General features: G+C 33.3%; 46 protein-coding genes (1 of these 46 only partly in view). 27 read left to right on the top strand and 19 right to left on the bottom strand.

Features of this window, described 5'->3' with window-relative positions; translation table 11 throughout:
• Window positions 1–162 precede the first annotated feature (162 nt).
• The 11 genes from AAC024_RS03160 (at window position 163) to AAC024_RS03110 (ending at window position 9,388) form a co-directional block, all read left to right on the top strand.
• The gene (locus tag AAC024_RS03160) at window positions 163–714 is read left to right on the top strand and encodes a DUF4255 domain-containing protein (protein ID WP_339893732.1); all 552 of its coding nucleotides are present in this window, start codon (window positions 163–165) and stop codon (window positions 712–714) included.
• Window positions 711–1,529, top strand: a complete 819-nt coding sequence (locus AAC024_RS03155; RefSeq protein ID WP_339893731.1) for a hypothetical protein — start codon at window positions 711–713, stop codon at window positions 1,527–1,529. The genes AAC024_RS03160 and AAC024_RS03155 overlap by 4 nt, the downstream gene beginning before the upstream one ends.
• 137 nt (window positions 1,530–1,666) lie before the next feature.
• Window positions 1,667–2,104: a hypothetical protein gene (locus AAC024_RS03150; RefSeq protein ID WP_339893730.1), complete on the top strand. Its 438-nt coding sequence runs from the start codon at window positions 1,667–1,669 to the stop codon at window positions 2,102–2,104.
• A gap of 72 nt (window positions 2,105–2,176) precedes the next feature.
• On the top strand, window positions 2,177–3,727 hold the full coding sequence (locus AAC024_RS03145; RefSeq protein ID WP_339893729.1) for a phage tail sheath C-terminal domain-containing protein: 1,551 nt from the start codon (window positions 2,177–2,179) through the stop codon (window positions 3,725–3,727).
• 26 nt (window positions 3,728–3,753) lie between these two features.
• Complete coding sequence (locus AAC024_RS03140; protein ID WP_339893728.1) at window positions 3,754–4,218, top strand: phage tail protein; 465 nt, start codon at window positions 3,754–3,756, stop codon at window positions 4,216–4,218.
• Window positions 4,219–4,229: 11 nt separating this feature from the next.
• Entirely contained in the window at window positions 4,230–4,676 is a 447-nt protein-coding gene (locus tag AAC024_RS03135; RefSeq protein WP_339893727.1) for a phage tail protein, read from the top strand.
• Entirely contained in the window at window positions 4,673–5,284 is a 612-nt protein-coding gene (locus AAC024_RS03130; RefSeq protein WP_339893726.1) for a class I SAM-dependent methyltransferase, read from the top strand. The genes AAC024_RS03135 and AAC024_RS03130 overlap by 4 nt, the downstream gene beginning before the upstream one ends.
• Window positions 5,285–5,340: 56 nt before the next feature.
• Window positions 5,341–7,104, top strand: coding sequence for a type VI secretion system tip protein VgrG (vgrG, locus tag AAC024_RS03125; RefSeq protein ID WP_339893725.1), 1,764 nt, complete (start codon window positions 5,341–5,343; stop codon window positions 7,102–7,104).
• Window positions 7,105–7,118: 14 nt separating this feature from the next.
• Complete coding sequence (locus AAC024_RS03120) at window positions 7,119–7,505, top strand: DUF4280 domain-containing protein (protein ID WP_339893724.1); 387 nt, start codon at window positions 7,119–7,121, stop codon at window positions 7,503–7,505.
• Between the two features lie 60 nt (window positions 7,506–7,565).
• The gene (locus AAC024_RS03115; RefSeq protein WP_339893723.1) at window positions 7,566–8,060 is read left to right on the top strand and encodes a contractile injection system tape measure protein; all 495 of its coding nucleotides are present in this window, start codon (window positions 7,566–7,568) and stop codon (window positions 8,058–8,060) included.
• Window positions 8,051–9,388: an ATP-binding protein gene (locus AAC024_RS03110; RefSeq protein ID WP_339893722.1), complete on the top strand. Its 1,338-nt coding sequence runs from the start codon at window positions 8,051–8,053 to the stop codon at window positions 9,386–9,388. The genes AAC024_RS03115 and AAC024_RS03110 overlap by 10 nt, the downstream gene beginning before the upstream one ends.
• A gap of 217 nt (window positions 9,389–9,605) precedes the next feature.
• Here AAC024_RS03110 and glyA read toward each other — a convergent pair whose 3' ends face one another.
• Window positions 9,606–10,877 (bottom strand): serine hydroxymethyltransferase, encoded by a 1,272-nt coding sequence (gene glyA / locus AAC024_RS03105; RefSeq protein ID WP_339893721.1) that lies wholly within the window; start codon window positions 10,875–10,877, stop codon window positions 9,606–9,608.
• Between the two features lie 231 nt (window positions 10,878–11,108).
• Here glyA and fahA point away from each other — a divergent pair, with 231 nt between their 5' ends.
• Together fahA and AAC024_RS03095 are read left to right on the top strand one after the other, a co-directional pair.
• Window positions 11,109–12,392: a fumarylacetoacetase gene (gene fahA, locus AAC024_RS03100; RefSeq protein ID WP_339893720.1), complete on the top strand. Its 1,284-nt coding sequence runs from the start codon at window positions 11,109–11,111 to the stop codon at window positions 12,390–12,392.
• Window positions 12,393–12,838: 446 nt separating this feature from the next.
• Complete coding sequence (locus tag AAC024_RS03095; RefSeq protein ID WP_339893719.1) at window positions 12,839–14,020, top strand: hypothetical protein; 1,182 nt, start codon at window positions 12,839–12,841, stop codon at window positions 14,018–14,020.
• Between the two features lie 336 nt (window positions 14,021–14,356).
• Here the strand turns inward: AAC024_RS03095 and AAC024_RS03090 are convergent, their stop codons facing one another.
• The 5 genes from AAC024_RS03090 to AAC024_RS03070 form a co-directional block, all read right to left on the bottom strand.
• On the bottom strand, window positions 14,357–15,019 hold the full coding sequence (locus AAC024_RS03090) for a class I SAM-dependent methyltransferase (protein ID WP_339893718.1): 663 nt from the start codon (window positions 15,017–15,019) through the stop codon (window positions 14,357–14,359).
• 172 nt (window positions 15,020–15,191) lie between these two features.
• Window positions 15,192–16,637, bottom strand: a complete 1,446-nt coding sequence (locus AAC024_RS03085) for a transporter substrate-binding domain-containing protein (protein WP_339893717.1) — start codon at window positions 16,635–16,637, stop codon at window positions 15,192–15,194.
• 7 nt (window positions 16,638–16,644) lie between these two features.
• Window positions 16,645–17,466: a glycoside hydrolase family 16 protein gene (locus AAC024_RS03080; RefSeq protein WP_339893716.1), complete on the bottom strand. Its 822-nt coding sequence runs from the start codon at window positions 17,464–17,466 to the stop codon at window positions 16,645–16,647.
• A 78-nt stretch (window positions 17,467–17,544) separates the two neighbouring features.
• Window positions 17,545–17,934 (bottom strand): bacillithiol system redox-active protein YtxJ, encoded by a 390-nt coding sequence (gene ytxJ, locus AAC024_RS03075; protein ID WP_339893715.1) that lies wholly within the window; start codon window positions 17,932–17,934, stop codon window positions 17,545–17,547.
• A gap of 38 nt (window positions 17,935–17,972) precedes the next feature.
• A complete protein-coding gene (locus tag AAC024_RS03070) occupies window positions 17,973–19,589 on the bottom strand; it encodes a family 16 glycosylhydrolase (protein ID WP_339893714.1) in 1,617 nt (538 codons plus the stop codon).
• Window positions 19,590–19,874: 285 nt separating this feature from the next.
• Between AAC024_RS03070 and clpB the strand changes: the two genes are divergently transcribed.
• The 4 genes from clpB (at window position 19,875) to deoD (ending at window position 25,792) form a co-directional block, all read left to right on the top strand.
• The gene (clpB, locus tag AAC024_RS03065) at window positions 19,875–22,481 is read left to right on the top strand and encodes an ATP-dependent chaperone ClpB (RefSeq protein ID WP_339893713.1); all 2,607 of its coding nucleotides are present in this window, start codon (window positions 19,875–19,877) and stop codon (window positions 22,479–22,481) included.
• A gap of 432 nt (window positions 22,482–22,913) precedes the next feature.
• On the top strand, window positions 22,914–23,657 hold the full coding sequence (gene deoC, locus AAC024_RS03060; RefSeq protein ID WP_339893712.1) for a deoxyribose-phosphate aldolase: 744 nt from the start codon (window positions 22,914–22,916) through the stop codon (window positions 23,655–23,657).
• Between the two features lie 765 nt (window positions 23,658–24,422).
• On the top strand, window positions 24,423–25,091 hold the full coding sequence (deoC, locus tag AAC024_RS03055) for a deoxyribose-phosphate aldolase (protein WP_339893711.1): 669 nt from the start codon (window positions 24,423–24,425) through the stop codon (window positions 25,089–25,091).
• 2 nt (window positions 25,092–25,093) lie between these two features.
• Complete coding sequence (gene deoD / locus AAC024_RS03050) at window positions 25,094–25,792, top strand: purine-nucleoside phosphorylase (RefSeq protein WP_339893710.1); 699 nt, start codon at window positions 25,094–25,096, stop codon at window positions 25,790–25,792.
• A 180-nt stretch (window positions 25,793–25,972) separates the two neighbouring features.
• Here deoD and AAC024_RS03045 read toward each other — a convergent pair whose 3' ends face one another.
• Both AAC024_RS03045 and AAC024_RS03040 read right to left on the bottom strand, forming a co-directional pair.
• Complete coding sequence (locus AAC024_RS03045) at window positions 25,973–26,713, bottom strand: DUF6503 family protein (protein WP_339893709.1); 741 nt, start codon at window positions 26,711–26,713, stop codon at window positions 25,973–25,975.
• Window positions 26,714–26,872: 159 nt separating this feature from the next.
• Window positions 26,873–27,985 (bottom strand): DUF2891 domain-containing protein, encoded by a 1,113-nt coding sequence (locus AAC024_RS03040; RefSeq protein ID WP_339893708.1) that lies wholly within the window; start codon window positions 27,983–27,985, stop codon window positions 26,873–26,875.
• 55 nt (window positions 27,986–28,040) lie between these two features.
• Between AAC024_RS03040 and AAC024_RS03035 the strand changes: the two genes are divergently transcribed.
• Entirely contained in the window at window positions 28,041–28,559 is a 519-nt protein-coding gene (locus tag AAC024_RS03035) for a histidine phosphatase family protein (RefSeq protein WP_339893707.1), read from the top strand.
• Window positions 28,560–28,740: 181 nt separating this feature from the next.
• Here the strand turns inward: AAC024_RS03035 and AAC024_RS03030 are convergent, their stop codons facing one another.
• The 8 genes from AAC024_RS03030 to AAC024_RS02995 all read right to left on the bottom strand — a co-directional run bounded on the left by AAC024_RS03030 (window position 28,741) and on the right by AAC024_RS02995 (window position 38,177).
• A complete protein-coding gene (locus tag AAC024_RS03030) occupies window positions 28,741–29,304 on the bottom strand; it encodes a transposase (protein ID WP_339893706.1) in 564 nt (187 codons plus the stop codon).
• 177 nt (window positions 29,305–29,481) lie between these two features.
• Window positions 29,482–31,017, bottom strand: coding sequence for a YifB family Mg chelatase-like AAA ATPase (locus AAC024_RS03025; protein ID WP_339893705.1), 1,536 nt, complete (start codon window positions 31,015–31,017; stop codon window positions 29,482–29,484).
• Window positions 31,018–31,186: 169 nt separating this feature from the next.
• A complete protein-coding gene (locus AAC024_RS03020; RefSeq protein ID WP_339893704.1) occupies window positions 31,187–32,440 on the bottom strand; it encodes an alginate export family protein in 1,254 nt (417 codons plus the stop codon).
• A 153-nt stretch (window positions 32,441–32,593) separates the two neighbouring features.
• Window positions 32,594–33,424 carry an ABC transporter ATP-binding protein gene (locus tag AAC024_RS03015; protein WP_339893703.1) on the bottom strand — a complete coding sequence of 277 codons (831 nt, stop codon included), beginning with the start codon at window positions 33,422–33,424 and terminating at the stop codon, window positions 32,594–32,596.
• Window positions 33,425–33,432: 8 nt separating this feature from the next.
• Complete coding sequence (locus AAC024_RS03010) at window positions 33,433–34,281, bottom strand: ABC transporter ATP-binding protein (protein ID WP_339893702.1); 849 nt, start codon at window positions 34,279–34,281, stop codon at window positions 33,433–33,435.
• A 212-nt stretch (window positions 34,282–34,493) separates the two neighbouring features.
• Entirely contained in the window at window positions 34,494–35,600 is a 1,107-nt protein-coding gene (locus AAC024_RS03005; protein ID WP_339893701.1) for an ABC transporter permease, read from the bottom strand.
• A gap of 27 nt (window positions 35,601–35,627) precedes the next feature.
• Window positions 35,628–37,022, bottom strand: a complete 1,395-nt coding sequence (locus AAC024_RS03000; RefSeq protein ID WP_339893700.1) for a CmpA/NrtA family ABC transporter substrate-binding protein — start codon at window positions 37,020–37,022, stop codon at window positions 35,628–35,630.
• Window positions 37,023–37,427: 405 nt separating this feature from the next.
• Window positions 37,428–38,177, bottom strand: a complete 750-nt coding sequence (locus AAC024_RS02995; RefSeq protein WP_339893699.1) for a Crp/Fnr family transcriptional regulator — start codon at window positions 38,175–38,177, stop codon at window positions 37,428–37,430.
• 219 nt (window positions 38,178–38,396) lie between these two features.
• Here AAC024_RS02995 and AAC024_RS02990 point away from each other — a divergent pair, with 219 nt between their 5' ends.
• The 9 genes from AAC024_RS02990 (at window position 38,397) to moaA (ending at window position 45,393) form a co-directional block, all read left to right on the top strand.
• Window positions 38,397–39,575, top strand: coding sequence for a molybdopterin molybdotransferase MoeA (locus tag AAC024_RS02990; protein WP_339893698.1), 1,179 nt, complete (start codon window positions 38,397–38,399; stop codon window positions 39,573–39,575).
• Window positions 39,576–39,584: 9 nt separating this feature from the next.
• Complete coding sequence (locus AAC024_RS02985; RefSeq protein WP_339893697.1) at window positions 39,585–39,923, top strand: molybdenum transporter; 339 nt, start codon at window positions 39,585–39,587, stop codon at window positions 39,921–39,923.
• Window positions 39,924–40,664: a sulfite exporter TauE/SafE family protein gene (locus AAC024_RS02980; RefSeq protein WP_339893696.1), complete on the top strand. Its 741-nt coding sequence runs from the start codon at window positions 39,924–39,926 to the stop codon at window positions 40,662–40,664.
• Between the two features lie 2 nt (window positions 40,665–40,666).
• Window positions 40,667–41,251: a molybdenum cofactor guanylyltransferase gene (locus tag AAC024_RS02975; RefSeq protein WP_339893695.1), complete on the top strand. Its 585-nt coding sequence runs from the start codon at window positions 40,667–40,669 to the stop codon at window positions 41,249–41,251.
• Window positions 41,235–41,468, top strand: coding sequence for a MoaD/ThiS family protein (locus tag AAC024_RS02970; protein WP_339893694.1), 234 nt, complete (start codon window positions 41,235–41,237; stop codon window positions 41,466–41,468). Before AAC024_RS02975 ends, AAC024_RS02970 begins: the two co-directional genes overlap by 17 nt.
• Before the next feature lie 210 nt (window positions 41,469–41,678).
• Window positions 41,679–42,794 (top strand): molybdopterin-synthase adenylyltransferase MoeB, encoded by a 1,116-nt coding sequence (gene moeB / locus AAC024_RS02965; RefSeq protein WP_339893693.1) that lies wholly within the window; start codon window positions 41,679–41,681, stop codon window positions 42,792–42,794.
• Between the two features lie 4 nt (window positions 42,795–42,798).
• The gene (locus AAC024_RS02960) at window positions 42,799–43,242 is read left to right on the top strand and encodes a molybdenum cofactor biosynthesis protein MoaE (protein WP_339893692.1); all 444 of its coding nucleotides are present in this window, start codon (window positions 42,799–42,801) and stop codon (window positions 43,240–43,242) included.
• A 75-nt stretch (window positions 43,243–43,317) separates the two neighbouring features.
• On the top strand, window positions 43,318–44,229 hold the full coding sequence (moaCB, locus tag AAC024_RS02955) for a bifunctional molybdenum cofactor biosynthesis protein MoaC/MoaB (RefSeq protein ID WP_339893691.1): 912 nt from the start codon (window positions 43,318–43,320) through the stop codon (window positions 44,227–44,229).
• A gap of 156 nt (window positions 44,230–44,385) precedes the next feature.
• A complete protein-coding gene (gene moaA, locus AAC024_RS02950) occupies window positions 44,386–45,393 on the top strand; it encodes a GTP 3',8-cyclase MoaA (RefSeq protein WP_339893690.1) in 1,008 nt (335 codons plus the stop codon).
• A gap of 120 nt (window positions 45,394–45,513) precedes the next feature.
• Here the strand turns inward: moaA and AAC024_RS02945 are convergent, their stop codons facing one another.
• From AAC024_RS02945 to AAC024_RS02935, 3 genes are all read right to left on the bottom strand, one after another.
• Window positions 45,514–45,927: an Hsp20/alpha crystallin family protein gene (locus tag AAC024_RS02945; protein WP_339893689.1), complete on the bottom strand. Its 414-nt coding sequence runs from the start codon at window positions 45,925–45,927 to the stop codon at window positions 45,514–45,516.
• Window positions 45,928–46,351: 424 nt separating this feature from the next.
• A complete protein-coding gene (locus tag AAC024_RS02940; protein WP_339893688.1) occupies window positions 46,352–47,788 on the bottom strand; it encodes a rubredoxin in 1,437 nt (478 codons plus the stop codon).
• Window positions 47,788–51,305, bottom strand: partial view of a molybdopterin-dependent oxidoreductase gene (locus AAC024_RS02935; RefSeq protein ID WP_339893687.1) — the 3' portion only. It continues 4 nt past the right edge of the window; the window shows 3,518 of its 3,522 coding nt (coding positions 5–3,522); its start codon lies beyond the right edge, outside the window; the stop codon is at window positions 47,788–47,790. Before AAC024_RS02935 ends, AAC024_RS02940 begins: the two co-directional genes overlap by 1 nt.

The following is a 51,305-nucleotide window of genomic DNA, read 5'->3' as shown; positions in this document are numbered from 1 at the left end:
TGATTGATAATTAGTTATGTCTATTTTTTTAGAAAATCAGCAAGCCCTAATTATTTATCGTATTTCTTTGGTTATATTTTTTACCAAAAAAGCTTCAAGAAAAATCCCCTCTTTTTTTTCTCATTGATTATAAGTAACTTTAGTATCTAACTAACTGTAAATATGATCGCAAATGCATTAGATTTTGTAACGGTCCATCTTGACTATTACTTAAAACGAAAAACTTCCGGTGAAAAATCAATTGTCAGGCTATCTGGTGTCACAAACAACAATGATGACACATTAGTAGTATCGGTTGTTAACATCTCAGAAGAAGGCACCATTGCAAACCAGCCTAATATAACAAACCAAGGAAGTAATATCCTAAAGCAGGCTCCACCAGTTTATATAAATGTTCATATACTTGTTTCCGCTTCATTTAAAGAAAACAACTATAAAGAAGGTTTAAGTTGTCTGTCTACTGCGATTAATTTTTTTCAGGAACATCCTTATTTTAATTCACAACAAATTCAGATGCCTGACGGAATTGATAAATTGAGTTTTGAACTCGTTAACCTAGATATTGACAACATGAGTCAGTTTTGGAGAGCATTAGTAACAAATTATCAACCATCTGTCATTTATAAAATGCGTATGCTGAAAATAAGCAGTGATCGTATTGAAGCTGTTTTACCAGAAATCACAGGAACAGAAACTAAAACGAATCCATCATGAAACAATTTTTTTCAATAGTAATTAATCATGAATACGACAGTGTTGATGAAAACACCAGAGGCGTTTCAAATGATCTTGCAATTGTTCCTGCTAACACAAACATGCCATTTACAAACAGTAATCGCTTATGGTTTCGGGCTCAAACAGGAGGTTTGATTTGTTATATTGAAGATGATGAAGCCTTTAAAAATGAGACCGCTGTTTTATTCTTTTGGGTAGTCTGTACAAATGAAGCTTTTTATAGTTATACCGATTACCCGAAGAATATTAATTTTTCTAATCCTTACTACTATTGGTCGAATTCTGAAGCTTATAACACCTTACAACAAGATGATAAATGCTATTTACATCCAGGCAGACCACCAAATCAGGCCGTTGGTTGTATTGGGATTTCAATTTCTGAAATAGATTCTATCGAAAAATTAGAATTTACTGTCAATTTTAAAGTGCGAAAAACCTATTGGGAATACCACATAATGATCAATGAAACTCCAGAAGAAAAGACTTATACAATCGTTGATTTAGCATTTGCGCCTAATAGTGAACAAAATAATGCGGAAAACAACAATGGTAATATTGAAGAATGGAAATTTGAAAAAATATCTGATGAAAACGCCACCGAAATTATTTTTCAATCTAAAATTCCTTTGGCCTATACAAAAAAAGCCCAAAAACGCTTAGAATTAAAATGGGGACCTAAACAAAGAAGCAATCTCGTAGAAGGTCAAAAGATGACCTTACCCTTTGCTAATTACAAATATAAAATGGTAAACCAAGACAACAAAGAGCTAACACCTATTTATATACATATTTAGATTTTTAATTTATAAGATAAAACATGGCAGAAAATAAAAATTTAAAAACAAGTAGTACTAATTGATGCAACAACCACTGTTGATACCATAGATACCATTTTACCAGAAATTAATGATCCAAAAATCAATATAATGTTATGAATCAAAAACAACCACAAAAAAATTTAGATGTCGATGATATTATTGGAATATATTCAAGAATTGGAACTTATAGGCAAGGAACTTTAAATGCAAATGGTGAATGGCAACCAATTTTAACAGGGCTAGAAAGTTGCAATATATTTGAAGTTATTGCAATAGCTTATGGTGGTAAAGGTGAAGGGAAATATGCTACCTTACATGCTATTGCTTCCAACGCATATACTGGAAAAAGAGGTCGCATTCATTGCACACGTAATTACTATGGCTGGCAATGGTGGAGACGAATTGGATTGCGTTGGGTAGGAACTCCTTTTAACTATAGTCTTGAGATGAAAACATTTAGTGGTTATGGAAATTCAGGTGAAATTGAGTACAGTATTACCAAATTATCAAAAGATATCGTTTATAAAGCTGATAAAGGATTTAATTTATAATCATAAACGAAGACTACAAAGAGCTAATACCTATTTATATAATTTTTAGTTTTTTAATTTATAAGATAAAATATGGCGGTAAATAAAAATTTAAAAACACCTGGTGTTTATATTGACGAGAAAAATGCATTTCCAAATTCAGTAGTAGCTGTCGAAACTGCAGTTCCAGCTTTTATTGGCTATACGGAAAAAGCGGAATTTGGAGGTCAGTCCTTAAGGAACAAACCCTGTCGTATAGAATCGTTAATGGAGTTCGTATCATTCTTTGGAAAGGGTTGTACAACCAAATATAATTTAAGTGTTGCTTCATCATTTGAAGAACAGGATTTTGAGTTAAATGGGATTTCATATTCACTTGATGCAGATGCTGACACTCATTTTCTTTTATACGAGTCTCTAAAGTTCTTTTATCAAAATGGAGGTGGCAGCTGCTTTATTGTATCAGTTGGAACCTATACAGATACAGGAAAAGACAAGCCTTTTTCATCAACCTCTCCATTTACAAATGGTATTGACTTGCTTAAAAAAGAAACGGAACCCACAATGATTGTTGTTCCAGATGCCGTTTTATTTAATTCAGAAGTTTGCTATAGTTTACAGCAGCATATGCTTAATCACTGCGGTGAACAAATGGATAAAGTAGCCCTTTTGGATATTCACCAAGGCTATAAAGGACTGGATGATCCCAACGACAACCCTATTGATAAATTCAGAAATAATGTATCTTCAGATTATTTAAGCTATGGAGCCGCCTATTATCCTTGGTTAAATACTTCCATTGTTCAACCTTCTGAAGTGGATTATAAAAATTTAAATGACGAAGGCATAAAAACCTTGACAAGCATTTGTAAAACTGCTATTCATAATTTAAATGAGGATCATAGAAACGCACTGGTAGAATATCTCGATTTACTATCCTTTTCTGATGAAAATACTAAAGTAGAAGGCAAACCAAAAACACCTAGCATTCAAGAAATACACGATGTGTTATCTGTTAGGATTCCAGAATATAACATAGTGATGGAAAATATATTAAAGAAAATAAATCTTTTACCACCATCTGCAGCTATGGCAGGAATTTACACTTTGGTAGATTTACAACGTGGCGTTTGGAAAGCACCAGCGAATGTTGCGGTAAGTAATGTGGTATCGCCTTCAATACTAATAGATCATGAACAACAGGAAGACTTAAATGCTCCAATACTAGGCAAAGCAATTTGTGCCATTCGACCTTTTATTGGATTAGGAACTATGGTATGGGGAGCTCGAACGCTAGATGCGAACAGCTTAGATTGGAGATACATGAACGTTAGACGAACAGTCATAATGCTAGAACAGTCCATAAAAATTGCTGCCAAAGCTTACGTGTTTGAGCCTAATGTTAAAAATACCTGGGTGTCCATTGAGTCTATGATTGGGAATTTCTTGACTAATTTATGGAAGCAAGGAGCCCTTGCTGGAGCTGTTCCTGCTGATGCTTTTAGTGTATCTGTTGGTTTGGGGTCTACGATGACTGCTAACGATATTCTTGAAGGTAGAATGAATATAACAGTTAAATTGGCAATTTCACACCCTGCTGAATTTATAGTCATCACATTTCAACAGCAACAACAAAAATCTTAAATACTAACAATTAAAACAACATAATCATGGCAGACGACGGATCAATACAAAGTGAAAAATTATGGCCTATTTCTAAATTTTATTTTACGGTAGATTTAGGAGGCGGAATGAAAAACGCATCCTTTCTAGAAGTTTCTGGATTAGATGTAGAAGCTCAAATTATAGAATACAGACATGGTGATAGCAAAATTTTTTCTAATCAAAAAATGCCTGGATTGGTTAAATTTGGAAATATAACGTTGAAAAAAGGAGTTTTAGTAAAAGATAATCAATTCTTCGATTGGTACACTACTGTAAAAATGAATACTGTTAAACGTGTCACAGTAACTATAAAATTATTAGATGAAGGTGGTAATCCGACAATGACTTGGGCTTTGCAAAATGCGTGGCCAACCAAAGTTACAGGTACCGATTTAAAATCTGACGGTAATGAAGTCGCTGTAGAGACTATAGAAATAGCACATGAAGGATTAAAAATAGTTAACAAATAATTCAAGTAATAATGAAACCAGTTTATCCATCTTCAGGCTTTTATTTTAAAGTAGCATTAAACAAAGAGTCCTATAGTTTTAAAGAAGTATCCGGAATTTCTATAGAAACAAATATTGAAGAAATTACCGAAGGAGGGGAAAACCGGTTCAAGTATAAAGTGCCAACAGGTGTAAAATATAGTAACTTAGAACTTAAACGAGGAATAATACCTGAGAGTTCGGATTTGAATCGATGGGTATACAATGCCTTAACCTTAGGTTTTGATAAGCGCATAGAAACTAAATCATTAGAAGTTTCCTTACTTAATGAAAAAGGAAATAAAGTAATGACATGGAATTTTGTTGATGCTTGGCCTATAAGCTGGAAAACTGCATCATTAAATTCTATGAATAATGAAGTTTTAATAGAATCTCTAAGCCTTTCATATAAATATTTTACAACTAAAGTAATACGATGACTATAATTGAAAAACAAAATATAAAGCAATACCATTCCGCACGACTTAAAGATAAAAGCTTATCGCGTTCTAAAATGTTGGGCTGGACAAAAAAGCAAGTGCAACAAATCCGATTTCAGGTCATTACTTCGTTGTTTGATTTTAACAACATATCTGTTTTAGATTTAGGTTGTGGTGATGGTGATTTTAAATCTTATTTAAATGATCGTTTTTCTAATTTCGATTACCTAGGATTAGATTTACAAGAATCTTTTATTACCTATGCAAAAGAACGTTTCAAAACACATAATAACACTTGGTTTTATAATGCAGATTTTACGCGTTGTCAATTACCAAAAGTTGATGTTGTAGTAGCTTGTGGTGCTTTGTCTTATAGGTGTAATGACTCCAATTACTATATAGATTGCATAGAACAGTTTTATCAATCAGGAAAAAAGGCACTTATTTTTAATATGCTAAACCAAGATTTTTTTGAATCTGGAAATTTGATAGTAGCGCATAATAAAGTTCACATTTATGAACAGTGTCAAAAACTCTGTATTAATGTTATTTTAAAGGAAGGCTATTTAGATAATGATTTTACCATTATAATGAAAAAACCAATTTAAATATAAAGTACCAATAGGAGGTTTATTCCTGTTTTCACACTTAAAAAATAAATTTTATGAGCGAATCATCATCGGACTTGTTATCAGTACAATTAACAGTTAACGGCAAAGTATCTAATGCCATGATTATTAAAATAAACGTCATTCAAAGCATTAATAAAATAGCTAAGGCAACCATAGTCTTGAATGATGGTAGTAAATCTAAAGAAGATTTTAAATTAAGTGATTCGTCCGAGTATAATCCGGGAAACAAAATTGAAATTAAAGCGGGCTATCATTCCAAAGAAAAAACCATCTTTAAAGGCTTAATCATGAGCCAAGCCATATCTATTGATGCAGAAGAAGGACCTTCATTGATAATTGAATGTAAGGATGAAGCATTTGTTACCACCAACGTGCACAAAAACAACTACTTTTTGAATAGTACTGATAGTGAAATCATTAATAAAATATTAGGTAATTACAGTGTATCTAAATCTGTTGATAGTACTAAAGTAAAATATGAGGAAGTTATCCAGTTTGGCACCACCGATTGGGATTTTATTGTCACACGAGCTGAGATCAACGGGTTAGTAACATTAACCGATGATGGAAAGATTAGTATAAAAAAACCCGATTTAAGTGGTAAGTCAGTTCTTGTATTAAATTATGGGGATAATATTATTGAAATGGACATTGCTGTAGGAAGCCAAGAACAATTCGAATCCGTTGAGGCAATTTCATGGGATGCTTCTAGTCAAAAACTCATAGAAGGCAAATCGCAGGAGCCAAGTGTTAATAATCAAGGGAGTATTACTGGAAAAAAATTAGCTAACGTTTTAGGTGCAAATGAGCTTTTACAGTCAACAATTCCATTAGAAAAAGAAGCGTTGGATTCATGGGCAAACGCCCAATTGTTAAAATCTAGATTATCTCGTTTTCAAGGTACTATTTTATGTGAGGGAAACGCTGATGTTAAACCAAATACTTTGATTGAATTAAAAGGTATAGGGAAAAAAATAAATGGTAATGCATATGTTTCGTCTGTTTCACATGATTTGTATGAGGGACGTTGGATTACTGAAATAACAGTCGGAATTCAAAAAAATTGGTTTGCTCAAGAAGTGCCTGTTAATGCATTAAAAGCTGCCGGACGTATACCTGCAATGAATGGATTACAAATAGGAATCGTAAAGAAAACTTATGATGATCCTGCTGGAGAGTTTCGTGTACAAGTTACATTACCACTAATAAAAGATTCAGATGAAGGTATTTGGGCACGTTTAAGTACTTTTTACGCTTCAATTGGTTTTGGAAATTTTTTCTATCCAGAGGTTGGGGACGAAGTCATACTTGGCTTTTTAGATGATAATCCTTCAGCACCTATTATACTAGGCAGTGTCTACAGTAAAAAAAACATTCCAACTTTAACACCAGATGAAAAAAATACTCATAAAGCGATAACGACAAGAAACTTAATGACAATAGATTTTGATGAAGAAAAAAAAGTTATTACAATTAAAACTCCAGGAAAAAATATTATTACATTAAGTGATGAGGATAAAGGGATAACATTAACTGATCAAAATAATAATATGGTGCACCTTAGTGACTATGGAATTACAATAGACAGTAAAAAAGACATTGTTATTAAGGCAGCAAACAATATTTCTGTATCAGCTGTTAATATTGCAGTTAAAGCCAATAGCAATCTTGATCTATCTGCAAACAATATTACCGAAAAAGCAAATATGGCATTTTCAGCTCAAGCAGGTGCTAGTGCAGAATTAAAAGCATCTGGAAATGTTACTGTAAAAGGTGCAATGGTAAGTATTAACTAATAAAATTAATAAATATGGGACAACAAGTATGTATGGGAGCAATGATGAAATGTTCATATGGAAAAGCACCTTCAAGTTTAGTGGTTTTACCAACAAATAGAGTAACTTCTAGTCATATGCCAGATGCTAATATTATGGATCATATACCTATGGTAAATATTTTACCCTTTGGTATGTGTTCATCGTTAGCAAATCCTACTGTAGCTACTGCAACAGCAGCAGCTTTAGGAGTTCTAACACCTATGCCTTGTATACCAGTTATACCAGCACCATGGACTCCTGGAAATCCAACTGTGATGATAGGAAACTTTCCTATAATCAATAATACGTCACAATGTTTCTGTGCTTTTGGCGGTGCCATTACTTTTACTAACGCGGGACAGCAAACAGTTGAAGATTAATTAAGATATTTTGTGGAAGAATAAACAGCAACTAAAACAACAAATTTAACGAAATGGCATATGGAAAACACGGGACTTATAATAATGCATCCATTTTTCACTCAATTATTTAAATTCGTAGAATTTTTAAATGACGAGAACCAATTTAAAAATAAAGAGCTACAATTTAGAGCTGTACATCTACTACATTATATTGCTACAGGAGAAAATAGTAATATTAATGAAGCGGATCTAGCCGTGTCAAAAATACTTTCGGGACTACTCATTGAAGATTCCATTCCCTTAAATTTAGTGCTTTCAGAAAATGAAAAAAACTATGCAAGTAAAATTTTACAAGTTGTCATCTCAAAATGGGAGAAATTGGGCAATACCAGTGAAGATGGGCTTCGAAATACGTTTCTTAAACGAAATGGACTACTGGAAGAAAAAGATGAAGCTTACCAATTAACAGTTGAAACCAGTGGTACAGATATATTGTTGGATTATATTCCGTGGAATATTAGCCTGATAAAGTTACCTTGGATAAAAAACATAATTTACATATCATGGAGGTAAATCATTATGTAGCAACAGAAACATTTTTGAAACAGGAATTTGATTGGTTAGAACAAATAATTCGCATGCGTATTGAGACCTATTTTAAGACCAATGATAAAAAACAATCAATTTATGATATTAAACCACCAATTATTGGTGACGAAAGTACCTATGAACGTTTTCTATTACATTATGAATTGGGTTTCACAGAACGGGTTATTGTTTCCATGATAACTGCATCCATTTTAAAACCTGAGGTATTTGACTTGTTACATACCCAAAATGAAGTGACAGGCACAGCGTATGTAGAATTTGGAGGCAAAATAGATGATCGTCGATTTATTCCAACATATAGAACAGCCGCATTTATTTTAAATGAAAGTAAAAATGCCTTGCCAGCTTTTTTGTTTCCACTCTTTGAACAATCGCATCCCTTCACCAATTTTTCTCTTCTCGATTTTTCAAATGCACCTTTTCGTACTCGTTTAGAAACTACTATGCGCTTTAATACTGACGCTGAATATTTACTTTTCACAGGGAATGCATATCAACCTGAATTTAATAATGAGTTTCCTTCAAAATTAATGACAACCGAATTAAATTGGGAAGATTTAGTATTACCAGAAAGTATAAAGAATGATATTGATGAAATTTTAATGTGGTTTAAATTAGAGAATAAAATTGAAGAGAATCCTCAGCTCAATAAATGGCTAAAAAAAGGCTATCGTGTTTTATTTTATGGACCATCTGGAACTGGAAAAAGGTTAACAGCTTCCTTATTAGGTAAATATGTCAACAAACCCGTTTACAGTGTAGATTTATCGATGGTTGTTTCAAAATATATAGGAGAAACGGAGAAAAATCTAGCAAAGGTTTTCGACCGAGCCCAAAACAATGGTTGGATATTATTTTTTGATGAAGCTGACGCATTATTCGGAAAACGAACTAAGACCACATCGTCAAATGATCGTTATACAAATCAGGAAATAGCCTATCTTCTACAAAGAATTGAAGATTTTCCCGGAATGATAATTATTGCAACCAATCTTGAGAATAATTTGGGTGAAGCCTTTTCATGTCGATTTCAATTACAAGTTCCTTTTAAATTGCCTAATAAGGAAGAAAGATACAAGCTTTGGAAACAAATATTTTCAAAAGAATTTACTTTAGAAGATGAGTTCATTCTCCAACTAGCCGAAAATTATGAGCTTTCTGGAGGTTCAATAGTTAATGTACTTCGTACAGTAGTATTGCATAGTCAACATAATTCAAAAAGTAAAATATCAGAGGAAGCCGTTATTTATGCTATTCAAAAGAATTGGAGAAAGAGGGCCAGTTTGGATTAAATTACACAAACTTTCTATTTAAAAACAGAAGTTAGCAAACAATTGCGTTAGGGATTGAACGGCCTGTTTGAAATCCTTTTTGTTTTTTTTACAAAAAGATTGAGTAGTGAAAGCCCGACCCTTGTGGTAACCTGCCTGCCGGCAGGCAGGCGCCCAAAACATAAAAAATCCCGCAATAAGCAGGATTTTTATAATTATAATTTATGTGATTTAAAGTTTATACGAATAATGGTTTATCTTTCATCATAGCATTTACTTTAGTTTTTACAGCTTCTAGTTTAGCATCGTCTTCAAAATTAGTAATCACTTCATCAACCAAATCAACAATAGCCACCATATCTGTTTCATTTAAACCACGTGTTGTAACTGCGGCAACGCCTAAACGAATTCCTGAAGTTACAAATGGCGATTTATCATCAAAAGGTACCATGTTTTTATTTACCGTAATATCGGCTTTTACTAGAGCGTTTTCAGCATCTTTACCAGAAAGATTCTTGTTACGCAAATCAATTAACATACAGTGGTTATCGGTACCATTAGAAATAATGTTATACCCTTTTTCAACTAAAGCATCGGCCATAGTTGATGCATTCTTTTTAACTTGTAATTGATAGGTTAAAAAATCATCTGTTAATGCCTCACCAAAAGCAATGGCTTTTGCGGCAATAATATGCTCTAAAGGGCCGCCTTGGTTTCCTGGAAAAACCGCTGAGTCTAATAAAGACGACATTTTACGCAAGTTTCCGTTTTTAAGGGTGATACCAAATGGGTTTTCAAAATCTTGTCCCATCATAATCATTCCTCCTCTAGGGCCTCTTAAGGTTTTATGTGTTGTAGTGGTTACAACATGACAGTGTGGAAGCGGATCGTTTAATATACCCTTTGCAATTAATCCTGCAGGATGCGAAATATCTGCCATTAAAATTGCACCAACGCTATCAGCTATAACTCTAAAACGTTTAAAATCTATATCGCGAGAATATGCCGAAGCTCCTGCTATAATTAGTTTTGGTTGCTCTTTAGTAGCTATCTCTTGAATTTTATCATAATTTAAAACACCTGTTTCCTGCTCTACACCGTAAAAGACTGGGTTGTAAAGTTTACCAGAAAAATTTACTGGCGATCCATGAGTTAAATGCCCACCGTGAGATAAATCGAATCCTAAAATTTTATCTCCTGGTGTTAAACACGCGTGATACACTGCCGTATTAGCTTGACTTCCAGAATGTGGTTGTACATTTACATAAGCAGCACCAAACAATGTTTTTGCTCTATCAATGGCAATTTGCTCCACTTCATCAACCACTTCGCAACCACCATAATAACGCTTTCCTGGGTAGCCCTCAGCATATTTATTGGTTAACACAGAGCCTGCAGCTTCCATAACTTGGTCGCTTACAAAATTCTCTGATGCAATAAGTTCAAGACCATGAAGTTGGCGTTCTTTTTCAGCTTGAATAAGTTCAAAAATTTGTTCGTCGCGTTGCATAAAGATATATTTTTTTCATTTCCATGAAAATGGAAATCAAGTTCTAGTTAAATAATGTGCAAAAATAGGAAATAGATTAGTTATTAGTATTAAAAAATACAGTTTTACTTTTAAGTTTTCAACGGCTTATTAACCGTTAAAATTAAGTCAAATTTTATGCACTTTTTTCCTTTAAAATAAAAAAAATGTGTAGGTTTGATAAGAATTCAATAATTAAACATAAACTAAGTTATGCCATTATCCGCTAACAATCCAGATAGAACATCGTGGTTACACGTTGATAAAAATTCAGATTTTCCTATTCAGAACATTCCGTTTGGTGTGTTTTTAACTCGTGATGATATCATTACCATCGGTACACGTATTGGCGATACCGCTATAGACCTTGGCGCTTTGCATCAATTAGGCTATTTTGAAGGTATTCCTTTAACTGATGATATTTTTCTTCAAGACACGCTCAATGATTTTATTGCAGACGGTAGAAAAACATGGCGCGCTGTAAGAAATAGAATTGCTCAGATTTTTGATGCCAACAACGATGCTTTAAAAAATAATAAAAAACATAAAGAAACTATTCTGTTTCGTTTAGACGAAATTGAAATGCAACTTCCAGTACACATTGGTGATTATACCGATTTTTACTCAAGTATAGAGCACGCTACCAATGTTGGTACTATGTTTAGAGATCCTGAGCATGCGTTGTTGCCAAACTGGTTGCATATTCCTGTGGGCTATCATGGTAGAAGTTCGTCTATTATACCATCTGGAATTCCAGTACACAGACCACAAGGGCAAACGCTTCCAAACGGTGCTTCAGAACCTGTTTTTGGACCAAGTAGATTAGTGGATTTTGAATTAGAAATGGCATTTATTACAACTGATGCCAATGATTTGGGAGAACCTATCCCAATTGCTGAAGCTGAAGAATATATATTTGGATTGGTTTTACTGAATGATTGGAGTGCTAGAGATATTCAAAAATGGGAATATGTGCCTTTAGGCCCTTTTTTAGCCAAAAATTTTGCATCATCCATTTCACCATGGATTGTAACTTTAGATGCTTTAGCGCCCTATAAAGTAGAAAGTCCAAAGCCTCTAAAAAAACAACTAGAATACCTTCAATATAAAGGTAAAAAAGGTTACGACATAAATTTAGAAGTAGCCATACAACCAATAGGCGCCAAAGAAACCGTGGTTAGCAACTCTAATTTCAAATATATGTATTGGAATATGGCGCAACAATTGGCGCACCATACTGTAAATGGTTGCCCAATAAATTCTGGAGACATGATGGGAAGCGGAACCATTTCTGGCCCAACCGAAGATAGTTACGGGTCTATGTTAGAACTAACTTGGAGGGGTGAAAAGCCAATTAAAATGAAAGATGGTACAGAGCGTAAATTCATTAATGATAACGATACGGTAATTATGCGCGGACATTGCGAAAAAGATGGTACGCGTATAGGTTTTGGTGAGGTTTCTACTAAAATATTACCTGTTTACAAGAAGAAATAGTGCTTTATCACTCATAAATTACAGACAAGAAATCCTGCATAATGCGGGATTTTTTATGTTTTGGGCGTTACCCGAAAAGGGTCGGGCTTTTCGCTATATCTTTCTGCGAAGCAGTCCCGAACTAGCTTCGGGATCTCAATATCAATAAACACCTCGTTTCAAAAAACAGGCATAGTATTCAAAACTCCGCAAAAAGGATGCCGCTTCAATCCCTAACGCAGAACAACCAGCCAAATTTAGGTTCAAATCCTATCATTTTATTGTATCTGTATAAGTCAGTTATTAGCAAAAATAAAATAAGTTTATATATAACAAAAAGTAAGATTAGTTTTATAAAAATACATTAAACTAAACACTTTATCGGATTTATTAGCATTTCATAAGTAAGATTCGTATTTTGGCACCACTATTGAAATAGTATCCCAAATGACCAAAGTTTTTGACCTATGAAAAAATTACTACTCCTTTCAGTTGTACTTTTATTACTTATAGCTTGTAACACAAAAAAGCAAGTTGAAGTCGCAGTTAATTCTGGTAATTACGACCGTGCCATAAACACAGCCTTAGATAAACTAAGAAAGAATAAAGATAAAAAGCGTAATTACGATTACGCTATCATGCTTCAGGATGCCTATTACAAAGTCGTGGAACGCGATTTAGAAAATATTGCGCATCTTAAAAAAGACAACAACCCTGAAATGTTCAGAAACATCTACGAGCTCTATTTAGATTTAGATGCGAGACAGGAAGCTATAAAACCTATTTTGCCTTTAAATGTTAATGGAAAAAACATTCGGTTTACATTTAACGATTATAGTAATGATATTATAAGTTCTAAAACGCAACTCTCAGATTATTTATATGAAAAAGGATTAAACCTTTTAGAATCTGATGACAAACAAACTATTAGACAGGCTTATAGTGAGTTATCGTATTTAGAACGTATAAGTCCTAATTACGAGAATACTAGAGACCTTCTAAGTGAAGCACATGAACGTGGAAAAGATCGTATTTTAGTATCTATACTTAACAATACACAACAAGTAATACCCCAACGCTTAGAAGCAGAGTTATTAAACTTTGATACTTATGGTTTAAATAAGTTTTGGAGTGAGTATCATGCTAACAAAGTGCCAAATCTTAATTACGATTATGCCATGCACCTTAATTTAAAACAAATTGATGTATCTCCAGAGCGCGTTAACCAACGTGAGTTTTTAAGAGAAAAAGAAATTGCAGATGGTTGGGAATACGAAAAAGACCGTAATGGTAACGTGGTAAAAGACAGTTTAGGTAACGATATTAAGTATGAAAAAATTATAAAAGTAAGAGGCCGTTTATACGAAACTATACAAACCAAATCTGCACAAGTCATTGCAGATGTGGTGTATATAGATGCCCAAAGCAACCAACCTGTAGATACTTTTACTATAGATAGTGGTTTTGTATTTGAGCATATTTTTGCGAGATATAAAGGTGATAAACGTGCGCTAAACAAAGCGGACAGACAATTGATAAATAACAGACTCCTGCCCTTTCCTAGTAACGAACAAATGGTTTTTGATACTGGTGAAGACTTAAAACTACAGCTAAAAGGTATTATTAATTCTTATGCTATTAGAAGGTAAATAAAAAAACCTCTCAAATTTGATTTTGGGAGGTTTTTGGCAGTTACGCTTATCGTGTTCGTGTATGGTTAGTTGCATGGTTAAGCAACTAATTCAGCAAATACAAACCCAATAGAAAATCCGCAAGTTCCGAAGCGTCGGGATTCGTAAGTAAGCTTGCACTAGCAATGAATTATACACGACTTAAGTTTACAATCTATTAAATTAGCTAAATAAACAGAAAAGACAAAAGAGAGCAGTAAAGTTAATATACACGCAGAGACTTTAGATCTCGTCAACATTGGAAACCCTCTTTTCTACACAGATTTCGTACAGTTCTATGAGGCCTTTTGGACCTCATAACAATTTCGTTCCAACGTAATAACAATAAGTTCCAATTTTTGTATTTATGTAATCTGTTTCTTTTACGTTTTCAAATTCACATTCCGACATATATTTCGGCAATAGTCCTTCAACATTTTCTTGTGTTGTTTTAAATCCGTCCAATAATTGAACAGCATAAAATAAAATCCGTCTGAATTTTGATTTTGGTTTCCCCCAATCTCCAATAATTAATTTCCCATTCGGTTTTAAAACTCTATGTATCTCTTTCAGACATTCTTTTTTAGTCTTTGTATCAAGTTGATGAAAGACTAAAGAACTGTAAACTTTATCAAATTCATTATTCTTAAATGGAAATTTTCCACCATCATATAGGAACAGAGGAATATTTAACTTTACCTTTTCTAACTTCCTTTCCGTAATTATCTTAACCTTTGGGTCAATATCTAATCCGCTAAAATCACATTTAGGATACTTTTGTTTTCCAATTATCAAATTTTGACCTGTTCCAAATCCAAATTCAAGTATTTTTTCATCATTTTGTGGATTTACTTCATTGATTAACCTGTTTCTAAACGTTGTTTCAGGCATTGTTAATTTTATAGTTAAATCATACATTCCAGTTAACCAATCATAACCAAGTGCAGGAATAAAATCTTTTTTATTTGAATCTGTCATTTGCGTTTACTTTAATGAATGCTAACATATAGATATCGTTCCGTGTCAATAAACGATATCATCTGATAAGCGAAGTTAGAATTTTCTTACTAAAAAGTCAATGGGAAATTACAGAATATCTTAAAACTTATTAACAGAAAACGCTAAGAAGCCTTTAATCATTAACAAATAATCATTCATTTATAAATTGAATGTAATGTTGGTACCTTTCAAAAATTTGTTTTACGTAATTATACGGCTCTAAACCACGAACATAACCATATTTTACTATAGGGTGATTGTAATACTTAGGTTCACTCAATTTTAAAATTATGGTTTCAACATGATCATCCCAAACATCTTTCTTTAAGCCTTCTATTTCAGCTAAATTTTGGGCATCAATGACATGATATAATCCACTGTTATAAGATGCCATCGTAAATTTAGTACGTTGAATTGAATCTGTTATATGCTCAAAACGCTTCCATAATTGTTTCAAATATTTTGTTCCCCCTCTTATACTTTGTTCTGGGTCTGACCTATTGGTTACCCCAAGTTCTTTAGCTGTATTTGGCATTAATTGCATTAATCCAGATGCTTTTGCCCAAGAACTTACTCTAGGATCGAACTTTGATTCTTGATAAACTTGAGAAGCCACTAACCGCCAATCCCAATTTAAAGATTTTGAGTATTTTTTTATTAAACCATCATAAGGACTTATTTGTTGTTTGTTTAAACTATAAAAATTACTTTTTATTCGTCTTCTAAAGTATTTCTTGTTTTTAAAATACTTGTTATAAATAACATTAAAGTCTATTTTTCTTTTTATTTGTTCTAACCAATTATTTGTGGCGTTTAGTAAATCTTGAGAGTCATGCCTTGTAGCCCAAGCTATACGCTGAGAAAAGCTAACAGGAACTTTCACATCTAAAATTGGATAAAAGGTTGCCATAACACTTGCAATATTATCGTCTGAAATGGTGTACCTAATTTCTCCTTGTGCAACTCGTTCTATTATTTCATCTGTGGACATCTTTCCAGAAAGTATATTTATATGTATTGTTCCTCCCAACTCTTCAGATAAATTATATATCCTTTCTTTATAAGACGACATACCCCTTACAGAAATTGTATCGCCTAATAAATCTATGGGGTCTTGAACTAAGGCATTTTTTAATTTTTCCCATGGCATAGTTCGCCAGTTATCTGGTTTTTTTTGCACCAAAACCTGCTTAGTTAAATACAAATGATCGGTAAAAGAAACGTCTTCTTTTCTATCAGAAGTAATCGTTAAACCATGAGCTACAATATCACCTTCTCCATTATTTAATTTTTCAAAAAGCTCATTTATATTATCAACTACTACTATTTCTAAATCTACATCTAAATAAGTGGCAAATCGTTCTAGTAATTCAAATTCATACCCCATTGGGCGTCCTTTATATAGAAAATAAGATGTGGCGCTATATACTGTTAAAGCCCTTAATTTTCCAGATTTTTTAATTTGTTCTAAAGCTCCCTTTTTATTAATTTCTGTAATGTCATCTTTGTTTATTATATCTTTTTCACAGCAAAAAAAGAGAAGCAACACAAGGTATAGTAGTCTTATGCTTATATTTAAACCAACTTTATTTTTCATTAAATATTTATTGATAAACTCTTATATAATCAATCAGCATAGCACTTTCTTCAAAAGAAGGGTCCATATCTTGTTCAATAGCAATATTCAATAAAATATATTGATCAGTTGTAAATGGCCAGGTTTCAGAATCTCTTACAGAAGGTTGATATACATAATGTACATCCTCATCAACACTAAATACCATTTTATCTTCATACCATTCAAGACTATAGGTATGAAATTGAGTTGAGACATTTTCTAAAAATTTACCGCCAAGATTTACTACATCATCTCCAGCACTAGCAGCAGTATGAACCGCACTTTGAATAAAGTTTTGCTTTTTTCCCCAATGCTCTAAAATATCAATCTCGCCACAAACAGGCCAATACGTAGTGCCATAGCCTTGTTTTTGCCAATAAGCTCCAGGTTCGTCTATATTTTTATTAAGCATCCATATAGCAGGCCAAGTACCAATACCTTTAGGTAATTTTGCCCTTACTTCTACCCGCCCATAAGTAAAAGCAAATTTTGAATTTAATCTAGCTGATGTATATTCTTTGATTTCGCCTTGGTCATTAAATATTTCTTTCTTGGCAACAATATTCAGAAAACCATCTTTTACGTATGAATTTTCTATTCGATTGGTGTAATGATTTATTAAGCCACCATACCAATCTCCACCTGCTGGCAATTGTGTTTGATGAAACCATTTTTCTTTATTTATAGAGCCATTTTCATCAAACTCATCAGACCAAACTAACGTATTAAACTTAGGATTTGACTTAGCGCAATGCGTTGTTGAAAAAGAAATAAATAGTATTAATATTAGTAATAATGGATGGCGCATATTTAGATTATTAAAAAAATAATACTCTAAATATAATGTTTACTTAATAGTAAAAAAAATAAAAGATCCAGTAAAGTCTTATCGAAATTGATTCAAATCCAACTCATTAATAGCGCCATGAGAATCATGAGCTACCACTACCCCATTTTTAATGACCAAAAGTTGCGGAGATTGGTGACTGACTTGAAATTTATAGCCTACTTCGTTAGAAACGTCTCGATAATTCAATAAATCTAAATAGTATAAATCTAAGTTGTTCTCGTTTACGTCGTAAGCATCAACAAACTGATTCATAACCATTCTGCTAATGCCGCATCGGGTAGAGTGCTTAAAAATTACTTGTGTTTTTGTGCTCGATTTTTCATTTATAGTATCTAATTGCGATAATTCACTTAAAGTAATCCAAGGCAAAAGTTTTTCTTCTTTTGGACCAGATGAACCACCAAATAGTTTGTTTATTATTCCCATAAATTAACAGTCGTACTTTTATTCTAAACTTACAAGTTTTACTTCTTTACAAATTTAAAAGCGTTGTTTATTGCATGTCTATACGATAGATTGATAAAATATAACCCCGGATTAAGAGATGAGGCATCAAAACTAATTTTAGAATCTTCAATAACATATTGCTTATTATAAATTATACGTCCACTGACATCAACAACTTGCATACCAACATTTTGATTAGTCATGTTTTTCAATTCAATATTTAATTTATCCTCAACTGGGTTTGGATAAAAACGTACTTCATTTTTAACCTCTTGAGCTATTGACAAAGGACTTTCTTGATAAATCCTTACATAATCTATTTCCATAATATCGTTAGTAAAACCATTGTCGATATTTCCACCCAAACTACCTCCCATGGCAACATTTAATAATATAAAAAATTCTTCGTCAAAAGGAGTTACTGTAGGCATTTCATTGATTAAAATATTATTCATATAAATTTTCATAGAATCAGGATTCCATTCTAATATATAGTTATAAAAATTTTGAGACGTATCTGTATTATTAGTGACTACACTTTTACTATTAAATTGATAACCCCCACCATTATCCCAATGCCAAGTTCCCAAAATTTCTGTTTTAGCAACATTAGGTTCCATTATATCAATTTCACCACACCAAGGCCAGCTAGTAGTACCAAAGCCTTCATTATCCCAATATGCACCATCTTCGTTAATATTTTTTCCTAGCAACCAAATGGCAGGCCATGTACCAGCCACCGAAGGCAGTTTAGCACGTACCTCTACTCTACCATATTTAAAAGAAAATTTTGAGTTTAGCCTTGCAGAAGTGTAAGATTTAGACACCCCCTGATCCGAATAGGTTTCCTTAATAGCCTTAATTTTTAAGGTTCCGTTATCCATATAAGAATTAGCTTCTCTATTAGTATAATGTTGTACTTCTCCATTAGCCCAACTATTTCCAGCAATCAATTTAGTTTGATGAAACCATTTAGTGCCATCAATTTCTCCTGTGCCATCAAACTCATCATACCAAACCAAGTTATCATAAACAGGTTCTTCTGAACCATTAATAGTGCCATCATATATAAAGTCATCAATATATGCTATTACAGAATCATTATTGTTTTCACCGTTTACTTGTAATACAACTCTGTTAAAATCTGTTCTGGTAATTGGATCTGGTGCAGTTGGTATATAGGAATCAGATTCAAAATTAAATGATATTTCTTGCCACTGATCTAAAACAACTGGCTTAATAATTTCACTTTGAGTTGCCCATGGCTCTCCTAATGCACCATCTTGTAACTTTAAAGAAATTTGATTAGCCTGAGTTCCTGAAATACTTCCTGTTGGAATATAAATTTTAAAACTAAATGTATTCTCAGTTGATAAATCAAAGTTTCCTGGAATGTTAAATCTTATATTGGCAAATGCCGCACTACCATTATCATCGTATTTCAAAACCGTGGATGAAGTATTAATGCCTTCTTGAAATTGATTAGGATTGCTAACATCAAAAACGATCACTTGAGTTGGATCTGCTTCCCAAGTAATTGTTCCATTGCCCTCAAAATCGTCTTGAACTGTTTGAGCATTAAAAATAATGGGTAAATGGAAAAGAAATATAAATACAATAGTAATAAAGCGCATAGTCTATTTTTTTAATCATCCAAACATAGACGATGTGGTTAAAAATTACTAAAATTTCACCAATACATAAACCATACACGGCATATATAATTTGACAAGGGAAGGAAAAACCGACAAAAAGTCATGTAAAAATTCATGAATACAGCCATTTTGGCTTTTAAATTGTATTGGTAAGATTATTGACCTATTCAACATATAAAACAAAAAAGAATGTCCGTTAGAGCGCAGTCGAAAACTAAAACCTTCCGACCGCGCTCAAAAGGACAAAATATAAAATCATTATATATGAACTTAAATAATTATACAACAAAATCACAAGAAGCTATACAGCAAGCACAACAGATTGCTCAAGGTTTCGGACATCAACAAATAGAAAACGAACACCTTTTTAAAGGCATTTCTGAAGTTGATGAAAACGTATTGCCGTTCATTTTGAAGAAATTGAATGTAAATATCAACATGCTTAAACAAGCATTAGATAAACAATTAGAAAGCTTTTCTAAAGTTATTGGTAGCGAATTGATGTTATCTCGTGAAGCTGGAAAAACGCTAAACGAAGCATCAATCATTGCCAAAAACATGAAAGATGATTTTGTATCTATTGAACATTTGATTCTGGCTGTTTTTAAATCGAAAAGCAAAATAGCGCAAATGCTAAAAGACCAAGGCGTAACCGAAAAGGCACTAAATGCAACTATACAGGAATTACGCAAAGGCGAAAACGTAACCTCTCAAAGTCAAGAGGAAACTTATAATGCGCTTAATAAATATGCAAAAAACTTAAATCAATTAGCCAAAGATGGGAAATTAGACCCTGTAATTGGTCGTGATGAAGAAATACGTAGAATACTTCAAATTTTATCAAGAAGAACAAAAAACAACCCCATTCTTGTGGGCGAACCAGGAACTGGTAAAACGGCTATTGCAGAAGGTTTAGCGCATAGAATTATTGATGGTGATATTCCTGAAAATTTAAAAGACAAGCAGATTTTTGCTCTAGATATGGGCTCACTAATTGCTGGCGCAAAGTATAAAGGTGAGTTTGAAGAGCGTTTAAAAGCTGTAATTAAGGAAGTTACCACTAGCGATGGTGATATCGTTTTATTCATTGATGAAATTCATACTCTTGTTGGGGCCGGTGGCGGACAAGGTGCCATGGATGCAGCTAACATTTTAAAACCTGCTTTAGCCCGTGGTGAACTTCGTGCTATTGGCGCAACGACTTTAGATGAATATCAAAAATACTTTGAAAAAGACAAAGCCTTAGAGCGTCGTTTTCAAAAAGTAATGGTAAATGAGCCTGATACAGAAAGTGCCATTTCAATTCTTAGGGGTATTAAAGAAAAGTATGAAACACATCATAAAGTACGTATTAAAGACGAAGCTATTATTGGCGCAGTAGAACTTTCAACACGATATATTACAAATCGTTTTCTACCTGATAAAGCCATTGATTTAATGGATGAAGCAGCTGCTAAATTGCGTATGGAAATCAATTCTAAACCTGAAGAATTGGATGTTCTGGATAGAAAAATCATGCAATTGGAAATAGAAATTGAAGCTATTAAGCGTGAGAAAGATGAAAGTAAATTAAAATCGCTTCGTTCAGATTTAGCAAATATTAAAGAAACCAGAAACGCACTTAATGCAAAATGGAAGTCTGAAAAAGAAGTCGTTGACAATATTCAAAATACAAAACAGGATATTGAAAACTTCAAATTAGAAGCTGAAAAAGCAGAGCGAGAAGGCGATTACGGAAAAGTTGCGGAGTTGCGATACGGAAAAATTAAAGAAGCCCAAGAACAGCTAGAAAAATTTCAAAAGAAACTAGATGAACAATCTGAAACGTCTTTAATAAAAGAAGAGGTGACGTATGATGATATTGCTGAAGTTGTAGCAAAATGGACTGGAATTCCAGTTACCAAAATGATACAGAGCGAACGCGAAAAGCTTTTAAAATTAGAGGATGAATTACATAAACGTGTAGTTGGACAAAACGAAGCAATTGAAGCGGTTAGTGATGCCGTTAGAAGAAGTCGCGCAGGATTGCAAAACCCAAAAAAACCTATAGGAACCTTCTTATTCTTAGGAACTACAGGCGTTGGTAAAACAGAACTTGCAAAAGCTTTAGCTGAATATCTGTTTGATGACGAAAATGCAATGACTCGTATTGATATGAGTGAATATCAGGAACGTCATGCTGTGAGTAGATTGGTTGGTGCACCTCCAGGCTACGTAGGTTATGAAGAAGGTGGGCAACTAACGGAAGCTGTGAGACGCAAACCATATTCTGTGGTGCTTTTAGATGAAATTGAAAAAGCACACCCAGACACATTTAATATACTATTACAAGTTTTAGATGAAGGGCATTTAACAGATAATAAAGGACGTGTGGCTGATTTTAAGAACGCAATTATCATCATGACCTCTAATATGGGAAGCACACTTATACATGAACGTTTTGAAGCAACTAAAGACATAGATTCTGCTATCGAGGCAGCAAAAGTGGATGTATTAGCACTTTTAAAGCAAAATGTTCGTCCTGAGTTCTTAAACAGAATAGATGATACGGTTATGTTTACGCCATTAAGCAAGGAAAATATTGTTGAAATAGTTGGCTTACAAATTAAAAGTGTCACAAAAATGATAGCACAACAAGGCATTACTTTTGATGCCACACCTGAAGCTATAAAGTATTTAGCTGAAAAAGGCTATAACCCTGAATATGGTGCTAGACCTGTAAAGCGTGTCATTCAGAAAGAAGTTTTAAATATGTTAAGTAAAGAAATACTAGCTGGAAAAGTTACAACCGATAGCATTATTTTACTAGATGCCTTTGATGATAAGTTAGTTTTTAGAAATCAAGGCGACTTAGTTAAAGAAGAGTTTTAAAATTTAATAGACCTTATTTGTAACAAATTGTTTTATAAATAGTCTATTAGTTGGTTGGTTAGTAGAAAAGCAACATGAATCTTATAATAAGATGATTGTTGCTTTTCCTTTTTTACTAAAACTAAGTAATTCATAGGTTTAAAATATGTTTGTCTTTAAAAACAAAAAAACATCCCAAGGATGCGTATAACCAACTAAAACCAAATCTGGTATAAAATTTATCAACCAAACACACTTTTTTACCGTATATCTAGTTATTAGATAAAATGATTTACCGTTAATCTAAAATTGGCATTTTTATATAGATTAATTCATATAAATTAATAGTTTAGCTTAAATGTATGCCCCAAAACAATACATTAAATTAAACGAAATCTGATTATTTCATCCCTTTAAGAATTAATTTTTAACCTATAAACCCTGCTTATATCAATGGATATCTCCAATTACATAGACTATACATTATTAAAATCTTCAACAACTGAACGTGAGATTATTGACTTATGCAATGAAGCTAAAGAAAATAGTTTTTACAGCATTTGTATTAGTAGTTGTTATGTGGCATTAGCTAAACAATTACTAGAAGATTCAAATGTTAAAGCATGTACTGTTGTTGGATTTCCACTGGGAAGTATGTCAACACCATCAAAAGTATTTGAAGCTGAAAAAGCTATTGAAGATGGTGCCGATGAAATTGATATGGTTATCAATCTTGGATATTTAAAAAGTAGAAACTATGTATCTGTTTTAAAAGATATTAGCGATGTTAAATTAGCCATAGGAAAAACACCTTTAAAAGTAATTATTGAAATTTCAGAGTTAAACAAAAATGAAATTATAAAAGCTTCTGAAATATGCTTAGATGCGAAAGCTGATTTCATTAAAACCTCTACAGGCTTCTCAAAAAGTGGCGCTACATTAACTGCTGTAAAAATCATCAAAAAAACAATAAGAAATAAAGCTAAAATAAAAGCGTCAGGTGGCATTGTTGATTTTGATACCGCACTAAAATATATAGATGCAGGTGCTGACAGAATAGGTACTTCAACAGTAATAAAAAACAAACATAATAAGAGACAAATTAGAAATACTAAAGTTTATAAGGAATATATTGAAACTATGTTGCACAAGGGTGCAATAAAAAAAGATCATATTACTGAAAAATTTAAGGATTAGTAACACTCCTTTTTTTGATGAGCTTTGTTTTAAATTCTCTGTTGTAAGATTAAAATGGTTTAAACGTGTTCAAAGCTATGTTTTAATGCGCTACATGAGGTTTTAAGGTTAAGACACCTTGCTCTTTCAGAAGCTAAGACTTAAAAAAACACAATAAATTTTATACTGTTTATCAGTTAGTTAGAATCAAGTCTATGCTCCCTGCCTGCCGGCAGGCAGGTTGACTCTTAAAGCACAGCGGTCTTTTATCATTAGTCGGCCAATAATGTTTTAAAATAATACATCATTCTCGCTCCAATACCAAGCATAAATAGAATAGCATATTATTTAACTTGCCATTTACTGAAATTTGTATTAGAATTGGACTTAGTCATTTAGGCACTAACCACAATGAACAAAAAGTAGGTAATTAAGGCTATGAAAAAAATTTAAGCTGACGTTTATAACAAACCTAGTTTCCACAAATAATAAAAAACTGTTTAGTACATGACAAAAATTTAGAATAGAACTATAAACTGCACACATATAGCACATTACGAATTTTTCGTTACCTAGACCTGACAGGTTTTGAAAACCTGTCAGGTCTTTTTGTTATCCTGAAAATTGCGAGTCGTTTATTTCTCAAAAATAATTTTTGTCATGTACTTAAACAAAACTGACTTAAATCATAGTTTGAAAGTCATTTTTATGCGCATCTTAGCGTTTTATAAATTGTTCGATATTTATCGTTTTTATTTAAAAAATAAACTTAATTTTAACATGACCATGAAACTTTTAAACACCTATATAGACCATACACTCCTTAAACCTACTGCTACAAAAAACGATATAATAAAACTTTGTAAAGAAGCTAAAGAATATCAATTTTTTTCCGTTTGTGTTAATAGTTGCTATGTGGCACTCGCAAAGTCAGAATTAAAAAATAGTAAGGTAAAAGTGTGCAGTGTCATTGGGTTTCCGCTGGGAGCAATGAGTACCCGAGCCAAAGTTGAAGAAGCTAAATCAGCGTTAGATGATGGTGCCGATGAGATTGATATGGTTATTAATGTTGGTTTACTAAAAAGTAAAGATTTTGATGCCGTTTGGAAAGATATTGAAGCCGTTAAAAAAATGATGCCTAATAATATTCTAAAAGTGATTTTAGAAACCTGTTATCTTGAAGAAGTTGAAATTATTAAAGCTAGCGAACTTGCCATACAAAGTGGAGCCGATTTTATAAAAACATCAACAGGTTTTGGAATTGGAGGAGCTACGATACATGATGTAAAACTCATGAAAAGTGTGGCAAATAATGAGGTAAAAATAAAAGCCTCAGGCGGTATTAAAAATGCTAAAACCGCTTTAGAATATATAAATATTGGTGTTAAGCGTTTAGGCACATCGTCTGGAATTGCTATAGTTACCAATGGTAAATCATCAAATTCAAATTATTAAAAATGAGTGTACATATTGAAGCTAAAAAAGGCGAAATTGCTAAAACTATTCTCTTACCAGGAGATCCTTTGAGAGCCAAATGGATTGCTGAATCGTTCTTAGAACAACCCGTTTGCTTTAACAAAGTTAGGGGCATGTTAGGGTTTACAGGTAGTTACCAAGGAAAATTAGTTTCAGTAATGGGAACCGGAATGGGTGTGCCTTCTATTTCAATTTATGCGCACGAACTCATAACAGAATATGGCGTTAAAAATTTAATTCGTGTAGGAAGTGCAGGATCGTATCAAAAGGAAGTAAAAATTAGAGATATCGTTTTGGCTATGGCAGCATCTTCAAATTCTGGATTAAACGAACTTCGCTTTGGAGGTGCAGATTATGCGCCTACTGCTAATTTTGAATTATTTCAAAAAGCAGTAGAAGCCGCTAAATCAAGGAATATCCCTGTAAAAGCAGGTAATATTTTTACTTCGGATGAGTTTTATGCTGACGATTTCGAGTCTTATAAAAAATGGTCGAAATTTGGGGTGCTTTGTGTAGAAATGGAAACTGCGGGTTTATATACCGTTGCTGCAAAACACAATGTAAATGCGTTGTCAATTTTAACAATTGCCGATTCTTTAGTAACAGGCGAGCGCACCACCAGTAAAGAACGCGAAACCACGTTTAAAGATATGATTGAAATCGCTTTAGAATTAGCTTAAACTACAGTATTTTTTTTTGACGTTGCCCTTCCCGATAGCTATCGGCAGGTTTAATCCCTAACACACTTATCTGCCAAATACATTCTTAAATTAGTAGAGTTTGGTTGTTTTATTAATTTTGGCTGTTATTCTTATTAATATGCACAGAAGCTAAAATTTTTAGAAGCGACTTAACATAAATTATATTGATACAAGTACATGTTCTAACTCAATTTTTGAAAGTAATTCTAATGCGTCATTTTCAAATTTCAAATCTAAATTTTCTAAAACCTCATCATTATCTTTAGGTTTATAATTATTATAATCAACAAACCGAATACCTTCTATAAAACGCTCGTTATATGCTTCGCGAAAGCGCAAACCTAAGTCATGATTTTCTTCATAGGAATATGCTAAATAATCAGCTTTGAACGTTTCGGTATTTATCCAATATATGAAAACATCTTCAAAATCTTCACCACCGCCAACTTCATTAAAAGTAATTTTTATTTTATAATAGTCCCTTCCTTTCACCTTGGTTTTACCCAAATACGCGCGTTTAACAGCTTTATTATCTAAACCATAAGGTAATACCGAGAAATAATGAACAGAATTAACAGAAGCGCTATATTTGGTAGCCATTGAATCTGCCAAAACAATTCTTTCACCATTAATGTAGCGATCAAAACTGTGGTTACTTAAAATATCAAAAACTGAATCGGAATCAGTTATTGTTAATCTTGAGAGTGAAAACTCGCCTTCGTTTCTACTTGCGGAATAGTGTCTACCGCGAAATTCGAATCCGATAGTGGAGTTTTTAAAACGTTCACCTCCAGAAACTTCAATAGATTTACGAACAATTACATCTGCATCTTGAAGTTCCTTTTTACAATTAACTAGAAGCAACGTAAATAAAAGTAATAATAAAATCTTTTTAATCATAACTGAATTTTAAAAGTCTGTCGTAAAAATTGCACGTACTTAACCAAACAAATGTATAATAACTTTCTCGTTAGAATTAAGTTTAAATTAAATTATCTGCAAATTTTTTAGCTAACACATCTAAAGTAGATTTTTTAAGTTATAAAACTATTAAATTAGTCATTTTGAAGTGGAATTTAAAGCATAAATAGCAAAACTACCTAACCAATGCCCGCCTTCGTAACCATCACCGAAAATACTTGGTAAGGAATAGTTAATATGTTGGTTAGCAATATTTTTCAAATGATGGTATTCTGGTAAATCCTCAGCAATTTTATACAAACTCCAAGCTCTAGAAAAATTCACCCCGTCTAAATGTACTAAATGGCCATCGGTTCTATCAGAAACAATACCAACTTCTAAAGTAAAGTTTTTGTCCTTTAACTGTGTTAGAAAATCATTTAACCAAACTTTAAAGTCATTTACAGGCAATAGGCGTTTCATTAAAGCAGCTTCTTCTAAACATGGCGATAAAAAATCACTTCCGCTAGGCTCCCAAGACATGGGGCAACCTTTATCTTTCCCAAAGAAAAAGAAAGCACGTTGCTTAATTGCGTTTTTAAGAGCTTCATTATTTACAGTTTCAGCATAATCATAAGCAAATGATAGTCCAAATGCTGTATTGCTATGTGTTCCCACCCGTTGTGGATAGTTTAATTTTGGCAAAAATTCAATATATTTTTCAACTATCAAATGGGTTAATGGTTGCAGATTAGTTTCCAAGGTTCTTGCCGTTTCATCATCCCAAGTATGTAACTCTTCCGCAAGTTTTAACAACCATGCCCAACCATAGGTACGCTCATAAGATTTGTTGTGTTTACCATCAAAATAAGCAACTTCAGCTTCAATATTTTCTTTTGAAATGTTATGAAGTAGCTTTTGTTTTAAGTCATCAGCGTTTTCAATATTTGGAAACGACTTCAATAAACTCACCAAACTCCAATGTCCATGAACTGCTGAATGCCAATCGAAACAGCCAAAAAATGCTGGATGCAGTTGGGTTGGCGTTTTTAAATCTTCATCACCTCCTAAAGTCTGTGATAAACGGTTTGGGTATTCTGTATTAATGCAGTGTAAAGGTAAATCGGTTAGCTTATTGGCTTGCTCTATATTTAGTATTGGCGTTTTAACAATCTCTATTGGTTTGGTTTGTTGTAATTCTTTTTTTTCTTCTTTTGAGGTATTACAGTTAAAGGCTACTAAAACAAGTAAAGCAGTTATAATTTTTTTCATCTTATAAAAATATAAAATATTAATCTTAAATTGGTTTGTTCTTAATATTAAAAAGATGATTTATAGATATCTATTTTTTACCATTATTCTTTTTACATGTTTTTCTTGTAAAGACAAAACCGAAAAAGCTACTAAAAATAAAGAGCTTTTCAATCATTATTACTTTATAAGACATGCTGAAAAGGATAGGTCAAATCCTGATGATGACAATCCTAATTTAACAAATGAAGGTATGTTGCGTGCCGAAAAATTAAGCACCATTTTAAATGATGTTAATCTTGATGCTGTGTATTCTACAAATTATAATAGAACATTACAAACTGCTAAACCTACAGCTAATAAAAACGACATAGAAATTACCATTTACAAACCAAGCGAACTTGATGTCACAAAAATTTTAAAGGCTCATAAAAACATATTAGTAGTTGGCCATAGTAACACCATACCTCAGTTAGTGAATACCATCATTAAAAATGATATTTATAAAGACATTGAAGATAATAACTTCGGAAATTTGTATCATATTACCGTTACAAATGGTCAGGTTTCAGGTTACACTTTAACTAGTTATTGATAGGCTTCGAGGTTTCAAACTTTGAAGAACAAATTAGCATAACTTATAACGACACCAATACATTCTCTAACTCAATTTTCGAATGTAATTCTAATGCTCCCGCTCTGCGAAGATTATAACTTCGCACTAACTTTTTAACCCAACCACCCGCTACCGCACGAATCCTTTCGTGTGGCTCATTCTATTCAAACATTCTAAAAACAACCACATCATCAATTAACCCTTTTTGACCTGAATAATCAATTGCACTGCTATATACATAATCTTCTGCTTTATAAACTAAACCTGCTTCTACAGGATTATTGTGTACATAATCTATTTTTTGTTGAATTACCTTATTGCTCCAAAGCTCAATGGGGTTATTATCATGTCGCCAAAATTGATAATGTTTCACATTAGAACTTTTTCTTGCTTCTTTTTTAAAAAAATCTAATAAAAATTCTTTTCGGCTTTCTCTTGGGTTTTCTTGTATACTTTTCACAATTGATCTGCTCGTGAATCTTTTTAAATCTCCAATTAATAATTCTGATTTTTGACCATTTACACTCCTAAAAACTAAATGTACATGATTACTCATAATACACCAAGCATGAATTTCTAAACCTTTATTTTTTTGACAATACTCCAAACTCTCTAAAAACAAATCTTTATATTCATTTCTAGTAAATACATCTAACCAGCCCACAACAGCAAAACTAATAAAATACAAACCTTCAGGATTATGGAATTTATAATTTCTACTCATAGATACTGTTCTTATAGTTTATAAATTATAAGTTTAATAAGTAGATACCACACGAAAGGATTCGTGCAGTAGTTTGAGGGAGCTTAGCAGCAGCGGGGACATAGAAATTACCATGTACACCCCTCCGGCTACCGCATGAAGCCTTTCGTGTGGAACTTTCATTTAAACTGTCTCGTCTTAACCCAACCACCCTTCTCTATCCAAACTTCTATATTGAATCGCTTCACTAATATGCGAACCATTTACGTCGCTAACACCTTCTAAATCAGCAATGGTTCTAGAAACCTTTAAAATCCTATCATAGGCCCGAGCCGATAAATTAAGTCGCTCCATAGCTGTTTTTAAAAGTTGCTTAGAGTCTTCATCTAAAACACAATGCTTTCTAATTTGTTTGACATTCATTTGCGCATTATAATGCACTTTATCAGAATCTTCAAAACGTTGGGTTTGAATTTGTCTAGCTTTTGTAACGCGTTTTCTTATTTCAACTGAGGTCTCCCCTTTTCTATCATCCGAAAGTTTCTCAAAAGGTACAGGGGTTACTTCAATATGAATATCTATTCTATCTAATAACGGTCCAGAAACTTTACTTAAATACCGTTGCATTTCAGCAGGACTAGATGTTATAGGGGAGTCTGGGTCATTAAAATAACCACTCGGACTCGGGTTCATACTCGCCACCAACATAAAAGACGACGGGTAAGTTACCGTAAACTTAGCTCTAGAAATTGTAACCTCTCTGTCTTCTAATGGCTGACGCATAACCTCAAGAACTTCACGTTTAAATTCGGGTAATTCATCTAAAAATAATACGCCATTGTGCGACATAGAAATTTCTCCAGGTTGCGGATAACTTCCTCCGCCAACAAGCGCGACGTTCGAAATGGTATGATGAGGGCTTCTAAACGGACGTTGTGCCATTAATCCTGTATCTTTAACACGCCCAACCACTGAATGTATCTTAGTCGTTTCCAAAGCTTCATGTAAGGTCATTGGAGGTAAAATACTGGGTAATCGCTTTGCAAGCATCGTTTTTCCTGCTCCTGGAGGCCCTATTAATATTATATTATGACCGCCAGCAGCTGCAATTTCCATACAGCGCTTAATACCTTCTTGCCCTTTTACATCTGAAAAATCAAATTCTGGGAAGTCTAGATTTTTTTCAAATTCTTCACGCGTATCAATTATGGTTTGTTCCAAAGGTTCTCCTTTATCAAAATAATTAATGACTTGTTCGATGTTATCTACACCATAAACCTCAAGATTATCAACTATGGCTGCTTCTTTTGCATTTTGCGCTGGAAGAATAAAACCTTTAAAACCTTCCTCTCTAGCCTTAACCGCAATAGGTAAAGCGCCTTTTATGGGCTGTAAACTACCATCTAATGAAAGTTCTCCCATTATTAAATAGTTATCTAAATCTTCGGCTTTAATTTGGTCTGTAGAAGCTAAAATCCCGACAGCTAAGGTTAAATCATAAGCAGACCCTTCTTTCCTCAAGTCAGCGGGAGACATATTAATAATAATCTTTTTACCTGGAATTCTGTAACCATTATTCTGAAGAGCAGCCGCAATTCTAAAATTACTCTCTTTAATAGCATTATCGGGCAAACCAACTAAGTGATAACCTACTCCTTTATCTACATTGACTTCAACAATAACGGTTGAGGCTTCTACACCAAATACGGCGCTAGCAAAAACTTTTTTAAGCATATTTTTTGTTTACTGCTTAAATGTAAGAAATGTATTTGGAATTAGAAAAATGAAATGTCATCAATTAAATTTAAAATAGAGATCCTTTATAAAAAAAATGAATCCCGCCAAAGCAGGATTCATAAATTGTAATATAAAACTAAATAACACTTTAAATAATGAATTTTATTTAGTTTATGAATTTTGGCTTAATAACCAACATGACCCAACCCCAGTTTTGAATATCTGCTGCTGCATCGTTGGAAACGCCTTTAAGTTCATTCATGCCATCACTAGCAAACATCTGAGAATATCCAGCAAATAAAGCATATCCATTAAACGCCTGTTTAAATACCAAATCTATTTCTGTACCTAAAGCATTTTCACCACTTGGTAAGTCCTGCTCTCCACTAAAGTTTAAGGCTTTAACCAATAAGCTTGATTTTGCTCCTAATTTAAAATTTGCACTTGCATGAATATCTACTAAACCCACATTATTAGCATGATTACCTACGTAGAAATAATCCATAAACCCATTAAATTTATGATTTGTACCATATAATGGGAAAAATGCTTCGGAATCTGGAGTAGTGGAATCGTTTCCACTCGTAATTTCAAATCCAGCCCCAAAGGTTACTTTATCTGATGCCTTATAAGTTAAGTCCAATCCTAAAAGAAAAGCACCATCTACATTATCTCCTAATTGTAAAAATGCATTTGCAGCAGCTCCAAAGCTCCCTTTTTTATAATCTAAATGCGTACCTAAAGTCTGTAAACTATTTACACCATCAGGAGCATTGTTTGTATCAAATTTTTGGAAGCCATTGTTCAAAAACAACAAACTACCAGAAAAGTTTTCCCAAGCTTGTTTTAAATACAAATATTGCATGGTTTTATATGAAAAGAACCCAGTAGTATTGTAAGCCGTTGATGTAGATTGAAATCCTGATGGGTTAGAGTAATCTTGACTAAATGCCAGCCCAAAATCTAACATAAATTTGCCTTTATTGTACTTTAACAAAGCGGCATCGTGGTTACGCGCTTGTTGGGTCCAATTAACAACACCCATAATTCGTTCGTCATCATAAGAAATTGTTTGTCTTCCTAATTTAGTAGAAAACCCCTTACCCAAATTCAATTCGGTCCACGCTTCAAAAATTGCAAAAGAGTTGTTTTGGTCATATGGTAAAAGTTGTCTGTTCTCTCCCCAAACCATAATGTCTTGAAAACTAACATAAAATTTATACGCGTCCACTGCATATCCTGCATTTAATCGTACTCTGGTTGAAACCCCGAAACCTGGTTCTGCGGCATCTGGAATGATGCTTCCATATCCGTTTCGGTATTCTGTTCGTGGTCTAAATTCTCCATCTAGAGTAAACTGTGCTTGTGCAAATTGAACTATCAAAGCCATCAAGCCTATTAAAATGTATTGTTTTCTCATGTTTCCTTGTTTTTAAATTTAATTATATTTTGAGTTAGTATTATTCTTTTATTATTAGTATTAACTTCTGCAAATATATGTTCGTAGACATCCTAGGATTATGACATATCTCATGTTTCACAACCTATAAAAGATAAAATTGTCTTTTTTTAATTAATGCTCTAAAAAATCTATTAAATGTTTTCTATATGTGTAGTAATCATTGTGTTCTAAAACCGATTTTCGAGTTCTAGGTCTTTCAAAATCAATATTTAAAATATCACCAATTTTGGCTTTTGGTCCGCTAGTCATCATGACCACTCTGTCTGCTAAAAAAATAGCTTCATCAACATCATGTGTAATCATTACCGCAGTAATTTTTTCTTTATTCCAAATTTCAATTAGAATATCTTGAAGTTCGCCACGTGTTAAAGAATCTAGCATCCCAAAAGGTTCATCCAACAATAATACTTTTGGTTTTATAGCAAACGCTCTGGCAATACCAACACGCTGTTGCATCCCTTGAGATAATTCCGAAGCTCTTTTATGAAAAGAATCTTCCATTCCAACTTTCTGCAAATAGTATTTAGCAATATCATTACGTTGTGCTTTTGTAGCATGCTGAAAAACTTGATTTACGCCCAGCATTACATTCTGTAAAGACGTCATCCAAGGCATTAAACTAGGCGATTGAAAAATTACGCCTCTATCTGGACCTGGGCCTTTAATATGTTTTCCAAGAACCAAAATATTCCCTCCTGAAATCGGATTCAATCCCGCAATCATAGAAAGCATTGTTGTTTTACCACAACCAGAATGACCAATAATGGTCACAAATTCCTCTTTTCGTATTTGAAGATTTAAATCTTCCAGAACTACATAATCTCCTTTTGGTGTTGGATATACTTTCTTAAGGTTTTTCAAATCCAACATCACTTCATTCGAAGGAAAAAGACCATTATCAGTAAAACCACTTGTTGTTTTATTTTCTATTATAGTACTCATATCATTCCTTATTTAAACTGATTCACAAAATCTTTCGGACTCAATTCCGGAAGCACAAATTCTTCTTTTGCTTCCGATTTTCTCTCATCTCCTATATCCATTAAATACTCAATAATGGCATTTCTTGTTTCCTTGAAATTAGCATTATCATTCATTTCTGTTTTATCACGAGGACGATTAATATCAATTTTAAACTCAGGTCCTAAAGTTGCATTTGGCCCTGGACGTAAAGGAATAATACGATCTGCCATATAAATACCTTCATCCACATCGTTAGTAATTAATAAAGCTGTACGCTTATCTTTCCCCCAGATATTTAAAATTTCATCTTGAAGATTACCACGAGTTAAAGCATCCAATGCACCAAGTGGTTCATCCATAATAATCATTTCGGGTTTCATGGCTAAAGCTCTTGCTACTGCAACACGCTGTCGCATTCCACCAGATAATTCTTTCGGACGTTTATTAATAGCGGGCGTTAAACTCACCATCTCCACATAATTGGCAACAATTTCGTTGAGCTCTTTTTTACTTTTCTTAGGAAACGCTTCTTTAACGGCCATGTATACATTTTGTCCTACCGTTAACCATGGTAACAAGGAGTAATTCTGAAAAATCACACCACGCTCATGGCTTGTTCCTTGTACAGGTTCACCCTTAAACAAAACTTCACCTTTTGTAGGTTCTAATAAACCATTAATTAAGTTAACTAAAGTCGTTTTTCCACTTCCCGTAAAGCCTACTATAGCAACAAACTCCCCTTCCTTAATTGATAAATTAATATTCGAAAGCACCTCGGTTTCGTTCTCGCCTTGTCCGTAAGTCTTGTAAATGTTATTTAATTCTAAGTATGCCATTTTTTATTTTTTATTGGGCGTTACCACAAGGGTCGGGCTTTTACTACTCGCTCCCTCCTGCGTCGGGGAGCTCAAACATGCCGTTCAATCCCTAACGCAAGAGCCCCTCCTAACCTCCCCGAAGGGGAGGAACGCTCACTCTTACGTGTTAACCGCAACATTAATTTTTATCGCAAACAAACTCATCTTCGGTCATCAGTCTTCCGTCATTTTTAAATTGCTTCTGTTTTATCAAAAGATATCCAGTTTTGAATCGTTAACATTAATCGGTCTAATAAGAAACCTATAATACCAATTACAAACATGGCAACAATAATTTTTGCATTTGAGTCATTGGCTCCGTTTTGGAATTCTTCCCAAACAAACAAACCTAAACCAGGGCTCTGTGCTAATAATTCAATAGCAATTAACACCATCCACGCTACCGATAAGGTTATCTTCAACCCTGTAAATATTAGCGGTAAAGACGATGGTAATACCACTTTAAATATTTTCTGAAAATTTCCAAGCTTTAACACTTTGGCAACATTAATAAAATCTTTATCTACACTTGACACACCCATTGCCGTATTTACCAAGGTTGCCCACATAGAACATAATCCAACACTTATAAAAGAAATAGTGAAAGAACTGTCCTCATTAGAATCTATTAGTAAAGTCTTCACAATCATAAAAACCAATAAATACCAAACTACTGGAGATACGGGTTTAAAAATCTGAATAAACCAATTAAACGAACTCTTTAAAGTCGGGCTCAATCCAATAAATATTCCTAACGGTACAGCAATAAATAATGCTAATAAAAATCCTGCAAACACCGTTTTTAAACTTCTAATTATTTGATCAACAAATGATGGTCTTCCTGTATACGTTATAGCAGCTTTACCATCTGCAATTCGCTTTTCATTCAAAACAGCAGTTTTTTCAATAAATGCCGCTTTATCTGCACTAATAATGTTATGATCTCTTAGTAAAGATTTGTAAGACCCCCAAACCTGACTAGGTGATGGTAATGTATTTGGTTGACAACTAGGATCTCCAGAAGCCATACATGTACGTAATGCATCGGCAGCTTCTAATCCTTGATCATTAAGTGCCTTTTCTATTTTAAATTCTGCTTCTATGTTATACAAAGACTTTGCGCCCAAGTGCCACAGACCAATAAATAATAGTATGGAAACCAACGGTACGACTATTTTACGTAAAAAGTTTTTAAAATCTTCTTTTTCCAGATTCCCAGTGAATAGGTCCTTTAATGCGCTAAAAAAACCTAGCCCCATAAATTTGGTTACTTTTCCTAATGTTATACTTTGCTTCATCGTACCTTTATTAATTTACTTTACCAATTATTGCACAGCTTTATCCTTGTTACCAATTTTGAAGCTATTTATATATGAAATAGGATCCTTGGCATCGTAAGATGTTCCATCAATAAAATCAGCTGTTGCTGGTTTATAACCATCTGTTGTTGGAATATCACCTGCTGGAATATTTCCTTCTTTCACTAATAGTTTAGCCGCTTTAGTCCAGATATCTGGTCTATATATATCTTTAATCGTATTAGCATACCAATCTGCAGGCTTAGCTTCAGGTATTTGTCCCCATCTACGCATTTGTGTCAAAAACCAAATACCATCAGAATAGAATGGATAGGTTGCATTGTATTTGTAGAATACGTTGAAATCTGGCATATCACGCTTATCTCCTTTTTCAAATTCAAAAGTACCAGTCATAGAGTTTGCTAAAACTGCCTCTGGAGCTCCAACATATTGAGACATTGATAATATTTTTACTGCCTCAGCTCTGTTACTTGGTTCATCTAACCATTTACCCGCTCTAATTAAGGCTTTAGTTACTGCTATAGTTGTGTTTGGATTTTCATCGACAAATTTCTTAGTCATCACAAACACTTTTTCTGGATTATTTTTCCAGATATCATAATTTGTTACCACTGGCACACCAATACCTTTAAAAACAGCTTGCTGATTCCAAGGCTCTCCAACACAGTATCCATGAATAGTTCCAGCTTCAAGTGTTGCTGGCATTTGTGGCGGAGGTGTTACAGATAGTAAAACTTCAGCATCAATTTGCCCTTGAACGTTATCCGCAGTATACATTCCTGGGTGGATGCCTGCAGCAGCTAGCCAATATCTAATTTCGTAGTTATGTGTAGAAACTGGGAATACCATTCCCATTTTAAAAGCTTTACCCGAGTTTTTATATTCAATAATCACTGGTTTTAAAGCATCTGCTTTAATAGGATGTACTGGTTTTCCATCTACGCCAGTTGGTACATTAGGCTTCATTTTAGACCAAACATCGTTTGAAACGGTAATACCATTTCCATTTAAATCCATTGAAAATGGTGTTACTAATTTAGCTTGACGACCAAACCCTGCTCCTGCAGCAATAGGCTGACCTGCCAACATGTGTGATCCATCTAATTGACCATCTATAACACGGTCTAATACATTTTTCCAGTTAGATTGTGCTTCAACAGAAACAAATAAGCCTTCATCTTCAAAGAATCCTTTTTCTTTTGCTATTGCCAAAGGTGCCATATCTGTTAACTTGATAAAACCAAACGTTAATTGTGGTTTTTCAATGTCTAATGTTTTTGTTTTTGATGTTTTAGTAGTTGCATTTTCTGCTAACGTGTTCTTTTTCTCTTTACCACCACAAGCGAATAGCAAAACTGCTACGGGTAAAATCCAAGTTGTTCTTTTTAGTAGAGATTTCATTTTTTTAATGCTTTTAAATTAAACTAAGTATTAATACTTATTCTTGGCAAATATATAAGTAGTCCCACTACTTTTTCATGATTATACCCATATTGAAACCTCTTTTTAAAGCATAATAAAACCTATCAAAAGACAGGTTGACATCATAATAAGCTTTATTTCAATATCTTAACCTTATTAATACACATACGTAGCCATACTTATTTTTACATTAAACGAATTAAAAGAATAAAAATCTTAGCAAGATTGTTCATTTTAATTTTAATGGACTAACCATAGCAGAGAGGTGGTTAGGGATTGTAGTGGAAGTTTTTGGTGAGGCGTGCATCGAGCTAAAACTATAAGCGGAAAGCTCAACCCCAAAGGGCAAAGGGAAACGCCCAAATTATTGTTTTAAAACAACGGTTAAGTATCTAAGAAATAGTTATGCTCGCTGATTTCATTTTTTAGAAGTTGAACATTTGCAATACCAATTTTTTTGCCTTGAGCAGTAATTAATCTTTCTTTTTTGAGGACAGAAAAAATGCGTATTACTTGTTCTTCGGTTGTACCGGCATAATCTGCATATTCTTTTCTGCTAAGTGGTAAATTTATGTAGCCACGAAGGTTGCCAAACTTTCGATGTAAAAATAATAAGGTATCAATGACGCGTTCCCGTACCGTCATTTGAGAAATGGATTTTACTTTGTTTTCACTTTTGTTAAGTTCGTTGGCATAAAATAGCATCATGTTGTAGGCAAACTTAGGGTTTTCTAATAATGCTTCTTGTAAATGTTCTTTTGAGAAATAGTTTAATTCTGTGTCTTGTAATGCGATAGCGCCAATGGAATAGTACTCTTGTGTGCCAAAGCCACGGTGTCCAATAATTTCGCAGGGTTTTGCAAATCTTACAATTTGCTCCCGCCCATTTATACCAGTTCGGAAAACTTTTACAGTACCGTTTTTAATAAAAAATAGACCATTTACTGGAGCGCCTTCAATAATAAATTGCTGACCTTTTTTACATTTAATTACTATATTACTCCGTTGTAGTTTAGAATTAAGAAGAGCCTCAAAATTATTATGAATAAGACAATCTGCACTTTTACAGATATCACAAGATCCATTAAGAGCAGACTTTTGTTCTAAATCATTAAAAGTTGATGATGGACTCATTATGAATTACTTTAATTTCAAAAATAAGTAATAATACTTAATTTTATGCATGTCAGATGTGTTTTTAGGAGTTAGCTAAAATTAAGAACATGAATTTCGAAAATCATAAAATTTGAAGTCATATATTATATGATTTGCATTTAATTAAGTTCAAATCTTTACTTGAATAAAAAATAAAATCAATTCGTTATATTTGTTTGGATATAACGATAATTAATTATGATTTCTATTTCTGACGCCATTTCAACAGTTAAAGAAAAGGGAAACCCTCTTTTAAAAGCAACTACCAAACTTGTTGAAAAGGCTGGTGGATATGTGTTATTTAAAGATATATACTCCCCTATAAACATGCCGCCTTTCAGACAATCTGCTATGGATGGGTATGCTTTGAATTTGCACGATGACTTATCCTATAAGTTGATTGGGGAAGTAAAAGCTGGCGATAGTCATCAACTTGTTTTAAAAAAAGGAGAAGCTGTTAGAATATTTACAGGCGCTCCTGTTCCTGATGCAGCTAATGGAATAATGATACAGGAAAAGGTAAAGTCAGATGGTTCTTTTATTACCATAGAACATCAAATTTCGGTAGAGCATAATATTCGTCCTTTAGGTGAGCAGGTTAAGGCCGGAGACATTGCCTTAAAAAAAGGCACGAAATTAACGCCTGCAGCCATAGGGTATTTAATTTCTCTAGGAATCACAACAGTTTCGGTTTTTAAAAAACCAAGTATAGCCATAGTTACTACGGGGAATGAATTGATTGAGGCGGGACAAGATTTAACCTACGGAAAAATTTACGAGAGTAATTCTAAAATGTTATTAAGTGCGCTATATAGCTTGAAATATTATGATGTGTCCATTCATAAAGTTGAAGACATTTATGATAAAACAGTGGGCACGCTTAATACAGTAATCAATAATAACGATTTAGTGATAATAACGGGCGGTATTTCTGTAGGCGATTACGATTTTGTTGGAAAAGCACTTAAAGAATTAGAAGTTGAAGAACTATTTTATAAAGTAAAACAGAAACCTGGAAAACCTTTATTCTACGGAAAAAAAGGTGACACACAAATTTTTGCATTACCAGGAAATCCTGCTGCTGCCCTATCTTGTTTTTATGTTTACGTCTATATTTCACTTCAAAACATGATGAATCGAGACGATTTAGAATTGCCTCGTATTGAAGCAAAATCTATTTCACATTTTGAAAAGAAAGGAGACAGACCTCAATTTTTAAAAGCCATTTACAATGAAGGAAACGTTGAAATATTGGAAGGGCAAAACTCTTCTATGTTGCAAACCTTTGCGCTTTCTAATGCCTTGGTTTATGCTCCAGAAACGGTTTTAAAAATTGAAAAAGGAGATGCTATTGAAGTTATTTTATTACCTGTTTAAAAGATTATTATGGGATACAAAATAAAAAGTAGAATCTGGATTGAATCTGAAGACAAAGTGCTTCTAGGTGAAGGTCGTGTGCATTTATTAAAAGCTATTCAAGAAATGGGATCACTTTCAAAAGCAGCAAAATCTTTAAATATATCTTATAAAAAAGCATGGCAATTATTAGATTCAGTAAACAAATCTGCAAAAAAACCTGTCACTATAAATAGTATTGGTGGCAAAGGCGGTGGCGGTGCAGAATTAACTGAATACGGAAAATCCTTAGTTATAGCTTTTGATGAAATCAATAAAAATTGCTGGGAGTTTTTAGATAAGCAACTCGAAAAAATTGAAAGCATTTAAATGTTACAAAACGAAAACATATATCTTTTTCTAGCAATTCTGCCTATAGTATCATTTCTATACTCTAGCATTGGGCACGGAGGGGCAAGTGGATATTTGGCATTAATGGCGCTCTTTTCTTTTGCTCCAGAAAGCATGAAACCCACTGCCCTATTATTAAATTTATTTGTTGCCGGTATCGCGTTTTATTACTATTATAAGGAAGGCTATTTTAACAAGAAACTATTTTTAGTGTTCGCTATAGCCTCAGTGCCTTTGGCATTTATTGGTGGTACCATAGAAGTGGATGCTTCGATTTACAAAAAGATTTTGGCCATTTTGCTCATTTTTGCCATTTTAAAAATGCTTAATGTTTTTGGAAAAGAAAATGACCGAACGAAAAAAGTTAAACTGTGGCAAGGACTAGCTATTGGAGCTGTTATTGGATTCTTCTCGGGATTGATTGGTATAGGCGGAGGCATCATATTAACACCAGTTATTTTGTTGTTGCATTGGGGTAATATGAAACAAGCAGCAGCGGTTTCCGCATTATTTATTTGGGTAAATTCTGCAGCAGGTTTAACAGGACAACTTAGCAGTGGTGTGTCAATAGAAAAAGAATCGCTTTTATTAGTAGCCATCGCTTTAACTGGAGGTGTTTTAGGCGGTTATTATGGTAGCAAAAAAATAAACAATAAGAATTTAAGGTACATTTTAGCATTTGTACTCATTATAGCCAGTGCTAAATTATTTTTTATATAATAATGATAGAAAAAAAAGGCATAACGGGAATTATTTTGGCGGGTGGAAAAAGCTCAAGGATGGGAACAGATAAAGGGTTTCTTATTTTAAACGAAAAACCTTTTGTTCAATATAGTGTTGATGCTTTAAAACCATTGGTATTAGAAATTATTATTGTTTCTGATGATTCTAAATATGATGCATTCGGATTAAAACGTGTCAATGACATAACAAAAAATGCTGGTCCTGTGGCTGGAATTTGCGCTGGATTAGAAGCCTCAAAAACGGAGTACAACTTGATTTTAAGTTGCGATATTCCTTTGATTAGTTCTGAAATACTTCAAAAATTAATCAATAATATTGATGATGTTTCTCAAATTATTCAAATAGAAAGTCATGGTAAAAGCATGCCATTAATAGCCATTTATAAGAAAGATGTGATAAGTACTTTTGATGCCTTTTTAAAAAATGATGAAAGGCGTTTGCGAGTTGCTATTAAGAATTGTATATCAAAAAATATAGTTTTAGAAAAAGAACAGGAATTTTCAACCACGAACGTGAATACTCAAAATGAATTAAAAGCCATCGAAAATGCATATAACCATTAAATATTTTGGTCAGATAGCTGAAATCACTCAGAAAGAAGAAGAATCTTTAGAGTTTTCTGGTAGTTTAGTTTCTGATCTAATAGAAACTTTACATTCCAAATATGATACTTTGAAAAACAAGGATTTTCAAGTCGCACAAAATCAAGAATTGATTTCAATTGAAACGGAATTAACTGGTGCAGAAATAGCATTGTTGCCACCTTTTGCAGGAGGATAAATTAACAAAAATAGACCTATCAAGTTTTTAAAACCTGAAAGGTCTGAAAAAATATAAATTCTGTCATTTCGGTCTTAAGGTAGAAATCACAGAATATTTGAAATAAAATATTATTGAGATATCTCAATAGTGTCTCATTTCGATATGCAAATGAGAACGTTTAAAAATTAAAATATAATTTGGTAGGAAGAGATTCCTGCCTTCGTAGGAATGACAGATAGATACAACAGACATATCATATTATCAGAAATAGGTCAAGCTGGGCAAAACAAAATTTCTAGTGCCAAAGTATTAGTCATTGGTGCTGGTGGTTTAGGCTGTCCTGTTTTACAATATCTTACTGCTGCTGGTGTTGGAACTATTGGTATTGTAGATTTTGATGTTGTTGAATTATCAAATTTACAACGTCAAGTTCTTTTTGGAAATTCTTCTTTAGGAAAAAATAAAGCAATTGCCGCTAAAACACGTTTAGAGGATTTAAATGAAGAAATTTCTATTGTAGCTTATCCTGAAAAGTTGACTCATAAAAATGCTGCCAATTTGTTTATTGAATATGATATTATAGTTGATGGAACCGATAATTTTGAGACACGCTACTTGGTTAACGATGCTTGTATTATCACAAGTAAACCTCTAGTTTTTGGAGCCATTTATAAATTTGAAGGTCAAGTTTCTGTTTTTAATTATAATAACGGACCGAGTTATCGGTGTTTGTTTCCCAATCCACCAGAAAAAGGAAGTGTTCCAAATTGCTCAGAAATTGGTGTTTTAGGTGTACTTCCAGGAATTATTGGTAGTATGCAAGCAAATGAAGTTTTGAAAATAATATTAGAGCTTGGAAATACACTTTCTGGGAAATTATTATGTTACAATGCTTTAACACTTCATAATTCAATATTGAAAATTAATAGAAAAGAAGAAACGATTCAATCTGTTCTAAAGGATAAAGAAGACTTTCATAAAAAGGAAATAGATTTTAATTGTGAAATTGAAGTAACAACTGTTTCAATTGAAGCTCTTCTATCTGAAAAAAACATACAGTTTATTGATGTTAGAGAAGCTCATCAACAACCAAAAATTGAAGATTTACCCATTACATATATTCCTTTAAGTGAATTGAAGCATAGTTTAGATAAAATAGAAACAACAAAACAAAAAGCTGTTTTTTGTCAATCAGGAATTCGAAGTAAACACGCTGTAAGTTTGCTACAAGACTTAAATGTAACGAATTGCTTCAGTATTATCGAAGGTACTTCAGAAATAAAAAACATATTATCAAATAGACCTGTCAGGTTTTTAAAACCTGACAGGTCTGAAAACTTATAAAACAATGACAAATAAAAAACCAAAAAACGTATTCCAACAAGGTGCTATATCTTCAGAATTTATTGGAAAATCCATATATAAACATCAAACGAAAACAAGCATTGGTGCGCATAACATTTTTTTAGGTCAAGTAAGAGCTGATGAAATTGATGGTAAAACAGTTTCGGCTATTGAATATACGGCTTATGAAGATATGGCGAACCAGAAATTTTATGAAATTCGTGAGGCTGCTTTTCAAAAGTTTGACCTCACCTGTATGCACATTTATCATAGCTTAGGAACTGTAAAAGTAGGTGAAATATGCTTATTTGTATTTGTTTCCTCACCAAGACGCAAAGTTGTTTTTGAAGCTTTGGAATATATTGTTGAAGCTATAAAAGCAGATGTTCCTGTATTTGGAAAGGAAATATTTGAAGATGAATCCCATCAATGGAAAATAAACTCTTAAAATGTATTTTGTTTCGCTGTTTGTCGCTAAGTCGGAAACACCTAAACAACAAACAACTAAACAACGAACAACAAAATGGTCGATATCACAAATAAAGTAACCACACTAAGAACCGCAGTAGCTCAGGCCATTGTAAAAGTGAGCAAACCCGAAACTATAGCTGCTATAGAAAATGATACTGTTCCAAAAGGAAATGTATTCGCTATGAGTAAAGCGGCTGGTTTATTGGGAGTAAAACGTACACCAGATATTTTACCAGACTGCCACCCCTTACCTATCGAATTTACAGGTATTGAATATGAAGTTAACGGACTTGAAATAAAAGTACTATTCACCGTAAAAACCATTTATAAAACGGGAGTTGAAGTTGAAGCCATGCATGGCGCTAGTGTTGTGGCTTTAAATATGTACGACATGCTAAAACCTATAGACAAAGGCATAGAAATTCATGCCATTAAACTAGTAAATAAAAAAGGTGGAAAATCTGATTATAAAGATAAATTCAGAAAAGATTTAACTGCCACGGTTATTGTATGTTCAGATTCTATATCTGCAGGACACAAAGAAGATAAAGCAGGAAAAGCGATTATAGAAAAACTAGAATCTTGTGATGTTAAAATATCAGATTACATTATTATTCCAGATGAAAAAGAGGTGATTCAAGAAAAAGCTAAAGCTTACCAAGAACAAGGTATTGATTTAATAATTTACACTGGCGGTACAGGACTTTCAGGACGTGACGTTACGCCTGAAGCTTTGATACCTATTCTGGATAGACGAATCCCTGGTATTGAAGAAGCCATTCGGAATTACGGACAAGACCGTATGCCTTATGCGATGCTTTCAAGAAGTATAGCAGGAACGATAAATAACACATTGGTTTTGGCTTTACCAGGTTCAACAAACGGCGCAAAAGAATCTATGGATGCTATATTCCCATCAGTATTACATATTTTTAGAATTTTAAAAGGGGCGAGACACGATTAATTCCCACCCGAAATTGCAAAATAGCAATTTCGAGCTTCCCAAAAGAGAGGTGTAATTAGTCACTAACCTGCCTACCGGCAGACAGGGAGGGAAAGTTAAAAGAATCTAGACCTACCAGGTTTTAAAAACCTGACAGGACTGAATCAAAAAAACTAAATGACGAATAATAAAAGCATACTACAAGACACCCACGATAGAGACCACACTTATCTCCGTATTTCATTGATTGAGCGTTGTAACTTACGATGCACTTATTGTATGCCAGAAGACGGTGTGAAATTATCTCCAAAAAGTCATTTAATGACCTATGAAGAAATCTATGATATCGCTAAAACATTTGTGGAGAATGGGGTTACAAAAATTAGATTGACAGGTGGAGAACCCTTAATTAGAAAGGATATTCCAATCATATTAGAAAAATTAGCAACACTCCCTGTAGAGTTATCTATAAGCTCTAACGCTGTTATTATTGACAAATTTATTGATGTTTTAAAAGCCAATGGGGTCAACAAAATTAATGTGAGTTTAGACTCTTTAGACGAAGGTAAATTTAAACACATCACAAGAAGACATGAGTTTAAAAAGGTTTACAATAACATATTATTACTTGTTAAAGAAGGTTTTGAAGTAAAAGTGAATGCGGTGTTAATGAAAGATTTTAATGATAATGAAATTATAGATTTCATTCACTTTACCAAAGATTTACCAATTTCTGTGCGCTTCATAGAATTCATGCCTTTTGATGGCAACAAATGGGATATGGGTAAAATGGTATCCTACGCTGAAGTCATGAAATATGTTAATGATTTCTTTCCTGAGGATCGTGTTGAACGTTTACAAGATGCACCAAACGACACGTCTAAAAACTACAAAATTAAAGGGTATAAAGGTAGTTTCGCTATTATTAGCTCCGTTACCAATCCGTTTTGCGATTCTTGTAATAGATTGCGTTTAACAGCAAATGGTCAACTAAAAAACTGTTTATTTTCATCTGGAGAATCTGATTTATTGACGACACTTCGCTCTGGAAAATCCATAGAGCCAATTATTCAAAAAGCAGTAAAAGCCAAATTAAAAGTGCGCGGTGGCATGGATACTTTAAAAAAACTACAAGAACCAAAATTGCATAACAATAATAGAAGTATGATTACTATAGGAGGATAAATGAAATATGTTTATTCGTGGATTTGTATAATATCTAGCTATCTATAAAACTACACCTTTTCAATTTAGGCACTATTAAGCCAAAATTTTTTCAAATTGGTGCTGTTTAAAAACATCTTATTAACTGTTAGGTTTAAGCAAATCAAAACTTAAAATTTCATCCTTATAATCTACAGAAATCTCATTTCTCAGTACATTTTCTGGTAATTGAAATGTTCTTTTAAAATAGGCCGAAGCATAACAATAGGAATGTCTTTTGGTTTTAATTCCATCTTTTTCATGAACTTCATTCTTTTTACTTCTCTCTGTTGTTACTACTAAATCATTGTTACTAACGTAAAAATTAAAGTCCTCTTTTATATATCCGGGTATTTTTAATTCATAATGGAAACTAGAGTCGGTTTCTATAATTTTTAAATCAGATGGATTTGTGATTTTATCTAAATAACGATCGGAAATATTTGAGTTCAATTTGCCTCGAAACCCATAAGCGTGGGCTTTATTTGGATTTTTTTTTGTTTTAATTGGTGACATGGGGTCTATGATTTTTATTAAAAATTTAACTTGAGAGTACTACACAAAAGGAAAAACCTTGAAAAGATCAAAAAAAGATATCTATTATTTGACTAATAGACTGTTATAAATTTACACCAAATTTCAGATATAACCAATTAGTTTTCAATTGTTTTAAAAAACTTAATAAAACTTTAACTTAACAAAACAGTAAATTAATTTAATACATTTTGAATGCTCAATTTCTAATAAAACCCACATGATATTAAACAAGAAAACGATTAAACATTTAAACACCATAAAAATGACCTATTAAGTTTACACGAGCCTGTTTTGTTTTAGCCCTAATAGAAACCTTTCGACTACGCTCAGGACAGGCTCATCCTTTTTTGAGGCGCGAGAAAAAGATATAGTGGATAGCAGGTATCAGCTCCAAAAATAAAATCTAATTATGTTTTACCAAGACCTTCTTTGTGAAACTACTTTTTGGTGCTTCACAAATTGAACATTCATATGTGTCTAGCAAACTTTCAAAAGTGGTGTTTGGAGCGATATTTTGAGTATTATCACCGTAAACTTCATTGTAAATAGTTAAGCAATCGGAACATTGATACACGTCTTCTTCTACCACTAATTTTGTAATGGCTTCAACGTTTTCGTCTTCTCGCTCCGTACCTAATTCTTCAAAATATAATTGACTCAATTCCATTAATAGTCCAGGCAACTCCACCATATCTACATCTTGCACGTGCATAATGTATTGGCGTGTATTTGGGTCGAAGTTTTTGGCATAAAGCAAATTATAAGTATCTCTTATTTTAAAGTGACCAAGTGCTTCTGGCATTTTATTCTTCTCTATGACTATGGATGTGAAATTGTAAGTATCGCTGTTATGATTGGTTATACCAAAGGTTAATCCGTATGTACTAATATCATTCTGGTCGAAATTAGTGACCAAATATTTTTTTAGGTTTAAGGCGTCCTTGTCGTTTACAGGCAGATGCCAATTCATTTCCAACATAGAATGGCGCACATTAATACCAAATTTACCTAATAATTTTTCCCATTTTAATTTTGAATGCAATGGAATTCCTTTTACAATAAATGATTTCCATGGTGTAATGGATATTTTACCAATTTTATTTTCTGAGCACAAATCGCACATGGCTTTTAAAAATGGGATATCGTATCTATTATTTCTCCAATATAAACCTAACCAATAACGATCAGGACCAATTCTATTCATCCCTTCGTAATAGGGAAACGGATAAAAAGTAACTTGTAATGGCTTATCTACCGTTCTGTTATTTGTATCAATGGCATCACTTACCAAATCAAATATCATTTCTATAGTTTCTGGTTCTTCTATCAAAATATTTTCAATAGCCAATTCAATTTTACCCATATCCCAACTATATATAAGTGCGGGATACATCTTTGTTTTTTTCCAACCTGGAAGTCTCAAATATAAATACCAATAATCTTCGTGCTCGGAAGCAATAAAATTAACGTTTCCAGTAAATAAAGGAACCAAGCGCTGTTTGGGGTCTATAACATTTATACGCAACTTTGGGTTGTGCTTAAACTGCTCTAAAACATATAAATAACGGTCGCTTGTAAGCCATGAGGTGCTCGGTAAAATTTCAGCAGACACATAAGATGATGCTATGTTTTCGACACCATCTTGTTTTGGTCTTACAAATTGAATTTTATCAAACTGGCTAAATTTAGTTTCATCAATTTCTTCAGGAAAAATAATATCTTGACGAGATCCAAAAGATATAGCATCCAACCCCAAATACTCAGCGGCTTCACAAATGTATTTTAATTCTCCAGGTGATAAAACACCGCCGTTAATCATTAATCTATATGGTTCTGTCATTACGCTAAAACTTTAGAATTGTGAAGTATTTCTCTAACTTCAGTTTTACAACTACCACATCCTAAACCTGCTCCTGTTTTATTGCAAAGTTTAGTAAAATCGGTACAGCCTTGAGCAATGGCTTCTTCAATATTGCCTTCACCAACTTGACTACATGAACATACTAATTTCCCTAAAACAGGCACATCATTTGATGACCCTCTGAGTAAAGTATTACGCTTATCAGCCATTTCAATTTTACTTTCAATCATGGTTTTAAATTCGGCAAATTCATTTTTATCGCCCATTAAAACAACTCCAACTAATAAATCATCCTTTACAATACACTTTTTGTAATACCGTTTTTTAATATCTGTAAAGATGATTTCCTCATAGCTATCGTCATTTTCAAGAACATTGATCTCACCAATACTACAAAGGCTTAAATCGTTGAACTTTAGAATATTCATTAATACGGAGCCGTTGTACGAACAGCTAATATCTCCGGCAATAAAGTTTGCCAAAATAGTGGCTTGCTCTTCTGCCGCAGATGTAATCCCGAATAATTGATTGTTATACTCCGCTATTTCTCCAATGGCAAAAATATCTGGGTGCGACGATTGTAAATGCTGATTCACCTTAACGCCTCGACTACAGGAAATATCGTTTTCTCTTGCTATTTCTATATTTGGAATCGTGCCTATGGCATAGACAATAGCATTGGCCGTTATAAGCTTTCCACTTTTTAATGTGATGTTTAATTCGCCTGAATCATCATCATCAAACACCGTACTCACTTCATTATCAAAGTAAATTTGAATGCCACGTTCTTGAACATCTAAGGCTAATAGTTTACTCGAAACTTTATCTAACTGACGCTCCATTAAACGCGAGGCACGTTGCACAATGGTTATTTTAGTGTTTTTATGCTTCATGGCTGCGGCCAATTCTAAACCAAGCAATCCGCCACCTACAATTACCACATGTTGTTCTTCTGGAGGCAATCCTGTAGCAACTAAGTAGGCTTTAAAACTATCAGCATCTCTTTTGTTCCGCATGGTAAATCGTCCGGGTAAATCTATTTGAACATCTTTAGGAATAAATGCACGACTACCTGTGGCTAAAATCAATTTATCAAACGTATGTTTCTCGTTTTGGTTATCGGTAACAACTTTATTTTCTTTATCTATTTTTGAAATATATGTTTCTGGGTGAACATTAATATTGAGCTTATTTAGTTCTTTTTCTTTAATTTTAAGCAGCTGTTTCCATGTTAATTTTTCTGTTACATACTCAGGCAGTAAAACCCTATTATAGAACAAGTTAGGTTCTTTTGAAAACACATGAATTTCATCAACTTCATTATGTTCACGATAATTCTGAACAAATCTAAAAGACGCTGCACCTGCACCAGCAATGATGATTTTTTCTATTGGTTTTTTATATTTTGAAACTGAAACTCGCGTGAATTTAAAATCGGGTTCTTTCGAAATTGGGTCAACAAGAGTATTGGTTAAATTATTGGCTCTATTCAAATCACTCTGCAATTGTTTACCCCAATGCATTGGCAAAAACACAACACCTTTTTTTATAGTATCGGTTATTTTAGCTCGTACTCTAACCACACCATTTTCACTTTTAATTTCTGTTATATCGTTGTTTTTAACCTTATTTAAATAAGCGTCAACAGGATGGATTTCTAAAACGGGAATTGGATAGTAGGTTTTTAATCTGGACACCTTTCCAGTTTTTGTCATGGTGTGCCATTGGTCGCGAACACGTCCTGTAGTTAAAATAAGAGGGAAATCTTCATTCGGTTTAGCCGAGGTATTTTCAATGGTGCTTGGTAAATTAAACTGTGCTTTTTGAGACGATGTGTAAAACTTTTTATCTTCAAAAAGTCTTGGTGTTCCAGGATGTCTATACTTTGGTACAGGCCATTGAAAAGTACCTTCGTTTTTTAATCTATCATAATTTAAAAAAGACACATCAATGTTTGTCCCTTTTGTCATTGATGCATACTCATCATAGATTTCTTCCGAAGAATTAAAATTAAATCCTCTGAAACCCATTCGCTGTGCAAAATCACAGAAAATTTCAACATCTGGTCTTGCTTCTCCGGGCGCATCAATTACTTTCGGTAAATATGAAATACGACGTTCAGAATTCGTCATGGTTCCCTCCTTCTCTAACCATCCTGCTGCTGGTAATACCAAATCTGCAAAAGCGACCGTATCAGATTTATGCGAAATCTCTTGAACCACAACAAACTTTGCGTTTTGCATAGCTTTTTCAACCCGATGAATATTAGGTAAACTAACAAGTGGATTGGTACAAGCTATCCAAACTGCTTTTAGTTTTCCGCTTTCAAGAGCATCAAACATTTCGGTAGCCGTTAATCCTGGTTTCGGATTTATTTTATCGACTCCCCAAAACTGAGCAACTTCACGACGATGTTCTTCGTTACCTAAATCCTTATGAACCGCCAATAAATTCGCCATACCTCCTACTTCACGTCCGCCCATAGCATTGGGTTGTCCCGTTAAAGAAAAGGGACCAGCACCTGGTTTTCCAACCTGACCCGTAATTAGCGACAAATTTAAAAGTGACACATTTTTATCCGTACCAACAACACTTTGGTTAAGCCCCATGGCCCACATACTTATAAAGCCCTTTGAAAGCCCTATAGTATCAGCTGCTTTTTGAATATCTCTTTCTGGTACACCACATAATTTTGATGCTTGTTTTAAAGACGTTTTAAAAATTAAGTCTTTATAGTTTTCAAAACCTTCGGTGTGATTGTTTATAAAATCTTCGTCAATCAATCCCCTTTTATAAAGGCATCTTCCAATGGCATTATAGAGAATGATATCCGTTCCTGGTAGTAATTGTAAATGTATATCTGCAAAATTAGCAGTATCTGTTTTTCTTGGGTCAATCACTATGACTTTAACATCTGGATTTTCCTCTTTACGATTTTCTATACGTCTAAACAAAATAGGATGACACCACGCTGGATTTGCTCCAGTAATTAAAAATGTGTCTGCTAATTCTATATCTTCATACGAAATAGGCACACTATCTTCTCCAAAGGTTTTCTTATAACCCACAACTGCAGAACTCATACATAATCGCGAATTGGTATCAATGTTATTTGTACCTATAAATCCTTTGGCTAATTTATTAGCAATGTAATATTCCTCAGTTAAACTCTGACCAGACACATAGAACGCCACACTATCTGGACCATGTTTTTTAATGATGGATTTAAAAACGTTCGATGCTCTATCTAAAGCATCATCCCAACTAACGCGCTCCCTTGGATGTGAACGGCTCCAACGCATTTCTGGATATAGAATTCTATCGGTAATATCATTCGCTACATAATGCAAATTCATCCCTTTAGAACACAGCATACCTTTGTTAACCGGGTGGTCTTTATCGCCTTCAACAAAAACGGTATTATTACTATCCTTTTTAACAATAATACCACAGCCTACACCACAATATGAACACGTTGTTTTTACTTCGCTTTTTA

The sequence above is a fragment of the uncultured Algibacter sp. genome, assembly GCF_963976535.1.
GTDB lineage: Bacteria > Bacteroidota > Bacteroidia > Flavobacteriales > Flavobacteriaceae > Algibacter_B.
The sequence above is the reverse complement of the archived record's forward strand: the minus strand, read 5'-3'. Positions and strand labels throughout refer to the sequence as shown.

Excerpts from the sequence above, each read along its gene's own strand:
- AAC024_RS03020 (WP_339893704.1), bottom strand. The coding sequence starts at position 32,440 with ATGAGAAAACAATACATTTTAATAGGCTTGATGGCTTTGATAGTTCAA.
- AAC024_RS03035 (WP_339893707.1), top strand. The coding sequence starts at position 28,041 with ATGATTTATAGATATCTATTTTTTACCATTATTCTTTTTACATGTTTT.
- AAC024_RS02990 (WP_339893698.1), top strand. The coding sequence starts at position 38,397 with ATGATTTCTATTTCTGACGCCATTTCAACAGTTAAAGAAAAGGGAAAC.
- AAC024_RS02975 (WP_339893695.1), top strand. The coding sequence starts at position 40,667 with ATGATAGAAAAAAAAGGCATAACGGGAATTATTTTGGCGGGTGGAAAA.
- AAC024_RS03080 (WP_339893716.1), bottom strand. The coding sequence starts at position 17,466 with ATGCGCCATCCATTATTACTAATATTAATACTATTTATTTCTTTTTCA.
- deoD (WP_339893710.1), top strand. The coding sequence starts at position 25,094 with ATGAGTGTACATATTGAAGCTAAAAAAGGCGAAATTGCTAAAACTATT.
- AAC024_RS03000 (WP_339893700.1), bottom strand. The coding sequence starts at position 37,022 with ATGAAATCTCTACTAAAAAGAACAACTTGGATTTTACCCGTAGCAGTT.
- AAC024_RS03155 (WP_339893731.1), top strand. The coding sequence starts at position 711 with ATGAAACAATTTTTTTCAATAGTAATTAATCATGAATACGACAGTGTT.
- fahA (WP_339893720.1), top strand. The coding sequence starts at position 11,109 with ATGCCATTATCCGCTAACAATCCAGATAGAACATCGTGGTTACACGTT.
- AAC024_RS03150 (WP_339893730.1), top strand. The coding sequence starts at position 1,667 with ATGAATCAAAAACAACCACAAAAAAATTTAGATGTCGATGATATTATT.
- AAC024_RS03010 (WP_339893702.1), bottom strand. The coding sequence starts at position 34,281 with ATGGCATACTTAGAATTAAATAACATTTACAAGACTTACGGACAAGGC.
- AAC024_RS03025 (WP_339893705.1), bottom strand. The coding sequence starts at position 31,017 with ATGCTTAAAAAAGTTTTTGCTAGCGCCGTATTTGGTGTAGAAGCCTCA.
- AAC024_RS03030 (WP_339893706.1), bottom strand. The coding sequence starts at position 29,304 with ATGAGTAGAAATTATAAATTCCATAATCCTGAAGGTTTGTATTTTATT.
- AAC024_RS03115 (WP_339893723.1), top strand. The coding sequence starts at position 7,566 with ATGGAAAACACGGGACTTATAATAATGCATCCATTTTTCACTCAATTA.
- AAC024_RS03070 (WP_339893714.1), bottom strand. The coding sequence starts at position 19,589 with ATGCGCTTTATTACTATTGTATTTATATTTCTTTTCCATTTACCCATT.
- AAC024_RS03160 (WP_339893732.1), top strand. The coding sequence starts at position 163 with ATGATCGCAAATGCATTAGATTTTGTAACGGTCCATCTTGACTATTAC.
- AAC024_RS02985 (WP_339893697.1), top strand. The coding sequence starts at position 39,585 with ATGGGATACAAAATAAAAAGTAGAATCTGGATTGAATCTGAAGACAAA.
- deoC (WP_339893712.1), top strand. The coding sequence starts at position 22,914 with ATGGATATCTCCAATTACATAGACTATACATTATTAAAATCTTCAACA.
- AAC024_RS03130 (WP_339893726.1), top strand. The coding sequence starts at position 4,673 with ATGACTATAATTGAAAAACAAAATATAAAGCAATACCATTCCGCACGA.
- AAC024_RS02960 (WP_339893692.1), top strand. The coding sequence starts at position 42,799 with ATGACAAATAAAAAACCAAAAAACGTATTCCAACAAGGTGCTATATCT.
- AAC024_RS03140 (WP_339893728.1), top strand. The coding sequence starts at position 3,754 with ATGGCAGACGACGGATCAATACAAAGTGAAAAATTATGGCCTATTTCT.
- deoC (WP_339893711.1), top strand. The coding sequence starts at position 24,423 with ATGAAACTTTTAAACACCTATATAGACCATACACTCCTTAAACCTACT.
- AAC024_RS02940 (WP_339893688.1), bottom strand. The coding sequence starts at position 47,788 with ATGACAGAACCATATAGATTAATGATTAACGGCGGTGTTTTATCACCT.
- AAC024_RS03005 (WP_339893701.1), bottom strand. The coding sequence starts at position 35,600 with ATGAAGCAAAGTATAACATTAGGAAAAGTAACCAAATTTATGGGGCTA.
- AAC024_RS02945 (WP_339893689.1), bottom strand. The coding sequence starts at position 45,927 with ATGTCACCAATTAAAACAAAAAAAAATCCAAATAAAGCCCACGCTTAT.
- moaCB (WP_339893691.1), top strand. The coding sequence starts at position 43,318 with ATGGTCGATATCACAAATAAAGTAACCACACTAAGAACCGCAGTAGCT.
- glyA (WP_339893721.1), bottom strand. The coding sequence starts at position 10,877 with ATGCAACGCGACGAACAAATTTTTGAACTTATTCAAGCTGAAAAAGAA.
- vgrG (WP_339893725.1), top strand. The coding sequence starts at position 5,341 with ATGAGCGAATCATCATCGGACTTGTTATCAGTACAATTAACAGTTAAC.
- moaA (WP_339893690.1), top strand. The coding sequence starts at position 44,386 with ATGACGAATAATAAAAGCATACTACAAGACACCCACGATAGAGACCAC.
- AAC024_RS03090 (WP_339893718.1), bottom strand. The coding sequence starts at position 15,019 with ATGACAGATTCAAATAAAAAAGATTTTATTCCTGCACTTGGTTATGAT.
- AAC024_RS03135 (WP_339893727.1), top strand. The coding sequence starts at position 4,230 with ATGAAACCAGTTTATCCATCTTCAGGCTTTTATTTTAAAGTAGCATTA.
- AAC024_RS02995 (WP_339893699.1), bottom strand. The coding sequence starts at position 38,177 with ATGAGTCCATCATCAACTTTTAATGATTTAGAACAAAAGTCTGCTCTT.
- AAC024_RS03085 (WP_339893717.1), bottom strand. The coding sequence starts at position 16,637 with ATGAAAAATAAAGTTGGTTTAAATATAAGCATAAGACTACTATACCTT.
- AAC024_RS03015 (WP_339893703.1), bottom strand. The coding sequence starts at position 33,424 with ATGAGTACTATAATAGAAAATAAAACAACAAGTGGTTTTACTGATAAT.
- ytxJ (WP_339893715.1), bottom strand. The coding sequence starts at position 17,934 with ATGGGAATAATAAACAAACTATTTGGTGGTTCATCTGGTCCAAAAGAA.
- AAC024_RS02980 (WP_339893696.1), top strand. The coding sequence starts at position 39,924 with ATGTTACAAAACGAAAACATATATCTTTTTCTAGCAATTCTGCCTATA.
- AAC024_RS03120 (WP_339893724.1), top strand. The coding sequence starts at position 7,119 with ATGGGACAACAAGTATGTATGGGAGCAATGATGAAATGTTCATATGGA.
- AAC024_RS03040 (WP_339893708.1), bottom strand. The coding sequence starts at position 27,985 with ATGAAAAAAATTATAACTGCTTTACTTGTTTTAGTAGCCTTTAACTGT.
- AAC024_RS03145 (WP_339893729.1), top strand. The coding sequence starts at position 2,177 with ATGGCGGTAAATAAAAATTTAAAAACACCTGGTGTTTATATTGACGAG.
- moeB (WP_339893693.1), top strand. The coding sequence starts at position 41,679 with ATGACAGATAGATACAACAGACATATCATATTATCAGAAATAGGTCAA.
- AAC024_RS03045 (WP_339893709.1), bottom strand. The coding sequence starts at position 26,713 with ATGATTAAAAAGATTTTATTATTACTTTTATTTACGTTGCTTCTAGTT.
- AAC024_RS03110 (WP_339893722.1), top strand. The coding sequence starts at position 8,051 with ATGGAGGTAAATCATTATGTAGCAACAGAAACATTTTTGAAACAGGAA.
- AAC024_RS02970 (WP_339893694.1), top strand. The coding sequence starts at position 41,235 with ATGCATATAACCATTAAATATTTTGGTCAGATAGCTGAAATCACTCAG.
- clpB (WP_339893713.1), top strand. The coding sequence starts at position 19,875 with ATGAACTTAAATAATTATACAACAAAATCACAAGAAGCTATACAGCAA.
- AAC024_RS03095 (WP_339893719.1), top strand. The coding sequence starts at position 12,839 with ATGAAAAAATTACTACTCCTTTCAGTTGTACTTTTATTACTTATAGCT.